General features: G+C 62.5%; 56 protein-coding genes (2 of these 56 only partly in view). 33 read left to right on the top strand and 23 right to left on the bottom strand.

Annotated features, from left to right (window positions below; translation table 11 throughout):
• Positions 1 to 1,583: the 5' portion of a malonate decarboxylase subunit alpha gene (gene mdcA / locus N005_RS17875; RefSeq protein WP_047702432.1), read on the bottom strand. 88 nt of this gene lie to the left of the window's left edge; 1,583 of the gene's 1,671 nt are visible here — the first part of the coding sequence; it begins with the start codon at positions 1,581 to 1,583; its stop codon lies beyond the left edge, outside the window.
• A gap of 420 nt (positions 1,584 to 2,003) precedes the next feature.
• Here mdcA and N005_RS17880 point away from each other — a divergent pair, with 420 nt between their 5' ends.
• Positions 2,004 to 2,513 (top strand): hypothetical protein, encoded by a 510-nt coding sequence (locus N005_RS17880; RefSeq protein ID WP_055137796.1) that lies wholly within the window; start codon positions 2,004 to 2,006, stop codon positions 2,511 to 2,513.
• 186 nt (positions 2,514 to 2,699) lie between these two features.
• On the opposite strand, the gene N005_RS29810 is transcribed toward N005_RS17880, so the two are convergent.
• From N005_RS29810 to N005_RS17910, 7 genes are all read right to left on the bottom strand, one after another.
• Complete coding sequence (locus N005_RS29810; RefSeq protein WP_265086332.1) at positions 2,700 to 2,834, bottom strand: hypothetical protein; 135 nt, start codon at positions 2,832 to 2,834, stop codon at positions 2,700 to 2,702.
• Between the two features lie 58 nt (positions 2,835 to 2,892).
• Entirely contained in the window at positions 2,893 to 3,366 is a 474-nt protein-coding gene (locus N005_RS17885; RefSeq protein ID WP_047702434.1) for a chemotaxis protein CheW, read from the bottom strand.
• Complete coding sequence (locus N005_RS17890; RefSeq protein ID WP_047702435.1) at positions 3,359 to 9,277, bottom strand: Hpt domain-containing protein; 5,919 nt, start codon at positions 9,275 to 9,277, stop codon at positions 3,359 to 3,361. The genes N005_RS17885 and N005_RS17890 overlap by 8 nt, the downstream gene beginning before the upstream one ends.
• A 171-nt stretch (positions 9,278 to 9,448) precedes the next feature.
• Positions 9,449 to 11,503 (bottom strand): methyl-accepting chemotaxis protein, encoded by a 2,055-nt coding sequence (locus N005_RS17895; protein ID WP_041023964.1) that lies wholly within the window; start codon positions 11,501 to 11,503, stop codon positions 9,449 to 9,451.
• Positions 11,504 to 11,642: 139 nt separating this feature from the next.
• A complete protein-coding gene (locus N005_RS17900) occupies positions 11,643 to 12,182 on the bottom strand; it encodes a chemotaxis protein CheW (RefSeq protein WP_047702436.1) in 540 nt (179 codons plus the stop codon).
• 10 nt (positions 12,183 to 12,192) lie between these two features.
• Positions 12,193 to 12,558, bottom strand: a complete 366-nt coding sequence (gene pilH, locus N005_RS17905) for a twitching motility response regulator PilH (RefSeq protein ID WP_047702437.1) — start codon at positions 12,556 to 12,558, stop codon at positions 12,193 to 12,195.
• A gap of 46 nt (positions 12,559 to 12,604) precedes the next feature.
• Positions 12,605 to 13,033 carry a response regulator gene (locus N005_RS17910; RefSeq protein WP_047702438.1) on the bottom strand — a complete coding sequence of 143 codons (429 nt, stop codon included), beginning with the start codon at positions 13,031 to 13,033 and terminating at the stop codon, positions 12,605 to 12,607.
• A gap of 224 nt (positions 13,034 to 13,257) precedes the next feature.
• On the opposite strand from N005_RS17910, the gene gshB reads away from it, so the two are divergent.
• From gshB to N005_RS17945, 7 genes are all read left to right on the top strand, one after another.
• Positions 13,258 to 14,229, top strand: a complete 972-nt coding sequence (gene gshB, locus N005_RS17915) for a glutathione synthase (protein WP_047702439.1) — start codon at positions 13,258 to 13,260, stop codon at positions 14,227 to 14,229.
• A gap of 101 nt (positions 14,230 to 14,330) precedes the next feature.
• On the top strand, positions 14,331 to 15,227 hold the full coding sequence (locus N005_RS17920; RefSeq protein WP_047702795.1) for an energy transducer TonB: 897 nt from the start codon (positions 14,331 to 14,333) through the stop codon (positions 15,225 to 15,227).
• 185 nt (positions 15,228 to 15,412) lie between these two features.
• Positions 15,413 to 15,982, top strand: coding sequence for a YqgE/AlgH family protein (locus N005_RS17925; protein ID WP_024778884.1), 570 nt, complete (start codon positions 15,413 to 15,415; stop codon positions 15,980 to 15,982).
• Positions 15,982 to 16,419, top strand: a complete 438-nt coding sequence (gene ruvX / locus N005_RS17930; protein ID WP_047702440.1) for a Holliday junction resolvase RuvX — start codon at positions 15,982 to 15,984, stop codon at positions 16,417 to 16,419. The genes N005_RS17925 and ruvX overlap by 1 nt, the downstream gene beginning before the upstream one ends.
• Positions 16,420 to 16,501: 82 nt before the next feature.
• On the top strand, positions 16,502 to 17,008 hold the full coding sequence (pyrR, locus tag N005_RS17935) for a bifunctional pyr operon transcriptional regulator/uracil phosphoribosyltransferase PyrR (protein WP_047702441.1): 507 nt from the start codon (positions 16,502 to 16,504) through the stop codon (positions 17,006 to 17,008).
• A gap of 24 nt (positions 17,009 to 17,032) precedes the next feature.
• The gene (locus N005_RS17940; protein WP_003177495.1) at positions 17,033 to 18,037 is read left to right on the top strand and encodes an aspartate carbamoyltransferase catalytic subunit; all 1,005 of its coding nucleotides are present in this window, start codon (positions 17,033 to 17,035) and stop codon (positions 18,035 to 18,037) included.
• On the top strand, positions 18,034 to 19,305 hold the full coding sequence (locus tag N005_RS17945) for a dihydroorotase (protein WP_047702442.1): 1,272 nt from the start codon (positions 18,034 to 18,036) through the stop codon (positions 19,303 to 19,305). Before N005_RS17940 ends, N005_RS17945 begins: the two co-directional genes overlap by 4 nt.
• Positions 19,306 to 19,410: 105 nt before the next feature.
• Here N005_RS17945 and N005_RS17950 read toward each other — a convergent pair whose 3' ends face one another.
• Complete coding sequence (locus N005_RS17950) at positions 19,411 to 19,839, bottom strand: NINE protein (protein ID WP_047702443.1); 429 nt, start codon at positions 19,837 to 19,839, stop codon at positions 19,411 to 19,413.
• A gap of 250 nt (positions 19,840 to 20,089) precedes the next feature.
• On the opposite strand from N005_RS17950, the gene N005_RS17955 reads away from it, so the two are divergent.
• Entirely contained in the window at positions 20,090 to 20,701 is a 612-nt protein-coding gene (locus N005_RS17955) for a C40 family peptidase (RefSeq protein WP_047702444.1), read from the top strand.
• Between the two features lie 121 nt (positions 20,702 to 20,822).
• Here the strand turns inward: N005_RS17955 and N005_RS17960 are convergent, their stop codons facing one another.
• Entirely contained in the window at positions 20,823 to 21,857 is a 1,035-nt protein-coding gene (locus N005_RS17960; protein ID WP_047702445.1) for a type IV pilus twitching motility protein PilT, read from the bottom strand.
• A 55-nt stretch (positions 21,858 to 21,912) separates the two neighbouring features.
• On the opposite strand from N005_RS17960, the gene N005_RS17965 reads away from it, so the two are divergent.
• The 9 genes from N005_RS17965 (at position 21,913) to N005_RS18005 (ending at position 28,631) form a co-directional block, all read left to right on the top strand.
• Positions 21,913 to 22,605, top strand: a complete 693-nt coding sequence (locus N005_RS17965; RefSeq protein ID WP_047702446.1) for a YggS family pyridoxal phosphate-dependent enzyme — start codon at positions 21,913 to 21,915, stop codon at positions 22,603 to 22,605.
• 36 nt (positions 22,606 to 22,641) lie between these two features.
• Entirely contained in the window at positions 22,642 to 23,460 is an 819-nt protein-coding gene (proC, locus tag N005_RS17970) for a pyrroline-5-carboxylate reductase (RefSeq protein WP_047702447.1), read from the top strand.
• Between the two features lie 10 nt (positions 23,461 to 23,470).
• Positions 23,471 to 24,061 (top strand): YggT family protein, encoded by a 591-nt coding sequence (locus N005_RS17975; RefSeq protein ID WP_047702448.1) that lies wholly within the window; start codon positions 23,471 to 23,473, stop codon positions 24,059 to 24,061.
• A gap of 208 nt (positions 24,062 to 24,269) precedes the next feature.
• A complete protein-coding gene (gene metX / locus N005_RS17980) occupies positions 24,270 to 25,409 on the top strand; it encodes a homoserine O-succinyltransferase MetX (protein WP_047702449.1) in 1,140 nt (379 codons plus the stop codon).
• 7 nt (positions 25,410 to 25,416) lie between these two features.
• On the top strand, positions 25,417 to 26,037 hold the full coding sequence (gene metW / locus N005_RS17985; protein ID WP_041023980.1) for a methionine biosynthesis protein MetW: 621 nt from the start codon (positions 25,417 to 25,419) through the stop codon (positions 26,035 to 26,037).
• A gap of 28 nt (positions 26,038 to 26,065) precedes the next feature.
• Complete coding sequence (locus N005_RS17990; RefSeq protein WP_047702450.1) at positions 26,066 to 26,500, top strand: DUF4426 domain-containing protein; 435 nt, start codon at positions 26,066 to 26,068, stop codon at positions 26,498 to 26,500.
• Positions 26,497 to 27,093, top strand: a complete 597-nt coding sequence (gene rdgB / locus N005_RS17995; RefSeq protein WP_047702451.1) for an RdgB/HAM1 family non-canonical purine NTP pyrophosphatase — start codon at positions 26,497 to 26,499, stop codon at positions 27,091 to 27,093. The genes N005_RS17990 and rdgB overlap by 4 nt, the downstream gene beginning before the upstream one ends.
• Positions 27,090 to 28,289 carry a radical SAM family heme chaperone HemW gene (hemW, locus tag N005_RS18000; protein ID WP_047702452.1) on the top strand — a complete coding sequence of 400 codons (1,200 nt, stop codon included), beginning with the start codon at positions 27,090 to 27,092 and terminating at the stop codon, positions 28,287 to 28,289. The genes rdgB and hemW overlap by 4 nt, the downstream gene beginning before the upstream one ends.
• Before the next feature lie 18 nt (positions 28,290 to 28,307).
• On the top strand, positions 28,308 to 28,631 hold the full coding sequence (locus N005_RS18005; protein WP_047702453.1) for a DUF3392 domain-containing protein: 324 nt from the start codon (positions 28,308 to 28,310) through the stop codon (positions 28,629 to 28,631).
• 151 nt (positions 28,632 to 28,782) lie between these two features.
• Here N005_RS18005 and trmB read toward each other — a convergent pair whose 3' ends face one another.
• The 4 genes from trmB to N005_RS18025 all read right to left on the bottom strand — a co-directional run bounded on the left by trmB (position 28,783) and on the right by N005_RS18025 (position 31,026).
• The gene (trmB, locus tag N005_RS18010; RefSeq protein WP_047702454.1) at positions 28,783 to 29,508 is read right to left on the bottom strand and encodes a tRNA (guanosine(46)-N7)-methyltransferase TrmB; all 726 of its coding nucleotides are present in this window, start codon (positions 29,506 to 29,508) and stop codon (positions 28,783 to 28,785) included.
• Between the two features lie 9 nt (positions 29,509 to 29,517).
• Complete coding sequence (locus N005_RS18015; RefSeq protein WP_003177480.1) at positions 29,518 to 30,312, bottom strand: thiazole synthase; 795 nt, start codon at positions 30,310 to 30,312, stop codon at positions 29,518 to 29,520.
• A gap of 48 nt (positions 30,313 to 30,360) precedes the next feature.
• On the bottom strand, positions 30,361 to 30,561 hold the full coding sequence (gene thiS / locus N005_RS18020) for a sulfur carrier protein ThiS (RefSeq protein WP_024778903.1): 201 nt from the start codon (positions 30,559 to 30,561) through the stop codon (positions 30,361 to 30,363).
• Between the two features lie 84 nt (positions 30,562 to 30,645).
• The gene (locus N005_RS18025; protein WP_047702455.1) at positions 30,646 to 31,026 is read right to left on the bottom strand and encodes a DUF423 domain-containing protein; all 381 of its coding nucleotides are present in this window, start codon (positions 31,024 to 31,026) and stop codon (positions 30,646 to 30,648) included.
• A 73-nt stretch (positions 31,027 to 31,099) separates the two neighbouring features.
• On the opposite strand from N005_RS18025, the gene mtgA reads away from it, so the two are divergent.
• A complete protein-coding gene (mtgA, locus tag N005_RS18030) occupies positions 31,100 to 31,822 on the top strand; it encodes a monofunctional biosynthetic peptidoglycan transglycosylase (RefSeq protein ID WP_047702456.1) in 723 nt (240 codons plus the stop codon).
• Positions 31,823 to 32,007: 185 nt separating this feature from the next.
• Here the strand turns inward: mtgA and rpoH are convergent, their stop codons facing one another.
• From rpoH to ftsY, 4 genes are all read right to left on the bottom strand, one after another.
• Positions 32,008 to 32,862, bottom strand: coding sequence for an RNA polymerase sigma factor RpoH (rpoH, locus tag N005_RS18035; RefSeq protein ID WP_024778906.1), 855 nt, complete (start codon positions 32,860 to 32,862; stop codon positions 32,008 to 32,010).
• A gap of 113 nt (positions 32,863 to 32,975) precedes the next feature.
• Complete coding sequence (gene ftsX / locus N005_RS18040) at positions 32,976 to 33,998, bottom strand: permease-like cell division protein FtsX (RefSeq protein ID WP_047702457.1); 1,023 nt, start codon at positions 33,996 to 33,998, stop codon at positions 32,976 to 32,978.
• Positions 33,995 to 34,666 (bottom strand): cell division ATP-binding protein FtsE, encoded by a 672-nt coding sequence (gene ftsE, locus N005_RS18045; RefSeq protein ID WP_024778908.1) that lies wholly within the window; start codon positions 34,664 to 34,666, stop codon positions 33,995 to 33,997. Before ftsE ends, ftsX begins: the two co-directional genes overlap by 4 nt.
• Complete coding sequence (gene ftsY / locus N005_RS18050) at positions 34,663 to 36,048, bottom strand: signal recognition particle-docking protein FtsY (protein WP_047702458.1); 1,386 nt, start codon at positions 36,046 to 36,048, stop codon at positions 34,663 to 34,665. The genes ftsE and ftsY overlap by 4 nt, the downstream gene beginning before the upstream one ends.
• 344 nt (positions 36,049 to 36,392) lie before the next feature.
• On the opposite strand from ftsY, the gene N005_RS18055 reads away from it, so the two are divergent.
• The 4 genes from N005_RS18055 to N005_RS18070 are packed head-to-tail and all read left to right on the top strand — an operon-like array spanning position 36,393 to position 40,871.
• Positions 36,393 to 37,748: a M16 family metallopeptidase gene (locus N005_RS18055; RefSeq protein WP_047702459.1), complete on the top strand. Its 1,356-nt coding sequence runs from the start codon at positions 36,393 to 36,395 to the stop codon at positions 37,746 to 37,748.
• Positions 37,741 to 39,231 carry a M16 family metallopeptidase gene (locus N005_RS18060; RefSeq protein ID WP_047702460.1) on the top strand — a complete coding sequence of 497 codons (1,491 nt, stop codon included), beginning with the start codon at positions 37,741 to 37,743 and terminating at the stop codon, positions 39,229 to 39,231. The genes N005_RS18055 and N005_RS18060 overlap by 8 nt, the downstream gene beginning before the upstream one ends.
• A complete protein-coding gene (gene rsmD / locus N005_RS18065; RefSeq protein WP_047702461.1) occupies positions 39,231 to 39,842 on the top strand; it encodes a 16S rRNA (guanine(966)-N(2))-methyltransferase RsmD in 612 nt (203 codons plus the stop codon). Before N005_RS18060 ends, rsmD begins: the two co-directional genes overlap by 1 nt.
• Before the next feature lie 30 nt (positions 39,843 to 39,872).
• Entirely contained in the window at positions 39,873 to 40,871 is a 999-nt protein-coding gene (locus tag N005_RS18070; protein WP_047702462.1) for a hydrolase, read from the top strand.
• Positions 40,872 to 41,385: 514 nt separating this feature from the next.
• On the opposite strand, the gene N005_RS18080 is transcribed toward N005_RS18070, so the two are convergent.
• Together N005_RS18080 and N005_RS18085 are read right to left on the bottom strand one after the other, a co-directional pair.
• A complete protein-coding gene (locus N005_RS18080; RefSeq protein ID WP_047702464.1) occupies positions 41,386 to 42,240 on the bottom strand; it encodes a sulfurtransferase in 855 nt (284 codons plus the stop codon).
• A 45-nt stretch (positions 42,241 to 42,285) separates the two neighbouring features.
• Positions 42,286 to 42,957, bottom strand: coding sequence for a TetR/AcrR family transcriptional regulator (locus N005_RS18085; RefSeq protein WP_047702465.1), 672 nt, complete (start codon positions 42,955 to 42,957; stop codon positions 42,286 to 42,288).
• A 147-nt stretch (positions 42,958 to 43,104) separates the two neighbouring features.
• Here N005_RS18085 and N005_RS18090 point away from each other — a divergent pair, with 147 nt between their 5' ends.
• From N005_RS18090 to N005_RS18110, 5 genes are all read left to right on the top strand, one after another.
• A complete protein-coding gene (locus N005_RS18090; protein ID WP_047702466.1) occupies positions 43,105 to 44,535 on the top strand; it encodes a coniferyl aldehyde dehydrogenase in 1,431 nt (476 codons plus the stop codon).
• Between the two features lie 28 nt (positions 44,536 to 44,563).
• Complete coding sequence (locus N005_RS18095; RefSeq protein ID WP_047702467.1) at positions 44,564 to 45,109, top strand: hypothetical protein; 546 nt, start codon at positions 44,564 to 44,566, stop codon at positions 45,107 to 45,109.
• Positions 45,110 to 45,255: 146 nt separating this feature from the next.
• Entirely contained in the window at positions 45,256 to 46,851 is a 1,596-nt protein-coding gene (locus N005_RS18100) for a GMC family oxidoreductase (RefSeq protein ID WP_047702468.1), read from the top strand.
• A gap of 115 nt (positions 46,852 to 46,966) precedes the next feature.
• Positions 46,967 to 47,446, top strand: a complete 480-nt coding sequence (gene coaD / locus N005_RS18105) for a pantetheine-phosphate adenylyltransferase (protein WP_040071510.1) — start codon at positions 46,967 to 46,969, stop codon at positions 47,444 to 47,446.
• Between the two features lie 136 nt (positions 47,447 to 47,582).
• Positions 47,583 to 47,834 (top strand): YfhL family 4Fe-4S dicluster ferredoxin, encoded by a 252-nt coding sequence (locus N005_RS18110; RefSeq protein WP_003249063.1) that lies wholly within the window; start codon positions 47,583 to 47,585, stop codon positions 47,832 to 47,834.
• 135 nt (positions 47,835 to 47,969) lie between these two features.
• On the opposite strand, the gene N005_RS18115 is transcribed toward N005_RS18110, so the two are convergent.
• Genes N005_RS18115 through N005_RS18125 form a run of 3 tightly spaced genes read right to left on the bottom strand, consistent with a single transcriptional unit; the run spans position 47,970 to position 50,005 of the window.
• Positions 47,970 to 48,290, bottom strand: coding sequence for a hypothetical protein (locus tag N005_RS18115; RefSeq protein WP_047702469.1), 321 nt, complete (start codon positions 48,288 to 48,290; stop codon positions 47,970 to 47,972).
• Positions 48,291 to 48,347: 57 nt separating this feature from the next.
• Positions 48,348 to 49,160 carry a bifunctional DNA-formamidopyrimidine glycosylase/DNA-(apurinic or apyrimidinic site) lyase gene (gene mutM, locus N005_RS18120; RefSeq protein WP_047702470.1) on the bottom strand — a complete coding sequence of 271 codons (813 nt, stop codon included), beginning with the start codon at positions 49,158 to 49,160 and terminating at the stop codon, positions 48,348 to 48,350.
• A gap of 29 nt (positions 49,161 to 49,189) precedes the next feature.
• Positions 49,190 to 50,005, bottom strand: coding sequence for an HDOD domain-containing protein (locus N005_RS18125; protein WP_162843626.1), 816 nt, complete (start codon positions 50,003 to 50,005; stop codon positions 49,190 to 49,192).
• A 281-nt stretch (positions 50,006 to 50,286) separates the two neighbouring features.
• Between N005_RS18125 and N005_RS18130 the strand changes: the two genes are divergently transcribed.
• The 5 genes from N005_RS18130 to ilvD all read left to right on the top strand — a co-directional run.
• A complete protein-coding gene (locus N005_RS18130) occupies positions 50,287 to 51,483 on the top strand; it encodes a class I SAM-dependent rRNA methyltransferase (RefSeq protein WP_047702472.1) in 1,197 nt (398 codons plus the stop codon).
• A gap of 416 nt (positions 51,484 to 51,899) precedes the next feature.
• The gene (locus tag N005_RS18135; RefSeq protein WP_047702473.1) at positions 51,900 to 52,982 is read left to right on the top strand and encodes a SagB family peptide dehydrogenase; all 1,083 of its coding nucleotides are present in this window, start codon (positions 51,900 to 51,902) and stop codon (positions 52,980 to 52,982) included.
• Positions 52,979 to 53,932: a diiron oxygenase gene (locus N005_RS18140; protein WP_047702474.1), complete on the top strand. Its 954-nt coding sequence runs from the start codon at positions 52,979 to 52,981 to the stop codon at positions 53,930 to 53,932. The genes N005_RS18135 and N005_RS18140 overlap by 4 nt, the downstream gene beginning before the upstream one ends.
• Positions 53,925 to 55,127: an MFS transporter gene (locus tag N005_RS18145; protein ID WP_047702475.1), complete on the top strand. Its 1,203-nt coding sequence runs from the start codon at positions 53,925 to 53,927 to the stop codon at positions 55,125 to 55,127. The genes N005_RS18140 and N005_RS18145 overlap by 8 nt, the downstream gene beginning before the upstream one ends.
• A 259-nt stretch (positions 55,128 to 55,386) precedes the next feature.
• Positions 55,387 to 55,619: the 5' portion of a dihydroxy-acid dehydratase gene (gene ilvD, locus N005_RS18150; RefSeq protein ID WP_047702476.1), read on the top strand. The gene runs 1,603 nt beyond the window's last position; 233 of the gene's 1,836 nt are visible here — the first part of the coding sequence; its start codon is at positions 55,387 to 55,389; its stop codon lies off the right edge, out of view.

Here is a 55,619-nt window from a genome sequence, read left to right on the forward strand (position 1 = left end):
CGGGTGGCGTCGGTGCGGCGGATGCCGAGGTCTTCGGGCAAGGCGATCAGCCCTTCGCGGCGCATGCGGGCAGTGTCTTTCGGGTTGTGGCGCAGGCCAATGGCGGTGACCCCGGCAACCGCTGCGATCATCGCCTGGCGCTCTTCCAGGGAACGGGCCTTGTACAGATAGGCGATGCCCTCTTCGGTCAACAGATGAGTGACGTCGTCGCCGTAGATCATGATCGGCGCCAGCGACATGCCGGCTTTCTTCGCCACGTCCACCGCATCGAGGGTGTCGACGAACGTTGGTTTGCCGCCCTCCTGGAAGGTCTCGACCATCTGCACCACCAGCTTCTTGCCGCGTTCGAGCAGCGGAGCCTCGCCGTCGCCGTGGCGCATGTCGAGCCAGGCCGGGGTGCCGTGACGGCGACCACGGGGGTCGTGGCCCATGTTCGGCGCACCACCAAAACCGGCGAGTCGGCCTCGGGTGACCGTTGAGGAATGACCGTCGCCATCCACTTGCAGGGTGGCACCGATGAACAGGTCTACCGCGTACTGGCCGGCCAGTTGGCACACCATGCGGTTGGAGCGCAGCGAGCCATCGCGGCCGGTGAAGAACACATCCGGCCGGGCGGCGATGTAATGCTCCATGCCCAGTTCAGTGCCAAAGCAGTGCACGCTATCGACCCAACCGCTTTCGATGGCCGGGATCAACGTCGGGTGGGGATTGAGGGTCCAGTTGCGGCAGATCTTGCCCTTCAGACCAAGGGATTCGCCATAGGTCGGCAGGATCAGCTCGATGGCGGCGGTGTTGAAGCCGATGCCGTGGTTGAGGGACTGGACGTTGTGTTTTTCGTAGATCCCACGGATCGCCATCATCGCCATGAGCACGTGCACAGGCTTGATGTGGCGCGGGTCGCGGGTGAATAGCGGTTCGATGTAGAACGGCTTGTCGGCCACCACCACGAAATCCACCCAGGACGCCGGGATGTCCACGCGTGGCAAGTCGCTGACGTCATCCACCAACTGGTTGACCTGGACGATGACGATGCCATCGCTGAAAGCCGCCGGCTCGATCAACGCCGGGGTGTCTTCGGTGCTGGGGCCGGTGTAGATATTACCGGCGCGGTCGGCCATGAAACCGGCCGAGAGCACCACGTTGGGAATCAAGTCCACCACCAGCCGGGCGTAGAGTTCGATGTAGGTGTGGATGGCGCCGACTTCCAGCAAGCCGTCTTCCAGCAATTGGCTGATGCGCAGGCTCTGGGTGCCAGCGAAGGAAAAATCGAGTTTGCGGGCAATGCCGCGTTCGAACAGGTCCAGGTGCTCGGAGCGGCCGACGCTGGGCATGATCATGTGCAGATCGTGCAGCTTCGAAGGATCGGTCTTGGCCAGGGAGCGCGAGAGGAAATCCGCCTGCTTCTGGTTGTTGCCTTCCAGCACCACACGGTCGCCGGGCTCTATCAAGACCTGCAATGCCTCGACGATCCGGTCGGTGGGCAATACCACGCCATCGACCATGCCCTTCACCTGTTCGAGACGCCGCTGCTTTTCGCCGCGCCGCCGCGTCCAGCGCGAGTCGGGGGATATTGTTGTTGTCATGACCACTCCACGGGTTCGCTGTCGTGGGGGTTACCTTAGGAGTGATGAGGCGGGGGCATCAATCAAGCTCGACGGCGGATCGTTACGCTTGGAGTAATGGTTGGAATCTGTGTGGGAACGGGTGTACGCGGTATTCCTGCATGCGCGAGCCCTGTGGGAGCGAGCCCGCTCGCGATGGCTGTGGGTCAGCTTGTATCTGTTCTGAATAGGCCGCCGCTATCGCAAGCAGGCTCGCTCCCACAGTGCATGTGGTTAACCTCATGATTGTTGTGATGAAGACCCTCTGTGGAAGGGCCGCTTTGGCCTGTCAATCCTGACAGTAGCCAATCCGCCATTTGCAGCGCCGAATAGTTGCGCTGCGATCTCCAATGTCCGGCCCCACGGACAGGATCAAAAGCGCATGCGATGGGAGTAATAAAAATGAAGAAGTTTGAGGACTTCACCGACTTTAAAGAAGGTAACTGGAACGGATGGCAGAATGGCTCGGGAATTCGACCCGGTGGCGAGCTCAAGACCGAAAAAGGCACGAATACGTACTGGTCCGGAAAGCTGGAAAGATCTCCGGATCACCCTCTAGGCCTCCAGCCCTCTCTCTTTAAAGAATTTGTCTTTCAAGAGGATGAGGAGCGCAAGGCTCAGTATCAAGTAACGTTCGACTATCGCATTCATCCCCTGGAGCCGGGAGAAGCGAAAATGATCGCAATCACGATTACCACAGAAACAACAAGACAACTGGTCAATAACTGGACGGAGCCCGACGCTGAACTCAATCAGTGGCACTCGGTAACCTTGGGCTTTATCGGTCACATTTTCGCAGATAGCTCGAAGCAGATCTGGATCTGTACGCGAGGCGGTTCAGACTTTGAGACATTCCGTAAGGTGGACATTGATAACATCCGGGTTCAACGGGTCTCCTTGCAGTATGAATAATCCGTACATGAACCCTGTCGTCGCGAGGGTTGATGCGTCCAATCCCGATTGATCTCTGTGTGGGAAGCCTGCTCACGATTGCGATGACTCAGACAACCTTTTCGTCGACGGTTCCGACGCCTTCGCGAGCAGGCTCGCTCCCACAGGGTTTGTAGTTGAGTTCAGATTTCGGGGCTTGCGCCAGGATCAGCAGATGTCCATCAGTCGCCGAACCCGCTCCAGCAGTTCCAGAGCATTCTCGATCAGTTGAGCGAGAAGCTCATGATCTTCATCCACATAGCCTTCGTATTCGGATGCATCGCTAAGAGAGAGATGATCCATGGTGAAACCATGAGTCCCAAAAAGGGAACGTTAGGTCCCTTTTTGGGACTCATCAGTCTTAAGTCCTCGCAGAGGGACTAATGAGTCCGGCAGCGATCACCAGTTCTTCCAACGCCAGCAAATCCGGCACCTTCGCCACATGCTCGCCCACCTGCACAGCCGCCTGCTCCAGCCCGCACAGCGGCACGTCGACGTAGCTCAATTGGCTATCAAGCTTGTAGGAGCGCGGGATGCCCTGCACCAGCAGGGCGATGAATTTCAGTTCCGCGCGACCGCCCAGGGCATTGAGCACCGCGATGCGGGCGCGCTCGCCAATCACGGTTTTCTGGTCACAGGCCGATTCGAAGCTCAGCAGCGGGATCTGCCGTTCACGCCAGCTGACCCAGCCCAGGAACCACGGCGGAGTGTCCATATCGAAGGTGCCGCGCTGATAGTCGATCAGCTCGGCCACGGCCACGTTGGGCAGCACCAGGTGCCGGTCGGCCAGGGGCAACAGCAGCCCGGTCAGGTAACGGGTGCGGTGGTCATGCATCGGTCTTGCTCCAGTGGGCGATGCTCTCGAGCAACACCGACTCCTGATAGGGCTTGCCCAGGTAGTCGTTGACGCCGATGGCCATGGCCCGGTCGCGGTGTTTCTGGCCGGTGCGGGAGGTGATCATGATGATCGGCAGGTGCGCCAGGCGCGGGTCGTTGCGCACTTGCGTCGCCACTTCGAAGCCGTCCATGCGGGGCATTTCGATGTCCAGCAGCATCAGGTCCGGGGTGTGTTCGCTCAGCAGCGCCATGGCATCCACGCCGTCCTTGGCGGTCAGGACGTGCATGCCATGGCGCTCCAACAGGCGACTGGTGACTTTGCGGACCGTCACCGAGTCGTCCACCACCAGCACCAGCAACGGCCGTTGATGCTCGCCCTCGCCTTCGGTCAGTACCGGCCGACGTGGGACCTGGCTGGGCATGGCGCGCAATGGCGCCAACAGGTCGAGAATCAGCACCACCCGACCGTCACCGAGGATGGTCGCGCCGGACAGGCCCTGCACCGCCGAGAATTGTGGGCCGAGGCTCTTGACCACGATCTCCCGGGTCCCGACGGTGGCATCCACCTGTACCGCGACATGCCGTTCGTTGCACTGCACCAGCAACAGCGGCAAGGGCTGGTTTTGGCCCAGCAGTTTCGGCCGGGGCGCGGTTTTCAGCAGCTCGCCCAGGTAGCACAACTCATACCGCTGCCCGGCGTAGCTGTAGGTCGGTGGATCGAGCTGGTAATAAGCCTCCAGCTCGGCGGGCAGCACCCGCACGATGCTTTCGATGGTGTTCAACGGGATCGCATATTGGTCTTCGTGACACTGCACCATCAAGGCCCGGTTGACCGACACGGTAAAGGGCAGGCGGATGCGGAAATGCACCCCTTGCCCCGGGGTCGAGTCGATGACCATGCTGCCGCCCAGTTGCCGCACTTCTTCGTGGACCACGTCCATGCCGACGCCGCGCCCGGAGATCTGGGTAATTTTCTCGGCGGTGGAAAACCCCGGCTGCAGGATGAACTGCAACACGTCGCGGTCGCTGATGTCGCTGTCCGGCGCCAGCAGCCCGCGCTTGATCGCCTTGCGCCGCACCGCGTCCAGCGGTACGCCGGCGCCGTCGTCGCGGATGTCGAAGACGATGTCGCCGCCTTCCCGGGACAGGTCGAGGCTGATACGTCCACGGGCCGGCTTGCCTGCGGCGATGCGCACGTCGGCCGGTTCCAGGCCATGATCGACGGCGTTGCGCAGCATGTGTTCCAACGGCGCGGCCATGCGCTCCAGCACGTTGCGATCCATCTCGCCTTCAGCGTTATCGACAACGAACTCCACATCCTTGCCCAGCTCCTGGGCCACTTGCCGGACGATGCGCTGGAGCCGCGGCACCATGCGCTCGAACGGCACCATGCGCGTACGCATCAGGCCTTCCTGGAGCCGGGTGTTGATGCGCCGCTGTTGCTGCAGCAGGGTCTCGGCGTCATGGTTGCTGCGGTCCAGGGTTTCCTTGAGATCGAGCAAGTCCGAGGCGGACTCGAACAGCGCCCGGGACAACTGCTGCAACTGGGAATGCCGGTCCATCTCCAGCGGGTCGAATTCTTCGTAGCCCAGGCGCTCGGCTTCCACTTGCTGGCGACTGAGGATCCGCCCCTGGGTTTCGGTGTCCAGGCGTCGCAGCTGGTCGCGCATGCGCTCGATGGTGGTTTCCATTTCGCTCAGGGCCACGTGTGCGTCGTTGACTTGCTGTTCGATTCGGCCACGGAAGATCGAGGTTTCCCCGGCCAGGTTCACCAGGTCGTCCAGCAGTTCGGCGGACACCTTGACCATGTCCGCACCGTCGCCCGATGCAGTTGGCTCGGGTTTGGCGGGCGCGGGCGTCGCGGGCATGACCGGGGCCACGGCGGGCGGCAGAGCCGGCGTCTCGCTGTCCTGCGGGTGGTTGACCGCCTGGATCTGCGCAATCAGCCGGTCCGCCGGCGGGCACGCCAGACCGGCCCGTACCGCATCGAGCATATGGGCCAGGCGGTCATGACTGCTCTGCAGCAGGACGAACAGCGCCGGCGTCGGTTGCAACAGGCCCGCGGACAAACCTTCATAGAGGTTTTCCAGCTCATGGGCCAAGTCGCCAATAGGCCCGATCTCCACCATTCGCGCACCGCCCTTGAGGGTGTGCAGGTCCCGCAGCAGGGTTTCCACCGCCTGGCGATTGGACGGTTCGGCCTGCCAGCGCAGCAAGGCCGCGCCGGAACTGTCGAGGATGTCGAAACCTTCTTCCAGGAAGATTTCCAGCAGCTCGGGATCGTGTCCGGCGGCGTCGCCCGGGATCGACCCGGCGCCTTCGATGGCGTTCGGCTTGTCCTGGCGGAACCGGCGGATGGCGTCGATCAGCGAAACCGGATCGCCCAGGGTCTGGCCCTGCTGCAATTGCCCGAGCAACAGGTCGAGGCGCTCGTGACTGCTGTTGAGCAGGTGAGCCAGCTCATCGCTATGGCTGTAGCGGCGATCCACCAGGCCTTCGTAGAGGTTTTCCAGTTCCTGGGCCAGATCGCTGATCGGCCGGATATCGGCCATCCGCGCGCCGCCCTTGAGGGTGTGCAGGTCCCGCTGCAACGAGGACAGCGGCGCCCCGTTGTCCGGGTCGGCCAGCCAGCGGTGCAGGGCCTGGGCCGCGCTCTCCAGGATGTCCTGGGCCTCTTCGAGGAAGATCGAGGTGATGTCGTCTATCGACGTGTCAGCGGGCACGTCGCGTTCGAGTTCGGCGGTTGCATGACCCAGCTCGCGGATGCTCAAGGTGCGGCTGCCATCGCTGCGGATCAGGCCCGTGGCCGACGGGTCGAGACCGGCCTCGAGCAACGCGTGCAGGGCCTGTACCCGCTCGGGCCGTGGATGTACATGCTGGCCAGCCGCTAACTCATCGAGCATGTCGATCAGCGCTTCGTGGGCTTGTTGCGCCTGCTGGAAAAATTCGTCGCTGACCGCCAGGCTGCTTTCTTCCACAGCGCCGTAGAGGTCGAGCAAGGCTTCGCAGAGTTCGTCCACCGGCTGCAGGTCGGCCAGGTGCGCGCCTTCGCCGAGGGTCGTCAACTCATCCAGCAACGCGCTCAGTTCCTGGCCCTCGCCGGGGTGCTGCTGCCAGCGGTGCAACAGGTTTTCGGCGTCCAGCAGGATATCCATGCCCTGGGCGAGGAAATCGTTGATCAGTTGCGGGTTGCGCTTGTTCCGCGCGCCATTGTCCGAAGTACCACTGACCGCCTGCAGGCGCTCGGCCAACAGGGCCTGGGCACGTTGGATCAGGTCCGCGGCCCCGGGGATCGGCGCCAGCGGATCGCTGTGCAATTGGCGCAGGCCCAGGCGCAGCAGGCCTTCGGCTTCCAGCAGGCACTCGACTTCATCCAGATCGAGGGCGATCAGGTGCACCCGGTATTCCCGGGCCAGTTGGTCCATCGCCCCGGCCAGCTCGGCAATCGGCAACACCCCGGCCATCGATGCGCTGCCCTTGAGGGTGTGCAGGGCGCGCTGCAATTCGTCGCTGGCCTGCAAGGGCAGGTGTTCGGCGGCCTGGTCGAGAAAACCATTGAGACCGGCGAGATGCCCCTGGGCCTCCTTGTCGAAGATCTTCAACAGCAGCGGGTCGAGGGCAGCCACGTCCCCCTGGTCTTCATCGAGCTCATCATTGCCCTTGGCCAGGGCGTGGGCGCGTGCGGCCAGGCGGTCGACATCATCGCGCTGGCGCTGGAGATGGGCGGCAAAATCGGCGACCAGCGCGGGCAGCAGCCGCACCGTGTCATCCACCAGTTGCAGGACCGCAGCACTCGGCTCGACACTGCGCTCCAGCACCCGGTTGAGCAGGTTCTCCACTGCCCAGGCCAGTTCGCCCAGCACCAGCGCCCGGACCATGCGGCCGCTGCCCTTGAGCGTATGGAAGGCCCGGCGCACTTCGACCAGGGCGACCTGGTCAGCGGGCTGAGCGGCCCAGCGCGGCAGATACTCGTGCAGCACCTCCAGCACTTCGGCGGTCTCCTCGAGGAAGACCTCGCGCAACTCTTCGTCCACCGGATGCTCATCCACCGGAGGCGGCAGCAGACTGCCCGGCGTGTTCCTGGCCGGCGGGTTGACCGCCGAGACCGGGCTGGCCAGCATGTCGGCGAGGGACTGCACGGTCTGTGGATCATCCAGCTCCTGCAAATCCTGCATGACCTGGGCTTCGTTGGGACTCAGCACGTCATCGAGCAACGGCACCCGGGCTTCGTCCGGAAGATAACCGAGCGCGGCCAGGCTCCCCTCGACCCCATCCAACAGCGGCTCGCCCGGTGTTTCCGGGTCTTCGCTCAAGCGCTCCAGGTAGTATTCAAGGCCGGTGATCACGTCGGCCAGGTGGTCGAGCTCTTCCCAATCCGGCCGGGCCTGGCCCAGCAGCAAGTGGTCGCGGATGAATCCGTTGCAAGCCTCCACCAGGCCGGCGGCGCGACTCAGGGGAATCATCGCCAGTGCGCCGCGGACCTGGGTCAACAGCGCCGGCAGGGTCTGTAACTGCTCGCTGTTCCAGTCGGCGTCGATGTAGTCGACGATCATGTCCTTGGCCTGTTGCAGACAGGTGTGGGCCTCCTTGATGACGATCTGATGGATCTGGGTCAGGTCGGTGGTGGGCAGTTGGCTGTCTTCGCGACTTTCAGGCTCGACGGTGCCGACCATGCCGGCGAGGTTGGCCTCGACATAAAGCAAAGCACCGGCAACGTCCATGAGAGTGGCGTCATCGGGCTCGCGCTGGCCCTGGGAGAGGCTCAGTACCACCGCCAGTTGATCGATGATGACCTTGCGCGGCTGGCCGAAACCGAGCACCGCCAGGGTATCGGCGATCTGCCGCAGGGGCGCCAGCAGGCTGTCCAGTTCCGAGGCGTGCTGGCGGTCGCTGCGCACGAACAGGTCCAGCCGCTCCTTGACCCGCACCAGTTCCTCGCAGAGCGCGGTGAGCACCGAGCGCATGGCATCGCGGTCGGGCCCGGCCAGGCGCGCACGTTCTTCGTCGAGCATGGCGCTGTCAGGCAGCGCGTCGTCCAGTGAGTAGCGTTCTTTCATGATCTGCATCTGCCCGCTGGGATGTTCGGCCTTGGCAATATAGAACAACAAGCTCTTGAGCAGGTGCGGCGGTGCCGGTTGATTGATGCCGGGCATGCCCTGGTCGAGCAGGCGCTTGAGTTCCTTGTCGGCTTCCTTGAACAGGCTGCGCAAGGCCGGGCTGTTGGCGATGCGTCCGTCACGCATGCCTTCGACCAGCGCCGACGCCACCTGCCACAGGGCATTGAGCGGCGCCCCGGCACAGAGTCCTTCCAGACGATGGAAGACCTTGGCCAGGTAACCGAGGTGGGTGGCGTCATCCTGCTCGCGCAACAGGCCCACCAGGGCCATTTGCAGGGTCTGGCGCAATTTGCGCAAGGTGCCGGGCAGGTCCGCCGGCTCGAGCCGCTTCAGAGCCGCATCGCCGAGGGGCGCGATATCGGGCAGCTCCGGGCTGAACAGGCTGGTTTCCGATAACAGGCTCTCGCCCCGGGCACTGCGCAGGTCGTTGATCAGCGGCAAGACCACGAGTGGCAGGTCGCGGCGGGCACCCTGGATGCGATCCAGATATATCGGCAGTTGTCCCAAGGCCTGGCTCAACAGGCTGACGGCCTCTTCGCGATGGGCAATGCGGTTGTCCTGCAGGGCGACGCACAGGTGTTCCATTTCTTCGGCCAGCAACGCCGCGCCATAGAACTCGACCATCTGCAGGCCGCCATGCACCTGGTGAATGCAGGCCAGGCATTGTTCAAGGGCATCCGCCGCCTGCGGCTCATCCACCAGGCGGTTGAGGGCCAGATGAGCCTGCTTCAACGTTTCGGCAATCTCGCCCTTGACCCATTCCAGGGCCACATAGTCGTGCCGATCACCCATAACCGCTCCAATCCGGCAAATACACCCTCCTTGTGGCGGGAGGATTCATCTGTGGGAGCAAAGCTTGCTCGCGATAAGGGCAGCTCAATCTCCGGCCTGACGCGTCGCTCTCATCGCGGGCAAGCCTTGCTCCCACATGATTCTCCTCGCCCCGTATACCGCCTCCAACAGTCAAGACTTGTCCTCATCCTTAGCCGCCGGCAAGGTAAAACCCGACACCGACCGACGCAACTGGCTGGCCATTTTCGCCAGGTTGCCGATGCTCTCGGCGGTGGCGGTGGAGCCGGACGAGGTCTGCGTGGTGATCTGCTGGATCACGTTCATCGTCAGGGAAATCTGCCCCGCCGAGGTGGTCTGCTGCTGCGCCGCGTTGGAAATGCTCTGGATCAGCGCCGCCAGGGTCTTGGACACACCCTCGATCTCTTCCAGGGCCACGCCGGCATCCTGGGCCAGCCGGGCGCCGCGCACCACTTCGCTGGTGGTCTGCTCCATGGAGATCACCGCTTCGTTGGTATCGGCCTGGATCGCCCGCACCAGTGTTTCGATCTGCCGGGTCGCCGCCGAGGAGCGCTCCGCCAGTCGTTGCACTTCATCGGCCACCACCGCGAAGCCGCGCCCGGCATCCCCGGCCATGGACGCCTGGATCGCAGCGTTGAGGGCCAGGATGTTGGTCTGGTCGGCGATGTCGTCGATCAGGCTGACGATGTCGCCGATTTCCTGGGACGACTCGCCCAGGCGCTTGATGCGCTTGGCGGTGTCCTGGATCTGCTCGCGAATGTTGTCCATGCCATGAATGGTGTTGTGCACCACCTCGTTGCCCTTGTTGGCGATCTCCACGGAGCGTTCGGCCACCGCCGACGACTCGGCGGCGTTGGCCGATACCTGGTCGATGGACTGGGCCATTTCATTGATTGAAGTCGAAGCTTCGCTGATCTGCTGGGCCTGGTGCTCGGAAGCCTGGGCCAGGTGCATGGCAGTGGCCTGGGTTTCCTGCACCGCCGCGGCGACCTGGCCGGCGGTGAGGTTGATGGTGGCGACCAGGTCACGCAGCTGATCCACCGAATAATTGATCGAGTCGGCGATGGTGCCGGTGAAGTCCTCGGTGACCGATGCGGTGACGGTCAGGTCGCCGTCGGCCAGATCGGCGATTTCGTCCAGCAGGCGCATGATCGCGTTCTGGTTGCGCTCGTTCTTCTCCGCGGTTTCGTGCAGCTGGCGGTTGGTTTCACGCACCATCACCAGGCCGATCAGGATGATCGACATCAGCGCCAGCAGCCCCAGCACGTAACCGCCAATGGCGTGGACGGAACGGCCACCGGCCAGGTTCTCCAGTGCCGTGGTCAGGTGCGAGGCTTCGTCCAACAGGGTCTGCGACAGGTTGAAGATGTTGCCGGCCGATTCGCGGACCTTGAACAGTTCCGGCGAGGTTTCGAGGATTTCGTCCACCGAGCCCGAGACGAACTCGAACAGTTCGCTGATTTCGCTCAGGCGTGCCCGCGCATCGCGATCCTGGACCTGGGAGATCTTCAAGGCCGGATCGCCCTGCAACATGCCGTTGAGCACCTGGCCGAAACGCGCTGCATCGCGGCCAAAGGTATCGGCGGCCTGGCTGGCGTTCTCATCCCCCGCCAGCACGGTATTCACCGCACCCAGGATGCGCTCGGCCAACAACGACTGGCGCTGGGCCATGGCCACCTGGGCCGCAGGCGCACCCCGTTGCAGCAGGATCTCGACGACTTTTTCGTATTCGACCTGCAATTGCGGCACGGTTTCGGCCAGGGTCGCCGCCACCTGATGCAGCGACAGCACGGTCTGCTCGCTGGACAGGATGGCGTCGGTGTTCTTGAGCAGGCGCTCCCAGTCCAGTTGCACGGCGCGCATCTGCGGCCGCAGGGTCGAAGGCGCCGGCGGCAGGCCGGTCACCGGGTCGCCCTGCTTGAGGTAGCCCCAGCGCTGGGCAAAATCGTTGCGTGCATCGCTCAGCAATTTGAACGCCGCGGCCTTGCCGGCGGCGGCCTCGGTGGCGTTCTTGGCAATGCGCTGGGACAGCACCCGCAACTCACCGGCATGGCCGATGTACTGTTTATCGTAGGTGGACTGGGTGTTGAGGTAGGCGAAATTGGCGAACAGCAGCATGATGAAGACAATCAGCGCGACGAACAGCACGATGATCTGCGAACGACTGCGCGACGCTTCCAGTGGCTTGCCTGTGTTTGCTTTGATCATCGATTTTCGCCTGTACTGCCCAAGACCCTGCCCCTCCGCTGTTACCCCTGTGGGAGCGAGCCTGCTCGCGATAGCGGCGTGTCAGTCAACGTAGATGCTGGCTGATCACCCGCCATCGCGAGCAGGCTCGCTCCCACAGTCAACTTGCCACGTCCATGAACCCCGCCGATTGCGTCAACGCAAAAGGGCTGAACACCTGCCACTGTCGCTCGCCACGAAACCGGCCCTTGACGAAAGCGGCTTCCGGGCAGTCGCGCTCGCCCGCCTGCATCGGCTCCAGGCTGTCCTGGGTGAAATGCTGCAATCCGAGGACTTCGTCCACCAGCAACCCGGCGAACACTTCGCCATGATCCACCACCAGCACCCGCCGCTGCTTGCGCAGCGTCGACAGTTCATGACCGAAAAAACCGCACAGGTCCATCAACGGTAACAGTCGGCCCCGCAGGTTGGCCACGCCACGCACCCACGGCTTGACCCCGGGCAGATGCGTATGGCGCGGCTCGTGCAGCACTTCGCTGACCTCATCCATGGGTGCCACGTACCAGCGTTCGCCCAGGCGAAAGCCGATACCGCTCCAGGCGTGACGGTGGGTCGGTTGAGACGGCAGGTCCGCCGCCAGCGACCGGCAGCGTCGATCGATCTGCAGCAGCAGTTCGAACGCAGTCAGGGATGGGCTCATGGCCGCGCCGTCAACCCGCCAGGACGTTGTTCAGGGTCTTGATCAGGGTTTCTTCGTCGACCGGCTTGGTCAGGTAATCCTTGGCGCCTTGGCGAGTGCCCCAGACCTTATCGGTTTCCTGGTCCTTGGTGGTGATGATGATCACCGGGATGTGGCCGGTTTCCGGATCCTTGGTCAACTGGCGCGTGGCCTGGAACCCGTTGAGGCCAGGCATGACGATGTCCATCAACACCGCATCGGGCTTTTCCTGGCGGGCCAGGGCCACGCCGTCGGCGCCGTTCTCGGCCTTGAGGATCTGGTGACCGTGCTTTTCCAGCATGCCGGTCAGCTTGTACATTTCAGTCGGCGAATCATCGACGATCAGAATTCGTGCCATGGTGTTCCCCATTCTTGTCGACCCCAGGCTCTGCGGCCGGGCGTCATTAATGTGCCTGGTGCGGCTGGACGGCGGCAAAGCCCGGAACATGAGCTTGTATCGCGCCCAGCAGTTCTTCCTTGCTGAAAGGCTTGGTCAAAAACTGATCGGAACCGACGATACGTCCCTTGGCCTTGTCGAACAGCCCGTCCCGGGACGACAGCAGGATCACTGGCGTGGCCTTGAAGGCGCTGTTGTTCTTGATCAGGGCGCAGGTCTGGTAACCGTCCAGACGCGGCATCATGATGTCGACAAAGATGATGCCCGGATGATGGTCGGTAATCTTGGCCAGGGCATCGAAGCCATCGACCGCCGTGATCACCTCGCAACCCACATTGCGCAGCAAGGTTTCGGCGGTACGGCGAATGGTCTTCGAATCGTCGATGACCATGACCTTCAAGGCGCTGGATTGCTGCTGCGTAGGATGCTCTGCCATTGCCACTGCGAACCGGTTCTAAACGCGTAAATGCGACCGACGGCGCAAGCCCTTGATGTTCAAGGCCCGCGCGCCACATGGCAGCCTTTTTAGCACAGTCTCCAGCGCCGGGCTATCGGCCGGACGGCACGGTGGTTTTTCCTTGACCGCGAATCCGCCGGGCGCCACTCTGACGCCACTTTTTCACGCCATTTGTGCCCCATCAGATTTCGAGGAACCAAGCCATGAGCGTACGCGTCGGCATTGTCATGGACCCTATTGCCAGCATTTCCTACAAAAAGGATAGCTCGCTGGCCATGCTGCTGGCCGCTCAAAAGCGCGGCTGGGAATTGTTCTACATGGAACAGCGCGACCTCTACCAGGCCGAAGGCCAGGCCCGGGCGCGCATGAAACCGTTGAAAGTCTTCGCCAACCCGGAAAAATGGTTTGAACTGGGCGCCGAGAACGATGCGCTGCTGAGCGACCTGGATGTGATCCTGATGCGCAAGGATCCGCCCTTCGACATGGAGTTCGTGTATTCCACCTACCTGCTGGAACAAGCCGAAACCGCCGGCGTGCTGGTGGTCAACAAGCCCCAGAGCCTGCGCGACTGCAACGAGAAGCTGTTCGCCACGCTGTTCCCGCAATGCACCCCACCGACCATCGTCAGCCGTCGCCCGGATGTCCTGCGCGAGTTCGCCGATCATCACGGTGACGTGATCCTCAAGCCCCTGGACGGCATGGGCGGTTCTTCGATCTTCCGCCACACCGCCGGCCACCCGAACCTCTCGGTGATCCTGGAAACCCTGACCCTGCACGGCAAGCAGCAAATCATGATCCAAGGCTACCTGCCGGCCATCGTCGATGGCGACAAGCGCATCCTGATGATCGACGGCGAGCCGGTGGACTATTGCCTGGCACGCATTCCGGCAGCGGGCGAAACCCGCGGCAACCTGGCCGCCGGCGGCCGTGGCGAAGCCCGTCCACTGACCGAGAAGGATCGCTGGATCGCTGCCCAGGTGGGCCCGGCCCTGCGGGAAAAAGGCCTGCTGTTCGTGGGCCTGGACGTGATCGGCGAGCACCTGACGGAAATCAACGTCACCAGCCCGACCTGCATCCGCGAGATCGACAATGCCTTCGGCACCGACATCGGCGGGATGCTGATGGATGCCATAGAGAAGCAGCTGCAAGCTAGAAGCTCCAAGCGGCAAGTTTAATGCGTACAGCTTGTCGCTTGCCGCTTGAAGCTTGCAGCTAAAAACCAACATTGCGCTATCATGCCGGGCCCTGAAAAGAAGCAATGTTGGTTTTCGCCGCCATGACCCTCCCGTCCGATCTGCCCCTAGAGCTCGCCCACCGTGGCGTGCGTCCGGCTGATCGCCTCGGCTTTACCCTGTTCCTGGCGGCGCTGATCCACCTGGCCCTGCTGCTGGGCGTCGGGTTCGCCACGGTCGAGCCCAAGCAGATCAGCCAGACCCTGGAAATCACCCTGGCCACCTTCAAGAGCGAAACCAAGCCGAAGCAGGCGGATTTCCTCGCCCAGGAAAACCAGCAGGGTAGTGGCACCCTGGAAAAGAAGGCGGTTCCCAAGACCACCGAGATCGCGCCGTTCCAGGACAATCAGGTCCAGAAGGCCACCCCTCCCCCGGCCGCCAAGCCCGAGGCGCAGGAAACGGCCCCCAAGGCCGCCGTGACCACTGTGGCACCGAAACCGAAGAAAGCGCCGGTCAAGGAAGAGGTCAAGCCCGACCCCAAGCCCAAGGCCCCGGCGCCGACTTTCGACAGCTCCCAGTTGTCCAGCGACATCGCCAGCCTGGAAGCCGAACTGGCCCAGGAACAGCAGCTCTATGCCAAACGCCCGCGCATCCACCGCCTGAGTGCCGCTTCGACCATGCGCGACAAGGGCGCCTGGTACAAGGATGAGTGGCGCAAGAAGGTCGAGCGCATCGGCAACCTCAATTACCCCGACGAGGCGCGGCGCAAGCAGATCTACGGCAACCTGCGGCTGATGGTCTCGATCAACCGCGACGGCTCCCTCTATGAAGTGCTGGTGCTGGAGTCCTCCGGCCAACCGCTGCTGGACCAGGCGGCCCAGCGGATCGTGCGCCTGGCGGCGCCGTTCGCGCCGTTTACCGGGGATTTGTCGGACATCGACCGGCTGGAGATCATCCGCACCTGGAAATTCTCCCGGGGCGACCGGTTGTCCAGCAACTGACACAGCACTGAATTCCTGTGGGAGCGAGCCTGCTCGCGATAGCGGTCTGCCAGTCGACATTTATATCGGATGATCAATAGCTATCGCGAGCAGGCTCGCTCCCACAAGGGTTCTATACCTATCCCGGGCATTTCCTGCACATCCCCAGCTTGTCAGTTCGCCCCTGCGCCGCCACACTATCGCCTATGAAAAACGTCAGCCCCACCTACCTCAAGCATCATTTCCTGATCGCCATGCCGCATATGGCCGATCCGAACTTCGCCCACACCTTGACCTACATCGTCGAGCACACGGCCAATGGCGCCATGGGGCTGGTGATCAATCGCCCGCAGGAACTGAACCTGGCGGACATTCTCGAGCAGTTGCGCCCCGAGGTGGAGCCGCCGATCCTGTGCCAGCACGTGCCGATTTTCATCGGCGGCCCGGTGCAGACCGACCGCGGTTTCGTGCTCCATCCGTCGGGTCCCAGTTACCAGGCCACCGTGGATCTCAACGGCGTATCGCTGTCGACCTCCCAGGACGTGTTGTTTGCCATCGCTGACGGTGTCGGGCCGGAGAAAAGCCTGATCGCCCTCGGCTACGCCGGTTGGGAAGCCGGGCAACTGGAGGCCGAACTGGCCGACAACGCCTGGCTGACTTGCCCGTTCGACGCCGACATCCTGTTCAACACCAGCAGTGAACTGCGCCTGGAAGCGGCGGCCAACCGCCTGGGGATCAACCTCAGCCTGCTCACCAGCCAGGCAGGACACGCCTGATGGCCCTGCGCCTGCTGCTGGGCTTCGATTACGGCACCAAACAGATCGGCGTTGCGGTCGGCCAGGTCGTTACCGGCCAGGCCCGCGAGCTGTGCACCCTCAAGGCGCAGAATGGCGTGCCGGACTGGAACCAGGTCGAAGCGCTGATCAAGGAATGGAAGCCCGACGCCGTGGTGGTCGGCCTGCCGCTGAACATGGACGGTACGCCCAGCGACATGTGCGTGCGCGCGGAAAAATTCGCCCGCCGGCTCAATGGTCGCTACAACCTGCCCTTCTATACCCACGACGAACGCCTGACCACGTTCGAAGCCAAGGGCGAGCGCCTCGAGCGTGGCGGGCAGAAAGGCAGTTACCGCGACAACCCGGTGGACGCCATCGCCGCCGCCCTGCTGCTGCAGGGCTGGCTCGATGCCAATAGAGCCCTGTTCGACACCTGATTTTGAAAGCGCCGCCAAGGCGCTTTCTTTTAGCGATAGACCGGGCCTTTCACCGCCGGCCCGGGAACCTGAAGGAGCCAGCATGAGCCTGCCCAATCCTGCCGACCTGATCAGCCAGATGGCGATCCGTCTCACGGCACACCTGGAACAACGCGGCATCCGCGAACCGCGCTACATCGGTATTCGCACCGGCGGCGTCTGGGTCGCCCAGGCCCTGCTCGAGGAACTCGGCAGCCAAGCGCCGCTGGGCACCCTGGACGTGTCCTTCTACCGCGACGACTTCAGCCAGAACGGCCTGCACCCACAAGTACGCCCTTCGGCGTTGCCGTTCGAGATCGAGGGCCAGCACCTGGTCCTGATCGACGACGTACTGATGAGCGGCCGGACCATTCGCGCCGCCATGAACGAGTTGTTCGATTACGGCCGCCCGGCCAGTGTGACCCTGGTGTGCCTGCTGGACCTGGACGCCGCCGAGCTGCCGATCCGTCCGAACGTGGTCGGCGCGACGCTGGCACTGGCCGCGCACCAGCGGGTCAAGCTCTCCGGCCCCGCACCGCTGCAACTCGAACTGCAAGACCTTGCCCTTTAACTGCCCTTGTAAGAGTCCATCGCGATGACGCCTCTCGAAACCAAGCGCCCGCTGCAGCTCAACGATCAGGGCCAGCTGCGGCACTTCCTGTCCCTCGACGGCCTGCGCCGCGAGCTGCTGACGGAAATCCTCGACACCGCCGACTCGTTCCTCGAAGTCGGTGCCCGGGCGGTGAAGAAAGTCCCGTTGCTGCGCGGCAAGACCGTGTGCAACGTGTTCTTCGAAAACTCTACCCGCACGCGCACCACCTTCGAACTGGCGGCCCAGCGGCTGTCGGCGGACGTGATCACCCTCAACGTATCGACGTCCTCGGCGAGCAAGGGCGAAACCCTGCTCGATACCCTGCGCAACCTCGAAGCCATGGCAGCGGACATGTTTGTCGTGCGCCACGGTGATTCCGGCGCGGCACACTTCATTGCCGAACACGTCTGCCCACAGGTGGCGATCATCAACGGCGGCGACGGCCGTCACGCCCACCCGACCCAGGGCATGCTGGACATGCTGACCATCCGCCGGCACAAGGGCAGCTTCGAGAATCTCTCGGTGGCCATCGTCGGCGACATCCTGCATTCGCGGGTGGCGCGCTCGAACATGCTCGCCCTCAAGACCCTCGGTTGCCCGGACATCCGCGTGATCGCGCCGAAAACCCTGCTGCCCATTGGCGTCGAGCAGTACGGCGTCAAGGTCTACACCGACATGACCGAAGGTCTCAAGGATGTCGATGTGGTGATCATGCTGCGCCTGCAGCGTGAGCGGATGACCGGTGGCCTATTGCCCAGCGAAGGCGAGTTCTACCGTCTGTTCGGCCTCACCACCGCCCGCCTGGCCGGGGCCAAGCCGGATGCCATCGTCATGCACCCGGGGCCGATCAACCGCGGCGTGGAGATCGAGTCGGCGGTGGCCGACGGGCCGCATTCGGTGATCCTCAACCAGGTGACCTACGGCATCGCCATCCGCATGGCCGTGCTGTCCATGGCCATGAGCGGGCAAACGGCCCAGCGCCAATTCGACCAGGAGAACGCCCAGTGAAGCTCAGCATTCTCGGCGCACGCGTGATCGATCCGGCCAGCGGCCTGGATCAAGTGACCGACATTCATATCGACGCCTGCAAAATCGTTGCCCTGGGCGCCGCCCCGGCCGGTTTCGTGGCGGTCGAGACCCTCGACGCCCAAGGCCTGGTGGCCGCCCCCGGCCTGGTCGACCTGAACGTCGCCCTGCGCGAACCCGGCTACAGCCGCAAGGGCAGCATCGTCAGCGAAACCCGGGCCGCCGCCGCCGGTGGCGTGACCAGCCTGTGCTGCCCGCCACAGACCAAACCGGTGCTGGACACCTCGGCCGTGGCCGAACTGATCCTCGACCGCGCCCGCGAAGCCGGCAACACCAAGGTCTTCCCGATCGGTGCGCTGAGCAAAGGCCTCGACGGCGAACAGCTGGCGGAGCTGATTGCACTGCGCGACGCCGGTTGCGTGGCGTTCGGCAACGGCCTGAACAGTTTTCGCAACACCCGCACCCTGTGCCGCGCCCTGGAATACGCAGCCACTTTCGGCCTGACGGTGATCTTCAACTCCCAGGATCACGACCTGGCCGAAGGCGGCCTGGCCCATGAAGGCCCGACCGCCAGTTTCCTCGGCCTGCCGGGCATACCGGAGACCGCCGAGACCGTGGCCCTGGCCCGTGACTTGTTGCTGGTGGAGCAAAGCGGTGTGCGCGCGCATTTCAGCCAGTTGACCAGTGCCCGTGGTGCGGCGCTGATCGCCCAGGCCCAGGCCCGCGGCTTGCCGGTGACCGCCGATGTGGCGCTGTACCAACTGATCCTGACCGACGAAGCCCTGATCGATTTCAACAGCGTTTACCATGTCCAGCCACCGCTGCGCACCCGCGCCGACCGGGATGGCTTGCGCGAGGCGGTGAAATCCGGGGTGATCTCGGCCATCTCCAGCCATCACCAACCCCATGAGCGCGATGCCAAGCTGGCACCCTTCGGCGCCACCGAACCGGGCATCAGCAGCGTCGAACTGCTGCTGCCGCTGGCCATGACCCTGGTGGAAGACGGCCTGCTCGACCTGCCGACCTTGCTGGCGCGCCTCAGCGCTGGCCCGGCCCAGGCGCTGCAACTGCCAGCCGGTAAACTGGCGGTGGGTGCGGCAGCGGACCTGGTGCTGTTTGACCCGGCCGCCTCCACCGTGGCCGGCGAAGCCTGGCGCTCCAAAGGCGACAACTGCCCGTTCCTGGGCCACAGCTTGCCGGGTGTGGTGCGCTATACCTTGATGGATGGGCGGGTTACTCACCAGGCCTGATTCCGTGTCGCGCCCATCGCGAGCAGGCTCGCTCCCACAGGGATCTTCAGCGCACACAGATGTGTGAGCACCTGAAATCCAATGTGGGAGCGAGCCTGCCCGGTCTTACTGAAACGCCCCACGCTTCTGCGCATTGCGAATCGAAACCTGATCGTTCAGCGTCCAGAAGTCATACAGCACCCCCAGGAAGAACACCCCGCCCGTCAGCAGGTAGATGATCCCGCTGAGCCATTTGCCCTGATACATCCGGTGTACGCCGAACACCCCGAGAAACGTCAACAGGATCCACGCCACGGTGTATTCGATGGGGCCTGGGGTGAAGCGCAGGTCCGCTTCGCGGTCCATGGCAGGGATCAGGAACAGGTCGATCAGCCAGCCGATGCCCAGCAGGCCGAAGGTGAAGAACCAGATCGTGCCGGTGACCGGCTTGCCATAGTAGAAACGATGCGCGCCGGTGAAACCGAAAATCCACAGCAGATACCCGATGATTTTGCTGTGGGTATCGTGTGGGGCGTCCAGCTGATAGCTGTTCATGAATGACCTCTTTTGCCTCGATAGATAAATTTGTTCGGACCTTTTGTGACTTTTGTGTGTCTTGCCGACAAGCGGTTCTCGACACATTGAGCGCGGCAAAGCCCCCGTAAACCGGGGCCTGCGTCGGACAATCGGGCCAAAGTGCCGCAATTTTGCGGGCAGCGCGCAGGATTTCGAATCGACAAACGGCCTCGGAATCAGCAAAAAAGCTGTTATAAAGTTGCGCGCTAACCTTTAAGAGCCCTGCCTAATGCGTCCATTTTTCAAGACATGGCTGACTATTTGCCTATTATTGCCACTGGCCGCCCACGCCACCAATCGTGAGCAACGTCTTCCCAACGTCAACGGCTACACCCCGAAATCCCATGTTTCTGCTCCTTCGAGCAAGAACAAGCCAAGCGTCCAGTACACGACCACTGGCAACAGCAAGCTGGTGCCACCCATGGCGACCAAAGCGAGCAGCAACGTATTGAGCCGTGCCGTGAATGTACTGGGCACACCTTATCGTTGGGGCGGCAGCAGTCCAAGTAAAGGCTTCGATTGCAGCGGCCTGGTGAAATACGCTTTCAACGACAGCACTTTCGACCTGCCACGCACTTCGAACGCCATGGCAGCCGGTCACGGTGAGAAAGTCGAGCGCAAGGACCTCAAGCCCGGCGACCTGATTTTCTTCAAGCTCAAGAGCCGCCGGGTCAACCACGTGGCCATCTACCTGGGCAACGACCGTTTCATCCATGCGCCACGTCGCGGCAAGTCGGTGACTATCGACACCCTGAACAAGCCGTACTGGGACACCCACTACGTGGTTGCCAAGCGGGTGTTGCCGAAAGAGCCGGGCGGGATGCGCGTGGTCCAGCGCTGATGATCGTTCCCACGCTCTGCGTGGGAATGCCTCAACGGACGCTCTGCGTTCGGCTCTCAGGGGACGCGAAGCGTCCCGGGCTGCGTTCCCACGCAGAGCGTGGGAACAATCGGAAAACGCCTCAGAAACTATCCGGCGTACGCGCCCGTTCCCGCGCATGTTCACGGCTGATCAAGCCCTTGGTCACCAGATCCTTCAGACACATGTCCAGCGTCTGCATCCCCAGCGAGCCTCCGGTCTGGATCGCCGAGTACATCTGCGCCACTTTGTCTTCGCGGATCAGGTTACGAATCGCCGACGTCCCCAGCATGATTTCATGAGCGGCGACCCGGCCGCCGCCGATCTTCTTGATCAGCGTCTGGGAAATCACCGCCTGCAATGATTCCGACAACATCGAGCGCACCATGGACTTCTCGTCTCCCGGGAACACGTCCACCACCCGGTCGATGGTCTTGGCCGCCGAGGTGGTGTGCAGGGTGCCGAAGACCAGGTGCCCGGTTTCGGCGGCGGTCAGTGCCAGGCGGATGGTTTCCAGGTCGCGCATCTCCCCCACCAGGATCACGTCCGGGTCTTCCCGCAGGGCCGAGCGCAGGGCCGTGGAAAAGCCTTGGGTGTCGCGGTGCACTTCGCGCTGGTTGATCAGGCATTTGCGCGGTTCGTGGACAAACTCGATGGGGTCCTCGATGGTGAGGATGTGGTGGTGCTTATGGGTATTGAGGTAGTCGATCATCGCCGCCAGGGTGGTGGACTTGCCTGAGCCGGTCGGCCCCGTCACCAGCACCAACCCGCGGGGAGCCTCGGTCACTTTGCGAAACACCTCGCCCATGCCCAGCTCGTCCATGGTCAGGACTTTCGACGGAATGGTCCGGAACACCGCCCCCGCGCCGCGATTCTGATTGAACGCGTTGACCCGGAACCGTGCGACCCCGGGTACATCGAAGGAAAAATCGGTTTCCAGAAACTTTTCGTAATCTACCCGTTGCCGGTCGTTCATGATGTCGTAGATCAGTTCATGAACCTGTTTGTGGTCCAGTGCCGGCAGGTTGATCCGCCGCACATCGCCATCAACCCGGATCATCGGCGGCAACCCGGCAGACAGGTGCAGGTCCGAAGCCCCCTGTTTGGCGCTGAACGCCAGCAGTTCAGTGATATCCATAGCGCTCCTCAATTCCAGTAGAATGCCGCGAACCTCAGACCGCTGGCGCTTCTTTATGTCCACGATAGCAGACAACATCGCTCAGGTTAGATCGCGCATCCGCGCTGCGGAGCAAGCCGCCCACCGCGCCGTAGACAGTGTGCAACTGCTGGCAGTGAGCAAGACCAAGCCCGCCCAGGCCCTGCGTGAAGCCTATGCCGCCGGCCTGCGGGACTTCGGTGAGAACTATCTGCAAGAGGCCTTGAGTAAACAGGCCGAACTCACCGACCTGCCCTTGATCTGGCACTTCATCGGCCCCATTCAATCGAACAAGACCCGCGCTATCGCCGAACATTTCGACTGGGTGCACTCCGTGGACCGCTTGAAGATTGCCCAACGCCTGTCCGAGCAGCGTCCGGATGGTTTGCCGCCGCTGAACATCTGCATTCAAGTCAACGTCAGTGGGGAAGCCAGCAAATCCGGTTGCACACCGGAGGATCTGCCGGCCCTGGCCGAGGCCATTGGCGCGTTGCCACGCCTGACGCTACGCGGGCTCATGGCAATCCCCGAGCCGACCGAAGAACGCGTCGCCCAGGACGCAGCCTTCGCTGCCGTCCAACGCTTGCAAGCCGGCCTGGCCTTGCCGCTGGACACGCTGTCCATGGGCATGAGCCACGACCTCGAATCCGCCATTGCCCAGGGCGCCACCTGGGTCAGGATCGGTACCGCCCTGTTTGGTGCTCGCGACTACAGCGGGAACCAGCCGTAAGCCATGCCGACTCAACTCTTCAATCAAGGACCTGTCATGAGCAACACGCGTATTGCCTTTATCGGCGCCGGCAACATGGCCGCCAGCCTGATCGGTGGCCTGCGGGCCAAGGGCCTGGACGCTGCGCAGATCCGCGCCAGCGATCCGGGGGTCGATACCCGGACCCGGGTGAGCAGCGAGCACGGCATCGAGACCTTTGCCGACAATGCACAAGCCATCGATGGCGCCGACGTCGTCGTGCTGGCGGTCAAGCCGCAAGCGATGAAAGCCGTGTGCGAAGCCCTTCGCCCAAGCCTCAAGCCCCATCAACTGGTGGTGTCGATTGCCGCTGGCATCACCTGCGCCAGCATGAACAAGTGGCTCGGCGAGCAGCCCATCGTGCGTTGCATGCCCAACACCCCGGCGCTGTTGCGCCAGGGCGTCAGCGGCCTGTTCGCCACCCCACAGGTCAGCGCCGCACAGCGCCAGCAGGCTGAGGAGCTGCTGTCGGCCGTCGGCCTGGCGTTGTGGCTGGAGACCGAGGAGCAACTGGACGCGGTCACCGCCGTTTCCGGTTCAGGCCCGGCGTACTTCTTCCTGCTGATCGAAGCCATGACCGCCGCCGGCGAAAAACTGGGCCTGCCCCGTGAAATTGCCGCGAAGCTGACCTTGCAGACGGCCCTCGGCGCAGCCCACATGGCGACCTCAAGCGACGTCGATGCGGCTGAGCTGCGCCGGCGCGTGACCTCGCCGGCCGGCACCACCGAAGCCGCCATCAAATCGTTCCAGGCCGGGGGGTTCGAAGCCCTGGTGGAAAAAGCACTCGGCGCCGCCGCGCACCGCTCGGCCGAAATGGCCGAACAATTGGGCCAATAAGGAGCCATTCATGATTGGATTGAACACCGCAGCGGTCTACGTGCTGCAAACCCTCGGCAGCCTGTACCTGCTGATCGTGCTGATGCGTTTCGTGCTGCAACTGGTGCGCGCCAATTTCTACAACCCGCTGTGCCAGTTCGTCGTCAAGGCCACCCAGCCGCTGCTCAAGCCCCTGCGCCGGATCATCCCGAGCCTGTTCGGCCTGGACATGTCGTCGCTGGTGCTGGCAATTCTCGTGCAAATGGCCCTGATGGCCTTGACCCTGCTGCTGACCTACGGCACCACCGGCAACCCGCTGCAACTGCTGATCTGGTCGATCATCGGCGTGACCGCGCTGTTCCTGAAGATTTTCTTCTTCGCCCTGATCGTCAGTGTGATCCTCTCCTGGGTCGCCCCGGGCAGTCACAACCCGGGCGCCGAACTGGTGAACCAGATCTGCGAGCCGGCCCTGGCCCCATTCCGTCGCATCGTACCGAACCTCGGCGGCCTGGATATCTCGCCGATCCTGGCGTTCATGGTGCTCAAGCTGCTCGACATGCTGGTGATCAACAACCTCGCGGCCATGACCATGATGCCGGATATCCTGCGCGTCCTGATCTGACCTGACCCTGTGGCCTGATCGTTCCCACGCTCTGCGTGGGAATGCTGCCAAGGACGCTCCGCGTTCTGCCTTGGGGTGACGCTGAGCGTCAGGGGATGCATTCCCACGCAGAGCGTGGGAACGATCGGCGTCAGTCGACGATTTCCTTGGTTGCCGCTAACCCCAGCGGTCTTTAGACTTACGCCTCATTTCAACGAGAGCAGGGTCGATGCCAGCTGCCTTTCCCCCCGATTCCGTTGGTCTGGTGACGCCGCAAATGGCGCATTTCAGCGAGCCCCTGGCCCTGGCCTGCGGTCGTTCGTTGCCAGCCTATGACCTGATCTACGAAACCTACGGCACGCTCAACGCCACGGCGAGCAATGCCGTGCTGATCTGCCACGCCTTGTCGGGGCATCACCATGCCGCCGGCTACCACAGCGTCGACGACCGCAAGCCCGGCTGGTGGGACAGTTGCATCGGCCCCGGCAAGCCGATCGACACCAACCGGTTCTTCGTGGTCAGCCTGAACAACCTCGGCGGCTGCAACGGTTCCACCGGCCCCAGCAGCCTCAACCCGGACACCGGCAAGCCGTTCGGCGCCGATTTCCCGGTGCTGACCGTGGAAGACTGGGTCCACAGCCAGGCCCGTCTGGCCGACCGTCTCGGCATCGGCCAATGGGCGGCGGTGATCGGTGGCAGCCTGGGCGGCATGCAGGCCCTGCAATGGACCATCACCTACCCGGACCGCGTGCGCCATTGCCTGGCAATCGCCTCCGCGCCCAAGCTGTCGGCGCAGAACATCGCCTTCAACGAAGTGGCGCGCCAGGCGATCCTCACCGACCCGGAATTCCACGGCGGTTCGTTCCAGGAGCACGGCGTGATCCCCAAGCGCGGGCTGATGCTGGCGCGGATGGTCGGGCACATCACCTACCTGTCCGACGATTCCATGGGCGAGAAATTCGGCCGTGGCCTCAAGAGCGAAAAGCTCAACTACGACTTCCACAGCGTCGAGTTTCAGGTAGAAAGCTACCTGCGTTACCAGGGTGAGGAATTCTCCGGGCGCTTCGACGCCAATACCTACCTGCTGATGACCAAGGCCCTGGACTATTTCGATCCGGCGGCGAACTTCGACGATGACCTGGCGAAAACCTTCGCCAACGCCACTGCCAGGTTCTGCGTCATGTCGTTCACCACCGACTGGCGCTTCTCCCCGGCGCGCTCGCGGGAGCTGGTGGACGCGCTGATGGCCGCGCGCAAGGACGTCTGCTACCTGGAAATCGACGCGCCCCAGGGCCACGACGCCTTTCTGATTCCGATCCCGCGCTACCTGCAGGCGTTCGGCAACTACATGAACCGTATTACGCTGTGAGGACGCCATGAGAGCCGATCTGGACATCATCCAGGAATGGATCCCCGCCGGCAGCCGCGTGCTCGACCTGGGCTGCGGCAACGGCGAACTGCTGACCTGGCTGCGGGACAACAAGCAGGTCACCGGCTACGGCCTGGAAAACGACCCGGACAACATCGCCGAGTGCGTCGCCAAGGGCATCAACGTCATCGAACAGGACCTGGACAAGGGCCTGGGCAACTTCGCCAGCAACAGCTTCGACATCGTGGTCATGACCCAGGCCCTGCAAGCGGTGCACTACCCGGACAGGATCCTCGACGAGATGCTCCGGGTCGGACGCCAGTGCATCATCACCTTCCCCAACTTCGGGCACTGGCGCTGCCGTTGGTACCTGGCGAGCAAGGGCCGCATGCCGGTGTCGGAATTCCTGCCCTACACCTGGTACAACACGCCGAACATCCACTTCTGCACCTTCGAGGATTTCGAAGCGTTGTGCCGCGAACGCCAGGCCAAGGTCATCGACCGCCTGGCGGTGGACCAGCAGCACCGCCACGGGTGGGCCAGCAAGCTATGGCCTAATCTATTAGGTGAAATAGGCATCTATCGGGTCAGCAGCCCAGGCCTTGCCGATCATCAGGTCGCCGTGTGAACCCCGACCCTGTCTCCAGGAGCACAACATGAAACGTTTCGCGTTGTTCCTCGTCACCGCTTGCCTCTGCGCCGGCGCCATAGCCGCCGACGCCATCAAGGCCGAGCGCAAGGAAGTATTCGGTGACGTCACCGTGCACTACAACACCTTCAATTCCACCTACCTGACAGCGGATATCGCCAAGGCCGCCGAACTGGTCCGCAGCAAGAACCAGGGCGTGATCAATGTGTCGGTGATCAAGGACGGCAAGCCGTTGATGGCCCAGGTCAGCGGCACGATCAAGGACCTGACCAGCAAGACGGTCCCCTTGGTATTCCGCCAGGTCATCGAACAAGGCGCGATCTACTACATCGCCCAGTATCCGGTAGAACAGCAGGAAACCCGCACCTTCGAAATCAAGGTGCAGACGGGCGACAAGGTCAACACCCTCAACTTCAACCAGGAACTGTTCCCGGCCGAATGATGAACCTTACCCAACTCGTACTCGCCAGCCATAACGCCGGCAAACTCAAGGAACTCCAGGCCATGCTCGGCGGATCGGTGCAACTGCGCTCGATTGGCGAGTTCAGCCAGGTGGAACCGGAAGAAACCGGCCTGTCGTTCGTCGAGAACGCGATTCTCAAAGCCCGTAACGCCGCGCGCATCTCCGGCCTGCCGGCGCTGGCCGACGATTCCGGGTTGGCGGTGGATTTCCTCGGCGGCGCGCCGGGTATCTACTCGGCCCGTTATGCCGACGGCAAAGGTGACGCGGCGAACAACACCAAGCTGCTGGAAGCTCTCAAGGACGTGCCTGAAGCCGAACGTGGCGCACAGTTCGTTTGCGTCCTGGCGCTGGTGCGTCATGCCGATGATCCGCTGCCGATCCTTTGCGAAGGGCTGTGGCAGGGGCGCATTCTCACCGAAGCCAGCGGCGAGCACGGCTTCGGCTATGATCCGCTGTTCTGGGTACCGGAGCGCAACTGTTCCAGTGCCGAGCTGGGCCCGGTGGAAAAGAACCAACTGAGCCACCGCGCCCGCGCCATGGCCCTGCTGCGCCAACGCCTGGGCCTGCAATGAACAACGACTCTCCCGCGCCGCTGATTCATGGCGGCGCACACACGCCGCGGGCGCCGCTGCCGGTGTTGCCGCCCCTGGCGTTGTACGTCCACATCCCGTGGTGCGTACGCAAATGCCCGTATTGCGATTTCAACTCTCACGCCGCCAGCCCACAGCTGCCGGAAGAAGCGTACGTCGACGCGTTGCTGGCCGACCTCGACCAGGACCTGCACGGGACATATGGCCGCAAACTGAGCTCGATCTTCTTCGGCGGCGGCACCCCTAGCCTGTTCAGCGCCCAGGCCCTGGGTCGGCTGCTCGAGGGTGTCGAGGCGCGGATAGCCTTCGCCGACGATATCGAAATCACCCTGGAGGCCAACCCGGGTACCTTCGAGCAAGAGAAGTTCGTGGCTTACCGGGCCTTGGGCATCAATCGCCTGTCCATCGGCATCCAGAGCTTCCAGCAGGCCAAGCTCGAAGCCCTGGGCCGGATCCATAACGGTGACGAAGCGGTACGCGCCGCCGACATGGCGCGCCGGGCCGGGTTCGATAATTTCAACCTGGACCTGATGCACGGCCTGCCCGACCAGTCCCTCGACGATGCCTTGAGCGACCTGCGTCAGGCCATCGCCCTGAAACCGACCCATCTCTCCTGGTATCAGCTGACGCTGGAGCCGAACACGGTGTTCTGGAACCAGCCACCAACGTTGCCGGAAGACGACACGTTGTGGGACATCCAGGAAGCCGGACAAGCGCTGCTGGCCGAGCACGGCTACGCCCAATACGAAGTGTCGGCCTACGCCCAACCGGGTCGGGCGGCACGGCATAACCTCAATTACTGGAGCTTCGGTGACTTCATCGGCATCGGCGCCGGCGCCCATGGCAAGCTCAGCCATCCGGACGGGCGCATCCTGCGCACGTGGAAGACCCGCTTGCCCAAGGACTACCTCAACCCGGCCAAGCGCTTCCTGGCCGGCGAGAAAACCCTGGCTAACGAAGAGCTGCCGTTCGAATTCCTGATGAACGCCCTGCGCCTGACCGAAGGGGTGGAAGCGCGGCTATACCCGGAACGCACCGGCCTGCCCCTGCAAAGCCTGGCCGAAGGTCGCCGCGAAGCCGAACAAAGCGGGTTGTTGCAGGTCGAACCGTCACGTCTGGCGGCCACCGAGCGCGGCCAGCTGTTTCTCAATGACTTGCTGCAGAAATTTCTGAGCTGATCAACACAAGGAAATCGAATGGATCTGGTACTCGACCTGCTCGCCACCGTGTCCCGCTGGAGCCGCAACAACCTGTCGGAAATCTCCCTGGCACTGGTCGGTTGCCTGCTGGTGCTGTTCGGCGCAGACATCAAGGCCTGGGTCGAACAACGCCTGGGCAGCATCGCCGGCGCGTTGCGCGTCCCGCTGATCGCCCTGCTGTGCATGATCGGCAGCGGCGCGGCACTGATCTACGCCACGCCGTGGGTGGTGCGGGGGCTGAGCCAGTTCAACAACTACAGCCTGGCGCCGGTGCTGTTGGTGGTGCTGGTATTGATCGGGGTGGTGGCGGACCGTCGCTGACCTTCGTAGCGCCCTGAAACAACTGTGGGAGCGAACCTCTGTGGGAGCAAGGCTTGCCCGCGATACATACGACCCGGATTCAGTTTGATACCGAGGCGCTGCTATCGCGGGCAAGCCTTGCTCCCACAAAGCTCTCTCCCACAATTATGGCTTACGCCAACTTCTCGAACTTCAGATCCCAGACCCCATGCCCAAGCCGCTCGCCACGGCGTTCGAACTTGGTAATCGGCCGTTCGGCCGGGCGCGGTACGTACTTGCCGTCTTCGGCGAGGTTGCGATAACCCGGGGCGACGTTCATCACTTCCAGCATGTATTCGGCATACGGTTCCCAGTCGGTGGCCATGTGCAGCACACCACCGACCTTCAACTTGCTGCGCACCAGCTCGGCGAACGAAGCCTGGACGATACGGCGCTTGTGGTGACGGCTCTTGTGCCACGGATCCGGGAAGAACAGCATCAGCCGGTCCAGGCTGTTGTCGGCCACGCAACGGTTGAGCACTTCGATGGCGTCGCAATCGTAGACCCGCAGGTTGGTCAGCCCTTGGGTCAGCACGCCATTGAGCAACGCGCCGACACCAGGACGGTGCACTTCCACGCCGATGAAATCCTGCTCCGGCGCAGCGGCGGCCATTTCCAGCAGCGAATGACCCATGCCGAAACCGATTTCCAGCGAGCGCGGGGCCGAGCGGCCAAATACCTGGTCGAAGTCCACCGGCGCATCGGCCAGGGGCAGGACGAACAGAGGGGCGCCCTGCTCCAGGCCGCGCTGCTGGCCTTCGGTCATGCGCCCGGCGCGCATCACGAAACTCTTGATGCGGCGGTGTTGGCGCTCTTCGCCTTCGTCCGGCTGGACAGGCGTGTCGTTCGATTCAGTCATCAATGGCTCTTACTTGATCAGACCATCCAGCGGCGAGGAGGCGCTGGCGTAAAGTTTTTTCGGCATGCGGCCGGCGAGGTAGGCCAGGCGTCCGGCGACAATGGCGTGCTTCATGGCTTCGGCCATCAGGATCGGCTGCTGGGCGTGGGCGATGGCGGAGTTCATCAGCACCGCTTCGCAACCCAGCTCCATGGCGATGGTCGCGTCGGACGCGGTACCGACGCCGGCATCCACCAGCACTGGGATCTTGGCTTCTTCAAGGATGATCTGCAGGTTGTAAGGGTTGCAGATCCCCAGGCCCGTACCGATCAGGCCGGCCAGCGGCATGACCGCGATACAGCCGATTTCCGCCAGTTGCCGGGCGATGATCGGATCGTCGCTGGTGTACACCATGACGTCGAAACCTTCCTTGACCAGGGTTTCGGCGGCCTTGAGGGTTTCGATCACGTTGGGGAACAGGGTCTTCTGGTCGGCCAGCACTTCCAGCTTCACCAGGTTGTGGCCATCGAGCAGCTCACGGGCCAGGCGGCAGGTACGCACGGCTTCGATGGCGTCGAAGCAGCCGGCGGTGTTGGGCAGGATGGTGTAGCGATCCGGCGGCAGGATATCCAGCAGGTTCGGTTCGCCCGGATTCTGGCCGATGTTGGTCCGACGCACCGCGACGGTGACGATCTCGGCGCCCGAAGCCTCGATGGCCAGGCGGGTTTCTTCCATGTCGCGGTATTTGCCGGTGCCTACCAGCAAGCGCGACTGGTAGGTACGACCGGCCAGGACGAAGGGCTTGTCGCTACGAACGATGCTCATGGGAAATCCTCTGTTGGGGTGAGGTTCTTGCGAAATGCTGCGAAACCGCTAGCCGCCGCCTATGGCGTGCACGACTTCAACCTGGTCACCCTCGTTGAGGGCGGTGTCGGCATGCTGGCTGCGCGGGACGATATCCAGATTGAGCTCCACCGCGACACGACGTCCGGTGAGATCCAGACGGGTCAGCAGGGCCGCAACGGTTTCACCGTCGGGCAATTCAAAGGGTTCGCCGTTCAACTGAATGCGCATGCCGGATGCCGCCATCATTTTTAGGGGCTGGCATTCTAGCCCGATCAGCCTGGGCGACCCAAGTCCCTTGGTCAGCTACAAGCTTCAAGCGGCAAGTTGCAGGCGCCAGGCCGCTAGCCCCAGGCAGAGCCAACCGATCAGGAACGCCACACCGCCGAACGGGGTGATGATGCCGAGTTTGCTGATACCGGTCAGGGTGAGCAGGTAGAGGCTGCCGGAGAACAACAGGATACCGATCACGAATGAGATTCCGGCCCAGGTGACGATGCGGCCGGGGATGTGCGTGGCCAGCAGCGCAACGCCGAGCAAGGCCAGGGTGTGCACCAGTTGGTAGGTGACGCCGGTGTGGAAAATCGCCAGGTAATCGGCGCTCAGGCGGTTTTTCAGGCCGTGGGCGGCAAAGGCTCCGAGTGCCACGCCGGTGAAGCCGAAAAAGGCAGCCAGCATCAGAAAGCTACGCAGCATGAGAACTCCAGTCAGACTCGGTGGACAGGGTCTGTATAATGGCCCGCTCGACGGGTTCGGCCAAGCCATCTCTATGCTGCGTACATTGTTTCTACGATTCCTCAAAGCCCTGCTCTGGTTCGCCGTCGGCAGCGTTGTCCTGGTGCTGCTATTGCGCGTGGTGCCACCGCCGTTCACAGCGCTGATGATCGAGCGCAAGGTTGAATCCTGGGTCGACGGCGAACCGATCGACCTGCAACGCACCTGGCAGCCCTGGGACCGGATATCCGACAGCCTCAAGGTCGCGGTGATTGCCGGCGAAGACCAGAAATTCCCCGAGCACTGGGGCTTCGACATCGGCGCGATCCAGGCCGCATTCGCCCATAACGGCCGCGGCGGCTCGATCCGTGGCGCCAGCACCCTCAGCCAGCAAGTCTCGAAGAACCTGTTCCTGTGGTCGGGCCGCAGCTGGCTGCGCAAGGGCTTCGAAGCCTGGTTCACCGCGCTGATCGAAGTGCTCTGGCCGAAGCAGCGGATTCTTGAGGTGTACCTCAACAGCGTGGAGTGGGACAACGGCGTATTCGGTGCCGAAGCCGCAGCGCGACACCACTTTCGCGTGGGTGCCGATGCCTTGTCCCGGCAGCAGGCAAGCCTGCTGGCGGCGGTACTGCCCAACCCACGGAAATGGAGCGCCAGCCGACCAAGCCCTTACGTACTGCGCCGGGCAAGCTGGATACGCCAGCAGATGAGTCAATTGGGGGGCGACAGTTATCTGCTGGGCCTCAATGACTCGCGGCGAGCGCCCTGGGCTCAATAGCCGCCACACCACAGTTTCCTTGTGGGAGCGAGCCTGCTCGCGATGGCGGTGTGTCAGTCAGCAGTCATGTATCAGGTATACCGCTATCGCGAGCAGGCTCGCTCCCACAGGGGATGGTTTGGGCCTGGAATGAAAAACGCCCCGATCATCGCTGATCGAGGCGTTTTTTATTGCCGTTGCGCCGGTCAGGCCGCAATCGACAGCTTGAGCTTGTTCATCGCACTTTTCTCAAGCTGGCGAATCCGTTCCGCCGACACGTTGTACTTCTGCGCCAGGTCGTGCAGCGTGGCCTTTTCCTCCGCCAGCCAGCGCTGGTAGAGAATGTCGCGACTGCGCTCGTCCAGCACTTCCAGTGCTTCGTGCAGGTTGGTGTTGGAGTTGTCGCTCCAGTCGGCGTCTTCCAGCTGACGCGCCGGGTCATACCGGTGGTCTTCCAGGTAGTTGGCCGGCGATTGGAAGGCGCTGTCGTCGTCCGCTTCGGCGGCCGGGTCGAAGGCCATGTCCTGGCCGGTCAGCCGACTTTCCATCTCGCGGACTTCACGAGGCTCCACACCGAGGCTTTCGGCTACCCGATGGACTTCTTCGTTGTTCAACCAGGCCAGACGCTTCTTCTGGCTGCGCAGATTGAAGAACAGCTTGCGCTGGGCCTTGGTGGTCGCGACCTTCACGATGCGCCAGTTGCGCAGGATGAACTCGTGGATTTCCGCCTTGATCCAGTGCACCGCGAACGATACCAGGCGCACACCCATTTCCGGGTTGAAGCGCTTGACCGCCTTCATCAGGCCAACGTTGCCTTCCTGGATCAGGTCGGCCTGGGCCAGCCCGTAGCCGGAATAGCTGCGGGCGATATGTACGACAAAACGCAGGTGGGCGAGCACCATTTGCCGAGCCGCCTCAAGATCCTGCTCATAATAGAGACTCTCGGCCAGTTCACGCTCCTGCTCCGGTGTCAGCAAGGGGATGCTGTTCACCGTGTGCACATAGGCCTCCAGGTTCGCACCCGGGACCAGAGCATACGCAGGTTGCAAAGAAGTGGTCATACGAAAAAACCTCCGACTCACATAACTCGTGCAGTTCAGCACTGCGAAAATTGACCGGGAACCATAGGACAAGTTCCCACAAAAACTGAAAGGTCAATACGCGCAAAATGACTCTATTTTGGCGCAAGCTCACGCAAGTGGCGTGCGACCGCAATCCATGCACCGATATAACCCAACAGCACCGCGCCAAGCAAGAGCGACAGACCGTCGGCGACTGGCACTCCGGCCAGCGCGAAATCACTGCCGTACAAACCGGCCAGTCCCACTACCGCATCGTTCAGCCAGTCCAGGCCGAACGCCAATACACCCCAGGACAGGATCCCGGCACCGAAGCCATACAACGCGCCCATATAAAGGAAGGGCCTGCGCACATAACTGTCCGTACCGCCGACGAGTTTAATCACTTCTATCTCGGTGCGGCGGTTTTCAATATGAAGACGAATGGTATTGCCTATCACCAAAAGTAATGCAGACACCAGCAGCACCGTCAGACCGAAGACAAACCGGTCGCCGAGCTTGAGGATCGCCGCAAGACGCTCGACCCAGACTAGATCAAGTTGTGCCTGTTGTACCTTCGGCAATTCGGAAAGTCTTTGTCTTAATGCTTCAAGAGTCGGCTTGTCGACTTCCTTCGGCGTTACCAGCACCACGCCCGGCAACGGGTTTTCCGGAAGTTCCTTGAGCGCCTCGCCCAGGCCGGACTGCTGCTGGAACTCTTCGAGCGCCTGATCGCGGCCGATGTATTCGGCATCGGCCACGCCCGGCATGGCTTTGATCTGCTCGCGCAATGCCTGGCCTTCGCCCGGCGTCGCCTCCAATTGCAGGTACAGGGAAATCTGCGCCGCGCGCTGCCAGGAACCTCCCAGGCGCTCCACGTTATTCAGCAGTAATGACAGCCCCATCGGCAGGCTCAGGGCGACCGCCATGACCATACAGGTGAAGAAACTGCCGATCGGCTGCTTGCCCAGGCGCCGCAAGCTGTCGAGCAGGCTGGCGCGATGACTTTCGATCCAGGCATGCAGCAGCGTGCCGAAGTCCGGGCCGTCTTCCTCGTCGCGTTTTTTCTTTTGCGGTTGCGGGTCGGAGGCCTTGGGGGCCACGCGCTCGGCCACTTTCGGGCTGCGGGTTGCGCTCATACGCCAGCCTCCCCGTCACCGATCAAACGACCGCGCTGCAACGTAAGCATGCGGTGGCGCATGCGTGCGATCAGGGCCAGGTCGTGACTGGCGATCAGTACGCTGGTGCCCAAACGGTTGATGTCTTCGAATACGCCCATGATTTCCGCCGCCAGACGCGGGTCGAGGTTACCGGTGGGTTCGTCCGCCAGCAGCAAGGCCGGGCGGTGAACGATGGCGCGGGCGATGCCGACGCGCTGTTGCTGGCCGGTGGACAGGTCGCCCGGGTACAGGTCGGTCTTGTCCGACAGGGCCACCCGCTCCAGGGCCGAATCCACCCGTTTGTTGATTTCGGCCTTGGACAGGCCAAGGATCTGCAAGGGCAACGCCACGTTGTTGAACACGGTGCGATCGAACAGCAACTGGTGATTCTGGAACACCACGCCGATCTGCCGCCGCAGGTAAGGGATCTGGGCATTGCTGATGGTGCTCAGGTCCTGGCCGGCCAGCAGCAACTTGCCGGTGGTGGGCCGCTCCATCGCCAGCAGCAGGCGCAGCAATGTGCTTTTACCGGCGCCGGAATGGCCGGTGACAAACAGAAACTCACCCCGACGCACTCGAAAGCTCAGCTCATGCAAGCCGACGTGACCGTTCGGATAGCGTTTACCGACCTGTTCGAAACGAATCATGAATGCTCCCGCTCGGCAAACAGTGCCTGGACAAAGGGCTCGGCTTCAAAGGTACGCAAGTCGTCGATGCCTTCGCCCACGCCGATGTAGCGGATGGGCAGGCCGAACTGCTTGGCCAGGGCGAAGATCACCCCGCCCTTGGCGGTGCCGTCGAGCTTGGTCAGGGCCAGCCCGGTCAGCTCGACGGTCTGGTTGAATTGCCTGGCCTGGTTGATGGCGTTCTGGCCGGTACCGGCGTCCAGCACCAGCAGCACTTCGTGGGGCGCGTCGGCATCGAGCTTGCCGATTACCCGGCGAACCTTCTTCAACTCTTCCATCAGGTTGTCTTTGGTGTGCAGGCGACCGGCCGTGTCGGCGATCAGCACGTCGATGCCACGGGCCTTGGCGGCCTGCACGGCGTCGAAGATCACCGACGCTGAATCGGCACCGGTGTGCTGGGCTATCACCGGGATCTTGTTGCGCTCGCCCCACACTTGCAACTGCTCCACGGCAGCGGCGCGGAAAGTATCGCCGGCGGCCAGCATGACCTTCTTGCCTTCAAGTTGCAGTTTCTTCGCCAGCTTGCCGATGGTGGTGGTCTTGCCGGCGCCATTGACGCCGACCACCAGGATCACGAACGGCTTGTTCTGCGAAGCGATCACCAGCGGCTGCTCCACCGGCTTGAGCAGGTTGCCCAGTTCGGCTTGCAGGGATTTGTACAGCGCGTCGGCATCGGTCAATTGCTTGCGCGCGACCTTCTGGGTCAGGCTCTGGATGATCACCGACGTCGCCTCGACGCCGACATCGGCGGTCAGCAGGCGGGTTTCGAGGTCATCCAGCAATTCGTCGTCGATGACTTTCTTGCCCAGGAACAGGCTGGCCATGCCTTCACCAATGCTGGCGCTGGTCTTGGACAGGCCTTGCTTGAGACGGGCGAAGAAACCGACCTTGCCGGGTTCGGAGGAAGGCTTAGGCGCGACGACAGGCGGTGTATCGACCACGACTGGCGTCGCCTCGACGACAGGCTCCGCAACCGGTTGCGGCGGGGCTGGAATCGGCGGCGTGACATGGGGAGCCTGTGCGTCCTCGACCAATGCCACCGGCTCTTCCGCCACCGGCAGGGTCGGCCAGGGGCTCTGCCCGACGGGAGGCGTCAACGGCTGCTCGACCGCCGGTGCCGCGGGCTCAGGCTCGGCCGGTTGCAGCACCGGTTCGGCCAGCGGCAGAACGATCGGTGCAGCGTCTTCGGCCACCGTCCCGGCGGCAGGTTCAGCGGCAGGCTCGGGCAGCGGTTGCGGCTGCTCGACGACGGTTTCCTGCGGCTTCTTGCGCAGCCATCCGAACAGGCCTTTTTTCTCGCCAGCTTCAGCTGGGGTCTTCTTGTCGTCGTTGGAACCAAACATGGAGGACGGCTATCTCACGGTAGCGACGCGCCACGAGGGCGCCTCGGTGATGAATATTCGATGCTGAACAGACTGCGTTTCATCCAGCTTGTTCACGCGCAACAGATTGTCGAAATGTCCCAAGGACACCTCATCGTCGATTTTTTCGAAGGACTGGCAAGGCATCGTCGGCGAAAACGCAGGGATCCACGGAAAAAACCGACGCTTCTGCGCAAAACCCGGACAACCCCGGGCCGATAAAAGGCCCGATAGGCGTGGCCGCCAGTAAAACGGATCAGTATCCTAGCACCCTCTCGCCCGCCGACGCTAAGACCTAGCGGGCAGCCCAACAGGTTTAAACACGAATGAATGCTCTTGCCCGCCGCGTTGCAGGCCTGCTGTTCAGCACAGTTTGTCTGCCCCTTTCAGCCCTGGCTGCCGATCCACAACCCACCCATGAATTCACCCTCGACAACGGCCTGAAGGTCGTGGTGCGCGAAGATCATCGTGCGCCGGTGGTGGTTTCCCAGGTCTGGTACAAAGTCGGCTCCAGTTATGAAACACCGGGCCAGACCGGTTTGTCCCACGCCTTGGAACACATGATGTTCAAGGGCAGCGAAAAAGTCGGCCCCGGCGAGGCATCGCTGATCCTGCGGGACCTGGGTGCCGAGGAAAACGCCTTCACCAGCGATGACTTCACGGCTTATTACCAGGTGCTGGCCCGGGATCGCCTGGGCGTGGCCTTCGAGCTGGAAGCCGACCGCATGGCCAGCCTGCGCCTGCCGCCTGAAGAGTTCAGCCGCGAGATCGAAGTCATCAAGGAAGAGCGCCGCATGCGCACCGACGACAAGCCGATGTCCAAGGCCTTCGAGCGCTTCAAGGCCATGGCTTATCCGGCCAGCGGCTACCACACGCCCACCATCGGCTGGATGGCCGACCTGGACCGCATGACCGTCCAGGAACTGCGCCACTGGTACGAATCCTGGTACGCGCCGAACAATGCCACCCTGGTGGTGGTCGGCGACGTGACGCCGGACGAGGTCAAGGCCCTGGCCCAGCGTTATTTCGGCCCGATTGCCCGGCGTGCCGTGCCGACGGCGAAAATCCCCCTGGAACTGGCCGAACCCGGCGAGCGCCAGATCACCCTGCATGTGCAGACCCAACTGCCCAGCCTGATGCTGGCCTTCAACGTGCCGAGCATCGCCACCGCGACCGATAAGCGCTCGGTCAACGCCCTGCGGCTGATCTCGGCCCTGCTGGATGGCGGCTACAGCGGCCGGATTCCGACCCAGCTGGAGCGCGGCGAAGAGCTGGTGTCCGGCGGCTCGTCGAGCTACGACGCCTACACCCGTGGCGACACGCTGTTCACCTTGTCAGCGGCACCCAACACCCAGAAGAACAAGACCATGGCCCAGGCCGAAGCCGGCCTGTGGCGCTTGCTGGAGCAATTGAAAACCACCGCCCCGACTGCCGAGGAACTGGAGCGCGTCCGTGCCCAGGTGATCGCCGGCCTGGTCTACGAGCGCGACTCGATCACCAGCCAGGCCACCGCCATCGGTCAGTTGGAGACCGTCGGGTTGTCCTGGAGGCTGATGGACACCGAGCTCGCCGAATTGCAAAGCGTGACCCCGCAAGATATCCAGAAGGCAGCCCAGCTGTATTTCACCCGCTCGCGCCTGAGCGTTGCGCACGTCCTGCCCGAGGAGAAAGCTCATGAGTGAGCGCAAATCATCACGCCTGCTGCTGATCGGCCTGGTGTTCATCGCCCTGGTCGCAGCCCTGGCCTTCTACCTGTCCCCTGCCACTGACGTCACTGCCAGCCAGGCCCTGGATAACGCCAAGTCCGGCAACAAGCTGCAATCGCTGGCGGAACTGGATGGCAAGGCGCCCGGCCACCGCCAACTCGACGTGCAAACCTGGAAAACCGCCGACGGCGCCAAGGTGCTGTTCGTCGAAGCGCGTGAACTGCCGATGTTCGACCTGCGCCTGACTTTCGCCGCCGGCAGCAGCCAGGACGGCAACGTCCCCGGCCTGGCCCAGCTGACCAACGCCATGCTCAACGAAGGTGTGGCCGGCAAGGATGTCAGCGCCATCGCCGAAGGGTTCGAAAGCCTTGGCGCGGACTTCGGCAACGGTGCCTACCGGGACATGGCCGTGGCCTCCCTGCGCAGCCTCAGTGCGGTGGACAAGCGTGAGCCGGCCCTGAAATTGTTCGCCGAAGTGGTCGGCAAACCGACCTTCCCCGCCGACTCCTTCGCCCGCATCAAGAACCAGATGCTCGCCGGCTTCGAGTACCAGAAACAGAACCCCGGCAAACTGGCGGGCCTGGAACTGATGAAGCGCCTGTACGGTGAGCATCCTTACGCCCATTCCAGCGATGGCACCGCGCAAAGCATTCCGCCGATTACCCTGGCCCAGGCCCGGGCTTTTCATGCCAAGGCCTACACCGCCGGCAACGCGGTGATTGCGATGGTGGGAGACCTGTCCCGCGCCGAAGCCGAGGCGATTGCCAACCAGGTGTCCGCGGCGCTACCCAAAGGTCCGGCCCTGGCAAAAACACCCTCGCCCGTGGAACCGAAGGCGAGCGTCAGCCACATCGAATTCCCGTCCAAGCAGACCAACCTGATGCTCGCGCAACTGGGCATCGACCGGGATGACCCGGACTTTGCGGCCGTTTCCCTGGGCAACCAGATCCTCGGCGGTGGCGGTTTCGGCACGCGCTTGATGACCGAAGTGCGGGAAAAACGCGGCCTGACCTATGGCGTGTATTCCGGCTTCACGCCGATGCAGGCCCGCGGCCCGTTCATGATCAACCTGCAGACCCGCGCCGAAATGAGCGAAGGCACACTCAAGCTGGTGCAGGATGTGTTCGCCGAGTACCTGCAGAACGGTCCGACCCAGAAGGAACTCGATGACGCCAAGCGTGAGCTGGCCGGCAGCTTCCCCCTGTCCACCGCGAGCAACGCCGACATTGTCGGCCAACTCGGGGCCATGGGCTTCTACGACCTGCCGCTGAGCTACCTGGAAGACTTCATGCGTCAGTCCCAGGCGTTGACCGTAGATCAGGTCAAGGCCGCGCTGAACAAGCACCTGAGCACCGACAAGATGGTCATCGTCACCGCCGGTCCGACCGTGCCGCAAAAGCCGTTGCCGGCCCCCACTGACAAACCTGCCGAGCAACCGCTCGGGGTTCCGGAGCACTAATGGCCCGTCCATCGAATTCCAGCAAGAAACCCGCTCACAACGGCATCAACCAGCTGCGCATCATCGGCGGCGAATGGCGCAGCCGGCGCCTGAGCTTCCCCGACGCCCCGGGCTTGCGCCCGACACCGGACCGGGTGCGTGAGACCCTGTTCAACTGGCTCGCCCCCTACGTGGCCGGCGCCCGGGTGCTCGACCCGTTTGCTGGCAGCGGCGCGCTGTTTCTCGAAGCCCTGTCCCGTGGCGCCGCCATGGGCCAGGCACTGGACGCCAGCAGCCTGGCGGTTTCCAGCCTGAAAGAACACCTGGGCAGCCTGCGTTGCACGGTCGGCCAGGTGCAGACCGCCGACGCCTTGCGCTATCTGGACAGCCAACCTGCCAGCCCTTTCGACCTGGTGTTCCTCGACCCGCCGTTCAACCAGAACCTGTTGCCGACGGTCTGCGCGCTGCTCGAGGAACGCCAGTGGCTGGCCGAGGATGCCTGGGTCTACACTGAAAGCGAAACCGCTCCGTCGATCCTCGGCTTGCCGGGCAATTGGCGCTTGCATCGCGAGCAGAAATCCGGACGGGTGTACTACGCATTGTGGCAACGAATGGCAGAAGCCGTCGGCTGACGGCTGGCCGCTGCATCGAGAACAATAATAATGGCCGCTGCATCTGAACGCTTCATCCCCGCCAGGGGCCTTGGCAACCCCCACCTGCAAACCCTGTGGGGCCCGTTATGGCGCAAGACCACGCACATCGTTCGCCAACGCGAACGCTTGTGGCTGGACGACGGCGATTTCCTCGACCTCGACTGGCATGGCCCACACAGCGCCAAGGCGCCACTGGTGCTGGTGCTTCACGGGCTGACAGGTTCCTCCAATTCACCTTACGTGGCTGGTTTGCAACAAGCCCTCGGGCTTCAGGGTTGGGCCAGCGTCGCGCTGAACTGGCGCGGCTGCTCAGGCGAACCGAACCTGCTACCGCGCAGCTACCACTCCGGCGTCAGCGAAGACCTGGCCGCCGCCATCACTCACCTGCGGACGCGACGCCCCTTGGCGCCATTGTTTGCAGTGGGTTATTCGTTAGGCGGCAATGTACTGCTCAAGCACCTGGGAGAAACCGGCAGCGCCAGCCAACTGCTCGGCGCCGTAGCCGTTTCGGTGCCGTTTCGTCTCGACCAGTGCGCCGACCGCATCGGACAAGGGTTTTCCAGGTTCTATCAAGCGCATTTCATGCGGGAACTGGTGGCGTACGTGCGCAACAAGCAACGCCGGTTCAAGCACGACGGACGCCACGAAGGCCTGGCCACCCTGGCGGCGCTGGGCCCACTCGAAAACATGCGCACCTTCTGGGACTTCGACGGCCGCGTGACCGCACCGCTGCATGGCTTTTCCGACGCTTCGGACTATTACCGCCGTGCGTCCAGCCGCTATTACATGAGCGAAATCAACACGCCGACCCTGGTCATCCAGGCCGCCGACGACCCCTTCGTGTTCCCCCACAGCCTGCCCGAACCCCACGAGCTGTCCGCCTGCACCCAACTTGAACTGCATGCCCAGGGTGGGCACGTGGGATTCGTCGAAGGCACCTTGCGCTCGCCCGGATACTACCTGGAGCGACGTATCCCCCAGTGGCTGGCAAGCCTGGGTCACGGATGAGCAGCCGCCAACACCACTCCCCTGTGGGAGCGAGCCTGCTCGCGATAGCGGACTGTCTGTCACTTCAATGTTGCTGACCCGCCGCTATCGCGAGCAGGCTCGCTCCCACAGGGACTATTGCCGGCAGGAAGAAACAGGCCGACTGTAAGGCCCCGCCCCGCCCCGCCCCGCTTTGCTTTGCTTTTGCTTTTGCTTTTGCTTTTGCTTTTGCTTTTGATCTTCAGGCCCCGTCAACCACGCTGGCCGAACGCAGGCATTGCGTAGTGGGCAACCCGGCAGGGATGCCGGGTTAGCCGCGCTGGGCCATGGATGGCCCTTCGCGGCGGGCCCACGGAGCAATGCCGGAGTGAGGGCACACCTCGCCTAGGCGAGGTGCCGAGTGGTGGGGCCCAGCCTTTTTGGTTACTTTTGGGGCGTTTGCCAAAAGTGACCCGCCGTAAGGGCGGAACCCTAAGCCGCCGTTACCGCAGCAACGGATATGTACCCGGCCATCGAGAGCAAGCTCGACCCCCCATTACTCGCCCTTCGCCACCCCCCGCCCCGGATCATTAATCCACTCACTCCACGACCCGGCATACAACCTCCCCAACGGATACCCCGCCAGGCACAAGGCAAACAGGTTATGACACGCAGTCACCCCGGACCCGCAATAGGCCACCAACTCAGTCGGCGAACGCTCCCCCAATTTCTCGGCAAAACGCTGCCTGAGCCGATCAGCCGGCAGAAAACCCCCATCAGCGCCAAGATTGTCGGTAAATGCCGCACATTGCGCCCCCGGGATGTGCCCGGCCACCGGGTCGATCGGCTCGACTTCGCCCTTGAAACGCGGCAACGCACGAGCATCCAGAAGCGTCATTTCCGCTTGGCCGAGACGCTGTTGCAGCGCCTGAGCGTCGAGCAACAGGGCATCATCCGGCGAACCGCTGAACGTCCCACGGTTGCCCGCCGGCGGATCGAGGCTCAAGGGCAAACCATTGGCATGCCAGGCCTTGAGCCCGCCGTCGAGCAGATACACACCCTCGCGCTTGCCCAGCCAGGCCAGCAACCACCAGGCCCGGGCCGCATAGGCACCGGGACCATCGTCGTACAGCACGACGTCGCTGTCGTTGCTGACACCCCAAGCCCGCAAACGCTCTATCAACGCTCCAGGATCCGGCAGCGGATGGCGTCCGGTCACCCCTTTGATCACCGGGCCACTCAGGTCGCGCTCAAGGTCGGCGAACGACGCACCGGCAATATGCCCCTCGGCGTAGCTGCGCTGGCCATAATCCGGGTCATCGAGGGCAAAACGGCAATCGAGGATCACCAGCCCGGGCTGTGCCTTCCTCTGTTCGAGGGCTTGAGGGCTGATGAGTTGCGCGATGGGCATGGCGAGCTCCTGTAGCGAAATGGCCTGTGGATTCAGATCCGATTCCTATTGCCCCTCCTCCAGCGTCTGAGGCAGAGGGACGTAATATTCTTTGAACAGTGCATCCACCGCTTCGCGAGCCTGATCGGTGACGAAACCGGCCTCCAGCACCAACACCTGGTATACCCCGCGCTTGATGGCCTGTTCACTCAAATGATTGGAGTTTTCCCGAGTGGTGCAAAGAAACCGCACCCAGGACGTCAGGATGATCCAGGCATTAAGGGTCAGGGACTCGATCTGCACCCGGTCCATCTTCAGGATGCCGGCTGCGACGAAGCCCTCATAGATGGCAGTCCCGTGGATCAGGCAACGCTGGGAAAACCGGCGATAGCGGGCCGCAAGATCCGGATCGCTGTCGAGCAGGTGCTCCAGGTCCCGGTGCAGGAAGCGATAGCTCCACATCGCCGACAACAGCTCCTTGAGATAGAAGCGCTTGTCCTCCACCGTGGCCGCCCGGCCCTGGGGCGGGCGCAGGAAGCTGTCCACCAGGTTTTCGTACTCACTGAACAGCACGGCGATGATCGCCTGCTTGTTAGGGAAGTGGTAGTAGAGATTGCCCGGGGACATGTCCATGTGGGCAGCAATGTGGTTGGTGCTGACACTGCGCTCGCCCTGCTGGTTGAACAGCTCGAGGCTGTTTTGCACGATGCGCTCGCTGGTTTTCATTCGTATGGCCATGGCTTGGGCTTTAATTCGACGAAAGCATTGGGGCATCTTACGACCTATCGCCCGGAGGACAAACCCAAAGCCGTCAAGGAAGTCATTTGACTTTCTAGAGCATAAGCTCTAGAAAACACCCACACTAATAAGAACTGGTGCCTGACGATGCCTGCCGACATTGCTTATCTGCGCGATTCCCAACAGCTAGTGAATGAGCTGCAGTCACTGTTCGAGGCACAACGCCAGGCCTATGCCGTTCATCCAATGCCGCCGGTAGAGCAGCGCCGGCAATGGCTCAAGTCTCTCAGGGAGATACTGAGTAATGAACGACAAGCCCTGATCGACGCCATCAGCGAAGACTTCAGCCACCGCAGCGCCGACGAAACGCTGTTGGCCGAGCTGATGCCGAGCCTGCACGGCATCCATTACGCCAGCCGACACCTCAAAGGCTGGATGAAACCCTCCCGGCGCAAGGTGGGCATGGCCTTCCAGCCGGCGTCGGCCAAGGTGATTTACCAGCCGCTGGGCGTGGTCGGGGTCATCGTGCCGTGGAACTACCCTCTGTTCCTGGCCATCGGGCCGTTGGTCGGGGCCTTGTCGGCGGGCAATCGGGTGATGCTCAAGCTCAGCGAAGCCACACCCGCCACCGGACTGTTGCTCAAGCAATTGCTGGCGCGGGTCTTCCCCCAGGATCTGGTATGCGTGGTGCTCGGTGAGGCAGATGTCGGCGTAGCCTTTTCCAGGCTGCCGTTCGACCACCTGTTGTTTACCGGTGCCACCAGCATTGGCAGGCATGTCATGCGGGCCGCCGCCGAGAACCTGACCCCCGTCACCCTGGAACTGGGTGGAAAGTCGCCCGCCATCGTGTCCACCGACGTGCCGCTGAATGATGCCGCCGAGCGCATTGCCTTCGGCAAGATGCTGAATGCCGGGCAAACCTGCGTCGCGCCTGATTACGTGTTGGTGCCGCAAAGCCGCATCGGCGAATTCGTCGATGCCTATCGCGAAGCGGTTCGCAGGCTTTATCCGACCCTGGCTGACAACCCGGACTACACTGCGATCATCAACGAACGACACCTGGCACGGCTTAACGGCTACATCAGCGACGCTACCAGCAAGGGCGGATTGCTGATCGAGTTGTTCGACCAGGGCCAGGGACGCCGCATGCCCCACAGCCTGCTACTTAACGTCAGCGACGACATGACTGTCATGCAGGACGAGATCTTCGGCCCGCTGCTGCCCATCGTGCCCTATGATGACCTGGACCAGGCGTTTGCCTACATCAATCAACGGCCTCGTCCGTTGGCGCTCTACTATTTCGGCTACAACAAGGCCGAACAGAATCGCGTACTCCACGAAACCCACTCCGGCGGCGTCTGCCTGAACGACACCCTGCTGCACGTCGCCCAGGACGATTTGCCATTCGGTGGCATCGGTCCCTCGGGGATGGGGCATTACCACGGGCACGAAGGCTTCCTGACCTTCAGCAAAGCCAAGGGTGTGCTGAGCAAACAACGCTTCAATGCCGCCAGACTGATTTATCCGCCCTACGGCAAGCCGCTCCAGAAGTTGATTCAGAAGCTGTTTGTCCGTTAACCGGGTGCCTGATCGGGTAATAACAATAATGAACCCTAGCCTGACCGATACACCCGCGCTGTCACGGCGTGGCCTGCTGAAATTCAGCCTCGGCGCCAGCGTCTTCCTGAGCACAGTGGGGCTGGGGGCCAGCCTGAGCGGTTGCTCGCCAGGCCAATCGGCCAAGGGCCTTGCTGCCCTGCGCGAGAACGACCTGCCGTTTTTACGCGCCGTCATCCCCGTGATGCTGGAGGGCGCCGTGACGGTCGAACAACTTCCAGTCGCCGCTGACGCCACCCTTGAAAGCCTGGATACCGGCCTGGCCCACCTGTCCCCACCCATGCTCAAGCTCACCCGCCAACTGTTCGACGTACTCACGCTGGGCATTACCCGCGGGCCGCTGACCGGCGTCTGGGGCTCGTGGGAAACCGCCAGCGCCGATGACATCCGCCAGTTTCTCGATCGCTGGGAACACAGCTCGCTGAGCCTGCTACGCCAAGGCCACAGCTCATTGCTGCAAATGGTGATGATGGCGTGGTACAGCCGGACCGAGGCCTGGGCACATTGCGGGTACCCAGGGCCACCCACGGTTTGAGACCCAACCGAAATCCCTGTGGGAGCGAGCCTGCTCGCGATGCGGTAGATCGTCAACATTGTTGTTGACTGACACAACGCTTTCGCGAGCAGGCTCGCTCCCACAAGAGGCCTAACGCCCATCCATAACCACAAGAGAGCCCGAACATGCCCGTACCCGACCCCTTCCGCGAGGGCCTCGCCCGCGGCTGGACCACCTACAACGGCGCTCGACTGGCCCAGGACCTGACCCTGGAAGCAGACGTGGCGATCATCGGCAGCGGCGCGGGTGGCGGTACCACGGCGGAAATCCTCAGCGCGGCCGGCTACAACGTCTTGCTGATCGAGGAAGGCCCGCTCAAGACCAGCAGCGACTTCAAGCTGCTCGAGGACCAGGCCTACACCAGCCTGTACCAGGAAGGCCTGGGGCGCATGAGCAAGGATGGCGCCATCACCATCCTCCAGGGCCGGACCGTAGGTGGCACAACCTTGATCAACTGGACCTCAAGCTTCCGCACACCGGACCAGACCCTGAATCACTGGGCGACCGAACACAACGTCAAGGGGCACAGCCCGGCCGAGATGGCGCCCTGGTTCGAGCGGATGGAACAACGCCTGGGCGTGGCACCGTGGCTGATTCCGCCGAATGCCAACAACGACGTCATCCGCAAAGGCTGTGAACGGTTGGGCTATAGCTGGCACGTCATCCCACGCAATGTGCGCGGCTGCTGGAACCTGGGCTATTGCGGCATGGGCTGCCCGACCAACGCCAAGCAGTCGATGCTGGTCACCACCATTCCGAGCCTGCTCGACAAGGGCGGCGCATTGCTTTACCTGGCGCGGGCCGAGCGCCTGACTCTCAAGAACGATGCGGTCGTCGACCTGCAATGCCTGGCCATGGATGAGCGCTGTGTGGCACCCACCGGACGGCGCATCACCGTCAAGGCGCGCCACTACGTACTGGCCGGCGGCGGCATCAATAGTCCGGCACTGTTACTGCGCTCCGATGCCCCAGACCCTCATGAGCGCCTGGGCAAACGGACATTCCTGCATCTGGTGAACATGTCAGCCGGGCAGTTCGAAGAGGTCATCAACCCGTTCTACGGCGCACCACAATCGATCTATTCGGATCACTTCCAATGGCAGGACGGCGCTACCGGCAGAATGTCCTACAAACTCGAAGTGCCACCCTTGCACCCGGCCCTCGCCGCCACGCTACTGGGCGGTTTCGGCCCACAGAACGCTGATCGCATGGCGCAACTGCCCCATACCCATGCCATGCTGGCCTTGCTGCGCGACGGCTTTCATCCGGACAGCCCCGGCGGCAGCGTCGAGTTGCGCAGCGATGGCACGCCGGTGCTCGACTACCGCGTTTCACCCTACGCCTGGGACGGCTTGCGCCGCGCCTTCCACAGCATGGCCGAGATCCAGTTCGCCGGCGGCGCCAAGGCGGTCATGCCACTGCATGGTGATGCCCGCTACGTGAATACACTGGCCGAAGCCCGAAGCCTGATCGACGGGCTGGACCTGGCCTTGTATCGCACACGCTTGGGCAGCGCCCATGTGATGGGCGGTTGCGCGATGGGCGAAACGCCGCAAACTGCCGTCGCCGACAGCCTCGGCCGCCATCATCAACTCAGTAACCTTTCGATCCACGACGGCTCGCTGTTCCCCACCAGCATCGGCGCCAACCCGCAATTGTCGGTGTATGGGTTGACGGCAAAACTGGCGACATCCCTGGCCGAACGTCTGGGAAATCCATGAATATCCAGATCATTCGCAGCGTCTATAGTGCTTTCTTATCCCACAGCCGACTTGGCCGACCGAGAAGGCTGCGATACCATCCGACTCCCCAACGGACTCCCGCCAGGACGACGCGATGAACCGAGTGTTGTACCCAGGTACCTTCGACCCTATTACCAAGGGCCATGGCGATCTGGTCGAACGCGCCGCGCGCCTGTTCGATCATGTGATCATTGCCGTTGCCGCCAGCCCGAAGAAAAACCCACTGTTCCCGCTGGAACAACGGGTGGAGCTGGCCCGTGAAGTCACCAAGCACCTGCCCAACGTAGAAGTGGTCGGTTTCTCGACGCTGTTGGCGCACTTTGCCAAGGAACAGAACGCCAATGTGTTCCTGCGCGGCCTGCGGGCGGTTTCGGACTTCGAATACGAGTTCCAGCTGGCCAATATGAACCGCCAGTTGGCCCCGGACGTCGAAAGTCTTTTCCTGACGCCGTCGGAGCGCTATTCGTTCATCTCATCGACCCTGGTACGCGAAATCGCTGCCCTGGGCGGCGACATCACCAAGTTCGTCCACCCGGCCGTGGCCGATGCGCTGACCCTGCGCTTCAAGAAGTAGTCCGGCTGGCTGCGATCCACTTCGCGTCAACGCGAGCGCAGTCCATCGCACCCACGTGCACTGCGCTCGCCAATGCGGCACAATTGCGCATATTCGTTTTCAGATGCCCGGGCCCAACGCCCCGGCAGGAGCCTGCATGTCCCTGATCATCACCGACGACTGCATCAATTGCGACGTCTGCGAACCCGAATGCCCGAACGAGGCCATTTCACAAGGCGAAGAGATCTACGTCATCGATCCGAACCTGTGCACCCAGTGCGTCGGCCATTACGACGAGCCCCAGTGCCAGCAGGTCTGCCCGGTGGATTGCATTCCGCTGGACGAGGCCCATCCGGAAACCGAAGAACAGTTGATGGCGAAATATCGCAGGATCACTGGGAAGGGTTGAGCCAGAAGTTTGTGTAGCGTCTGCACCGGCCTCATCGCGAGCAGGCTCGCTCCCACAGGACACCTGCTGTGTCGATCTGGATCTCTTGTGGGAGCGAGCCTGCTCGCGATGAGGCCATCAGCACCACCGCACGATTCACTCCTGCTGCTCAAACCCCTCCCCAACGCACCCCAGGCACCGCACAAAGGTGGCCTTCGCCGGATCCACCACCAGCGCCTTCCCCGCATCGCCGACCCCGCCACCCAACGCGGTGAAGGGCAACGACACCACGAACGCCCCCGCACCGATCACGGTGGCGGCGAGCAGTAGCGGCCGGGCGATCAACAAGTCGCCGATCATGGCGAAAGCGGGCGGATTCTGGATGGTGTAGCGCGGATCGCCACTGCCGCTGTTCGCCAGGACGGGCAAACCCAGGGTCAGCAGCAGCGTCAGAACAACAGGTCGAAGCAGTCTCATGGGGGATCGATCCTTCGGCTGATCAGTATGACTACTGACTATAGACCGTCGGACGAATCAGCTTTGACAACGCGGACACCAGACACTTGCACGCTGGCCCAGGCGAATTTCCCGCAAGCCCGTGCCACAGACCTTGCACAGCTCCCCGCCCCGGCCGTACACGAACAGTTCCTGCTGGAAATACCCTGGCTGGCCATCGCCGCCAATGAAATCCCGCAACGTGGTACCACCACGCTCGATGGCATGGGTAAGGATGCGTTTGATCTCGACGGCCAGTTTCAAATACCGGGCCCGGGAAATGCCTCCAGCGGCCCGACGCGGGTCGATATCAGCGGCGAACAGTGCTTCGGTCGCATAGATATTGCCCACGCCCACGACCACCGCGTTGTCCATGATGAACGGCTTGACCGCCATGGAGCGCCCACGGGAGAGCTGGAACAGACGCTCACCGTCAAATAGATCGGTCAATGGCTCCGGTCCGAGGCGGACCAGCAATTCATGGTTGAGCGGGTCGAGGCTCCAGAGCATCGCGCCAAAGCGTCGCGGGTCGGTGTAGCGCAACGCCAGGCCGGACTCCAGCTCGATGTCCACATGCTCGTGCCTGGCGGCAGGCATGCCCACTTCCACCAGCCGCAGATTGCCGGACATACCCAGGTGACTGATCAAGGTGCCGGCCTCGGCATTGATCAGCAGGTATTTGGCCCGCCGCTCCACCTGCACGATGCGCTGGCCCGAAAGCCGCACGTCGAGGTCTTCCGGAATCGGCCAGCGCAGGCGGCGGTCGCGCACGATCACACGGCTGACCCGCTGCCCTTCAAGGTGTGGCGCGATTCCGCGGCGGGTGGTTTCGACTTCCGGCAGTTCTGGCATGGGGCTCTCGAGTCAGGCGAGCTGGGCACTCAACGAGTGGCGAGGTCGCGGATTTCCTGTTTCTGGGTCTGGAAGTCGTATTCCGACAAGCCGATGTAATCGAGCACCAGGGGGCCGACACAATCCCATTCATGGTCTTCGGCCTGATTGCCCAGCACCCGGTGGGACGCACAGATGTTCTCGGACATCTTCAGGATCGCCAGCAGGTTCTTCAGCGAGCTGTTGTTGCGTGAAGAATCGTCGCTGAAAACCGCCAGGGCATTGTGGTGATTGGCGATGGCCTGGCTGACATGATCCGGCAAACGCCAGGATTTGGAGGTGTAGTAACCGACTACGGCGTGGTTGGTATTGAACACGCGGTTCTCCGTATCCACCACCCGGCATTCGGCGCTCGCGCTGGCGTAAGCCTCCTCGAGCACGGCCATGTAGTTGGGAAACTGCTTGAGCATCAGCGGCACGCCGCAATCGTGGAACAACCCCAGGGCATAGGCCTCATCGCCATTCTCCAGGCCGACCCGCTTGGCCAGGGTCAGACAGGTCATTGCCACGTCCTGGGCCGTATCCCAGAAGCGGTTCAGGGTGACGATGGCATCGTCGTGCAACTCACCCTTGATCGACTGCGCGTTGATCAGGTTGATGATCGAACGGCTGCCCAACAGGTTCACTGCGCGCTGGATCGAGGTGATCTTGTTGCGCAAGCCGTAATATGGCGAGTTGACGATCTTCAGCAAGGCCCCGGAAAGCCCCGGGTCCTGGGAGATCAGCTTGGCGATGGTCTCCAGGTCCGGATCGGGCATGTACTGTTCCATCTGCAGATCCACCATGATCTGCGGCTGGGGCGGCACGCTGATGCCTTGCAGGGACTGTTGGATCTGTTCGGTGGAAAGCTCTTTGGACATGGGCACACACTCTGGGACAGGCAAGGATTCTAACCCTGAAAAACGGATCCGACACACCGCCTGGGTAGATCGGCGAAACTTTCATGAGACTCACGCCTGAGTCGGCAACGACTCCAGTGAGCTTGAGCTGTTTTTCGTACCGGCGATCCGGTTGCCACATATCGACCTCCAGGCCCGCCAATCCCCCCAACACGGTATACTCCCGCTCTTTTTTTCGGAGCGACGTCATGTCCCTGCCCAGCCTGCGCCTCAAAGCCAACGCCGACCGTCGCCTGCGCGCCGGCCACCTGTGGGTCTACAGTAACGAAATCGACGTGGCCGCCACCCCGCTGCATGGTTTCAAGGCCGGTGACCAGGCGATCCTCGAAGCTGCCGGCGGCAAGCCGCTGGGCATCGTCGCGATGAGCCCCAACAACCTGATCTGCGCCCGCCTGCTGTCCCGTGACGCGAAGCTGCCGCTGGACAAATCCCTGCTGGTGCATCGCCTCAACGTCGCGTTGTCCTTGCGCGAACGGCTGTTCGACAAGCCGTTCTATCGCCTGGTCTATGGCGACTCCGACCTGTTGCCGGGCCTGGTGGTCGACCGCTTCGGCGACATCCTGGTGGTGCAGATCGCTTCCGCCACCATGGAAACCCACAAGGATGACGTGATCGCCGCCCTGACCCAGGTGCTCAAGCCCAGCGGCATTCTGTTCAAGAACGACTCCGCCGCCCGCGATGCCGAAGGCCTGCAGCGCTACGTCGAAACCGTGTTCGGCCTGGTGCCGGAATGGGTTGCTCTGGAAGAGAACGGGGTGAAGTTCGAAGCACCGGTCATGGAAGGCCAGAAGACCGGCTGGTTCTACGACCACCGCATGAACCGCGCACGCCTGGCGCCCTATGCCAAGGGCAAGCGGGTACTGGACCTGTTCAGCTACATCGGCGGCTGGGGCGTGCAAGCCGCGGCGTTCGGTGCCAGCGAAGTCTTCTGCGTCGACGCCTCGGGCTTCGCCCTCGACGGTGTCGAACGCAACGCGGCGCTGAATGGCTTTGCCGAAAAACTGACCTGCATTGAAGGCGATGTATTCGAGGCCCTGAAGGAACTCAAGGCCAGCGAAGAGCGTTTCGACGTGATCGTCGCCGACCCGCCAGCCTTCATCAAGCGCAAGAAAGACCTCAAGAATGGCGAAGGTGCCTATCGCCGCCTCAATGAACAAGCCATGCGCCTGCTCACCAAGGACGGCATCCTGGTCAGTGCTTCGTGCTCGATGCACTTGCCGGAAGACGACCTGCAGAACATCCTGCTGACCAGCGCCCGTCACCTGGACCGCAACATTCAATTGCTTGAACGCGGTGGTCAGGGCCCGGACCACCCGGTTCACCCGGCCATCCCCGAGACCCGCTACATCAAGAGCATCACCTGCCGGTTGCTGCCCAACAGCTAAGCCTCGCGGCGGTATGCAGCCACACCCAAATCGCAGCTTCGGCTGCGATTTTTTTTGCGTCCGAAAAGTTACCTTGCATTGAAGTTAATGCCGGCGCCTGCAATTTTTTGTAAGACCCCTCCCACATTATTACTGGAGCTTTCCTACTCAATCTCCTCTTGCCAAGCACTCATTAAAAACTATGATTGAACAGTCACTTCACAAGTGACAAATATTTAAAAACACAACACTTATTCAACGCAAAGGAGCTGCATCATGAAAGCAATCAATCTGGAAGCTGACAAAATCGCAAACCTGGCAGGCCTGATTGTTCCAAAGAGCCGCTAAGCCAGTAAACGCTTGAAGTAAACGATGGGCTGAGGAGTGCCGGCACCTCAGCTCCATCCGAACGCTTTTCCCCAGCGGAATCCTTCTGCATGCATATAAATCCGTGCCTTTTCATTCTTGCGCGCACGCCGCATCAAGTTGTATGGAACTACGAGCGTCATACCCAGTTCGAACTCGACCCGCATTATTCGATACGACTGGCGCAACTAATAGCCAACCCACTGCAATTCGACATCAACCACGCTATCGATGCCGACTTCCTGAAAGCGGACATACTCATCGAAGAACCGAGAGTCCCCATTGAATGGCACTGGGATGAGTTATCCAAGATATTCCACATCGGCACAAAGAATATTCCTTGTGCACAAGTTCCCAGGGATGTGAACGAATGGGCGACCGAATATCTGCAACATTGCAATGAAGTGCTGTCTTCACCAGCACCTCCCGCCCGGACAAGAACGTATCATGCCGACCGGATCGTCCTGGCTCCCTGTACGCTGATCGACATGCCGGACGTTTCGCTGTCCCAGGCCCTGGTGGGTCGAAGCACTTCCCGCTCATTCAGCGAACAAGCCATCTCGATCGAACAGATCGGCACGCTCCTGTACCTGACCCTGGGTTACCTGAACGAACGCCGGGGCACCCAGGAGGCCACCTGCCCCGATGCATTGGGGGGCAGACGCAGCAGCCCTTCGGGGGGTGGCCTGAATGCGTGTGAGGGTTACCTGTATGTACGCAACGTGACGGGCCTGGCGCCCGGCATCTACGCCTATCATCCGGACACACATGCCCTGGGCCTGATCCGGTCCCTGCCTGCCGAACCTCTGGGCAACCTGTTGTGCGGTCAGCACTTCATCAATCCGCTGCCGTTCGGGCTGTTCCTCACCTCGCGCTTCGACAAGCTCTGGTGGAAATACCCGCACTCTCGGGCCTACCGGATGGCTTTCGTCGAAACCGGTCACGTGTCCCAGACCTTCCTGATGGTTGCAACGGCGCTGGGCCTCGACACCTGGTTGACCGGTGCATTGGCCGATCGTGAAGTCGAACACCTGCTCGGCCTTGAGGGCGTTTGCGAACAACCGTTGTTTTTTGTCGGCTGCGGTCACGGCGACGGGCAGGTGCACTGCAGGGAGCTGATGGCGTTGGTCGAAGGACCGGAGATGCCTTCATGACCGGGCCAGCCTACAGCCGGACGCCTCACTACACATTGGGTGACTGGGAACACAAGGCCACCGTGCGCGTCGGCAAGGGCGACTATCGGTTGCCGGAGAACCTGGAGCAACAGCTCCGCAGTCGAGACTGGTTTCCGCCAGCCTTCATCCCCTATATCGAACATCCGTTGATCCACGAAGCGGGCCGCTCCATTGCCCAGCGTCTTGCGGCCAACCACCTGGTGCATTTTCTCGACTACACCACGCTGCTCGAACACCGGGTCGTCAATCGCGCCGTGGAAACCATCGTCCATGGCGAACTGGCCTTGCCAATCCCCCAGCCGATGAAAACCGCGGCCCTGCAGCTCTATACAGACGAGGGCTACCACGCACTTTTTTCCAATGACGTGGCCGAACAGGTCGCGGCCCTCTACGACATCAGCGACCGGCCTCCCTCCCGGCGCATCCAGCGCCTGCAGGGCCTGATCGATACTGTCGCTCCCGGGGATCGGCCTCTGGGGTGGTTCCTGCTGGGGTTCGTCTCCGAGACGATCATCGCCAGGGAGTTGCTGGCCATTACCCGCGACACTTTAGTGTGCACCGTATACCGGATGCTCAGGAGCCATCTCGAGGACGAAGCACGCCACAGTCGCTACTTCAGCGAAGTGTTCCAGTACCTGTGGAGCGCGCTGGATCCCACACAACGTAACCTTGCGGCGAGCATGCTGCTGCGGATCATCGGCCTCTACTTCGAACCGGACATGTCCTGGCTGATGCGCAGCCTGGCCAGCGTCGGTTTCAACGAGCGGTCGGCCCTCCAGATCACTGGCGACCTCCTGCAGCCAGGCGCCCATGGCCGACGAGTACGCTCGGGTGCCGTATCGACCTTCGCGGCCATGCGCAAGGCAGGGTTCTTCGACCACGAACACCACCGGAGGCTTTTCGCCCAGGCGGGGTTTATCGATGAATGAACCCAAAAACCTTCCGGGCCGCAAACCTGCCACCGTCGGCCTATTGCTGACGATGACCCTACTCGGCGTGTTCCCGATCGACGTTGTGCTGCCCTCGTTCCCGGCACTGTCCGAACATTTCGGACGTTCCTCGTCCGACATCGCCCTGTCGGTCAGCCTGTTCGCGATAGGTATCGCCCTTTCGCAGCTGCTGGTCGGTCCGCTCTCCGACACCATGGGACGAAAGAACCTGCTGTTGATCGGGATCACCGTTTCAGCCGTCGGGGCCACGGGCTGCGTACTTACCGACAACTACGGAGCATTCCTGTTCTTCCGCGTCGTCCAGGCGCTGGGGTGCGGTTGTTTCGTGCTGTCCCAGGCATTGATCCAGGATCTGTTCACCGGTCTGGAGCAGCAGCGCCTGCGCATCTTCCTGGTCACCTGCGGTGGCATTTTCATTTCCGTTTCGCCCCTGGCCGGTACCGGACTGCAGCACTGGATGGGGTGGCGCGGCAGCTTCCTGGTGTTCATTGCCCTGGCAATCGGTGTATTCGCAAGCGCCCGGGTTTTATTGAGCAACGCCACGGCGGGCAGCAACCCCAGGCGCCTGGACTTCATCGGCGCCTATCGCACGGTATGCAGCGACTTCAGCTTCATGGCCTACTGGCTAACCTCGGCGCTGGCCTTTTCCTGCCACTTTTCGTTCATCGTCATTTCGCCGCTGGTGTTCATCGACCAGCTACAGCTCTCGCCCGAGGCTTTTTCCCTGGCACTACTGGGTTACGGACTGGCCTACATCGGCGGCGGCGCACTGGCGACGGTGCTGAGCAACCGGATCGACTCACAGACTCAGATCGTCACCGGCCTGAGCCTGATCCTGCTGGCGGGCGTCCTGATGTTCGGGCTATCCAGCTATTTCGGATTGTCGGTCTCCACCGTCTTGCTGCCCATGATCGTCTGCACCGCCGGAACCACCATCGCCCGGGCGGCGGCCCATACACGGGCCATGAACCTGTTCCCTGAGCAAGCCGGTACGTCAGCTTCGGCCGGCAGCGTGCTGATCTTCATTGTCGGCGGGCTGACCAGTGCCGCGATCAGCCTCACCCCGCTTGATCTGCAAACCACGCTGGCGGCGTGCCTGGTGCTGCTCAGTCTCCTGGGATTGGCGCTCAATGGCCTGATCCGACACCGTCGCCAGGGGCTTTTGACCGGTTGAGCGCCGCCGGTCGTCATCCCGAGCGCGACATTGGCATCCGAACAGCACTTTGCGTCATTTCATCCTGGCGCCAGCGGTGTAGAATCGCGACATTCATCGCCATTCATCCCCCGGCGGGTTTATGAGCTCATGCTGAGGCGCGCAGCGATCCTGCACAGTCATCGGCCACTTCCGGACACACGGCCAACCCCGAGTGCTCCAGACGTCATACAGAAGCTCACTTTCCCCTTGATATCTGATTAGCCGCCCGGAGTGCTCCATGCCTGATTACCGCTCGAAAACATCCACCCACGGCCGCAACATGGCCGGCGCCCGCGCATTGTGGCGCGCCACGGGGATGAAGGATGACGACTTCAAGAAGCCGATCATCGCCGTTGCCAACTCCTTCACCCAGTTCGTACCCGGTCACGTACACCTCAAGGACCTGGGCCAACTGGTTGCCCGCGAGATCGAACGCGCCGGCGGTGTGGCCAAGGAATTCAACACCATTGC

The sequence above is a fragment of the Pseudomonas mediterranea CFBP 5447 genome, assembly GCF_000774145.1.
Lineage (GTDB): Bacteria > Pseudomonadota > Gammaproteobacteria > Pseudomonadales > Pseudomonadaceae > Aquipseudomonas > Aquipseudomonas mediterranea.

Excerpts from the sequence above, each read along its gene's own strand:
- hemW (WP_047702452.1), top strand. The coding sequence starts at position 27,090 with ATGAACAACGACTCTCCCGCGCCGCTGATTCATGGCGGCGCACACACG.
- N005_RS17920 (WP_047702795.1), top strand. The coding sequence starts at position 14,331 with ATGACCCTCCCGTCCGATCTGCCCCTAGAGCTCGCCCACCGTGGCGTG.
- N005_RS18130 (WP_047702472.1), top strand. The coding sequence starts at position 50,287 with ATGTCCCTGCCCAGCCTGCGCCTCAAAGCCAACGCCGACCGTCGCCTG.
- metX (WP_047702449.1), top strand. The coding sequence starts at position 24,270 with ATGCCAGCTGCCTTTCCCCCCGATTCCGTTGGTCTGGTGACGCCGCAA.
- mtgA (WP_047702456.1), top strand. The coding sequence starts at position 31,100 with ATGCTGCGTACATTGTTTCTACGATTCCTCAAAGCCCTGCTCTGGTTC.
- mutM (WP_047702470.1), bottom strand. The coding sequence starts at position 49,160 with ATGCCAGAACTGCCGGAAGTCGAAACCACCCGCCGCGGAATCGCGCCA.
- N005_RS17895 (WP_041023964.1), bottom strand. The coding sequence starts at position 11,503 with ATGATCAAAGCAAACACAGGCAAGCCACTGGAAGCGTCGCGCAGTCGT.
- N005_RS17955 (WP_047702444.1), top strand. The coding sequence starts at position 20,090 with ATGCGTCCATTTTTCAAGACATGGCTGACTATTTGCCTATTATTGCCA.
- N005_RS29810 (WP_265086332.1), bottom strand. The coding sequence starts at position 2,834 with ATGGATCATCTCTCTCTTAGCGATGCATCCGAATACGAAGGCTATGTG.
- metW (WP_041023980.1), top strand. The coding sequence starts at position 25,417 with ATGAGAGCCGATCTGGACATCATCCAGGAATGGATCCCCGCCGGCAGC.
- N005_RS17925 (WP_024778884.1), top strand. The coding sequence starts at position 15,413 with ATGAAAAACGTCAGCCCCACCTACCTCAAGCATCATTTCCTGATCGCC.
- N005_RS18090 (WP_047702466.1), top strand. The coding sequence starts at position 43,105 with ATGCCTGCCGACATTGCTTATCTGCGCGATTCCCAACAGCTAGTGAAT.
- rsmD (WP_047702461.1), top strand. The coding sequence starts at position 39,231 with ATGGCCCGTCCATCGAATTCCAGCAAGAAACCCGCTCACAACGGCATC.
- N005_RS18085 (WP_047702465.1), bottom strand. The coding sequence starts at position 42,957 with ATGGCCATACGAATGAAAACCAGCGAGCGCATCGTGCAAAACAGCCTC.
- N005_RS18070 (WP_047702462.1), top strand. The coding sequence starts at position 39,873 with ATGGCCGCTGCATCTGAACGCTTCATCCCCGCCAGGGGCCTTGGCAAC.
- N005_RS18025 (WP_047702455.1), bottom strand. The coding sequence starts at position 31,026 with ATGCTGCGTAGCTTTCTGATGCTGGCTGCCTTTTTCGGCTTCACCGGC.
- N005_RS17965 (WP_047702446.1), top strand. The coding sequence starts at position 21,913 with ATGTCCACGATAGCAGACAACATCGCTCAGGTTAGATCGCGCATCCGC.
- N005_RS18080 (WP_047702464.1), bottom strand. The coding sequence starts at position 42,240 with ATGCCCATCGCGCAACTCATCAGCCCTCAAGCCCTCGAACAGAGGAAG.
- gshB (WP_047702439.1), top strand. The coding sequence starts at position 13,258 with ATGAGCGTACGCGTCGGCATTGTCATGGACCCTATTGCCAGCATTTCC.
- N005_RS17990 (WP_047702450.1), top strand. The coding sequence starts at position 26,066 with ATGAAACGTTTCGCGTTGTTCCTCGTCACCGCTTGCCTCTGCGCCGGC.
- pilH (WP_047702437.1), bottom strand. The coding sequence starts at position 12,558 with ATGGCACGAATTCTGATCGTCGATGATTCGCCGACTGAAATGTACAAG.
- N005_RS18095 (WP_047702467.1), top strand. The coding sequence starts at position 44,564 with ATGAACCCTAGCCTGACCGATACACCCGCGCTGTCACGGCGTGGCCTG.
- N005_RS17950 (WP_047702443.1), bottom strand. The coding sequence starts at position 19,839 with ATGAACAGCTATCAGCTGGACGCCCCACACGATACCCACAGCAAAATC.
- N005_RS17910 (WP_047702438.1), bottom strand. The coding sequence starts at position 13,033 with ATGGCAGAGCATCCTACGCAGCAGCAATCCAGCGCCTTGAAGGTCATG.
- pyrR (WP_047702441.1), top strand. The coding sequence starts at position 16,502 with ATGAGCCTGCCCAATCCTGCCGACCTGATCAGCCAGATGGCGATCCGT.
- ruvX (WP_047702440.1), top strand. The coding sequence starts at position 15,982 with ATGGCCCTGCGCCTGCTGCTGGGCTTCGATTACGGCACCAAACAGATC.
- N005_RS18060 (WP_047702460.1), top strand. The coding sequence starts at position 37,741 with ATGAGTGAGCGCAAATCATCACGCCTGCTGCTGATCGGCCTGGTGTTC.
- N005_RS18015 (WP_003177480.1), bottom strand. The coding sequence starts at position 30,312 with ATGAGCATCGTTCGTAGCGACAAGCCCTTCGTCCTGGCCGGTCGTACC.
- N005_RS18005 (WP_047702453.1), top strand. The coding sequence starts at position 28,308 with ATGGATCTGGTACTCGACCTGCTCGCCACCGTGTCCCGCTGGAGCCGC.
- N005_RS18055 (WP_047702459.1), top strand. The coding sequence starts at position 36,393 with ATGAATGCTCTTGCCCGCCGCGTTGCAGGCCTGCTGTTCAGCACAGTT.
- N005_RS17975 (WP_047702448.1), top strand. The coding sequence starts at position 23,471 with ATGATTGGATTGAACACCGCAGCGGTCTACGTGCTGCAAACCCTCGGC.
- N005_RS17885 (WP_047702434.1), bottom strand. The coding sequence starts at position 3,366 with ATGCATGACCACCGCACCCGTTACCTGACCGGGCTGCTGTTGCCCCTG.
- coaD (WP_040071510.1), top strand. The coding sequence starts at position 46,967 with ATGAACCGAGTGTTGTACCCAGGTACCTTCGACCCTATTACCAAGGGC.
- N005_RS18115 (WP_047702469.1), bottom strand. The coding sequence starts at position 48,290 with ATGAGACTGCTTCGACCTGTTGTTCTGACGCTGCTGCTGACCCTGGGT.
- N005_RS17900 (WP_047702436.1), bottom strand. The coding sequence starts at position 12,182 with ATGAGCCCATCCCTGACTGCGTTCGAACTGCTGCTGCAGATCGATCGA.
- N005_RS18100 (WP_047702468.1), top strand. The coding sequence starts at position 45,256 with ATGCCCGTACCCGACCCCTTCCGCGAGGGCCTCGCCCGCGGCTGGACC.
- rpoH (WP_024778906.1), bottom strand. The coding sequence starts at position 32,862 with ATGACCACTTCTTTGCAACCTGCGTATGCTCTGGTCCCGGGTGCGAAC.
- ftsE (WP_024778908.1), bottom strand. The coding sequence starts at position 34,666 with ATGATTCGTTTCGAACAGGTCGGTAAACGCTATCCGAACGGTCACGTC.
- ftsX (WP_047702457.1), bottom strand. The coding sequence starts at position 33,998 with ATGAGCGCAACCCGCAGCCCGAAAGTGGCCGAGCGCGTGGCCCCCAAG.
- proC (WP_047702447.1), top strand. The coding sequence starts at position 22,642 with ATGAGCAACACGCGTATTGCCTTTATCGGCGCCGGCAACATGGCCGCC.
- thiS (WP_024778903.1), bottom strand. The coding sequence starts at position 30,561 with ATGCGCATTCAGTTGAACGGCGAACCCTTTGAATTGCCCGACGGTGAA.
- ftsY (WP_047702458.1), bottom strand. The coding sequence starts at position 36,048 with ATGTTTGGTTCCAACGACGACAAGAAGACCCCAGCTGAAGCTGGCGAG.
- N005_RS18110 (WP_003249063.1), top strand. The coding sequence starts at position 47,583 with ATGTCCCTGATCATCACCGACGACTGCATCAATTGCGACGTCTGCGAA.
- trmB (WP_047702454.1), bottom strand. The coding sequence starts at position 29,508 with ATGACTGAATCGAACGACACGCCTGTCCAGCCGGACGAAGGCGAAGAG.
- rdgB (WP_047702451.1), top strand. The coding sequence starts at position 26,497 with ATGATGAACCTTACCCAACTCGTACTCGCCAGCCATAACGCCGGCAAA.
- N005_RS17880 (WP_055137796.1), top strand. The coding sequence starts at position 2,004 with ATGAAGAAGTTTGAGGACTTCACCGACTTTAAAGAAGGTAACTGGAAC.
- N005_RS17960 (WP_047702445.1), bottom strand. The coding sequence starts at position 21,857 with ATGGATATCACTGAACTGCTGGCGTTCAGCGCCAAACAGGGGGCTTCG.
- N005_RS18135 (WP_047702473.1), top strand. The coding sequence starts at position 51,900 with ATGCATATAAATCCGTGCCTTTTCATTCTTGCGCGCACGCCGCATCAA.
- N005_RS17940 (WP_003177495.1), top strand. The coding sequence starts at position 17,033 with ATGACGCCTCTCGAAACCAAGCGCCCGCTGCAGCTCAACGATCAGGGC.
- N005_RS18140 (WP_047702474.1), top strand. The coding sequence starts at position 52,979 with ATGACCGGGCCAGCCTACAGCCGGACGCCTCACTACACATTGGGTGAC.
- N005_RS17890 (WP_047702435.1), bottom strand. The coding sequence starts at position 9,277 with ATGGGTGATCGGCACGACTATGTGGCCCTGGAATGGGTCAAGGGCGAG.
- N005_RS18145 (WP_047702475.1), top strand. The coding sequence starts at position 53,925 with ATGAATGAACCCAAAAACCTTCCGGGCCGCAAACCTGCCACCGTCGGC.